The organism is Actinobacillus capsulatus DSM 19761 (assembly GCF_000374285.1).
Classification (GTDB): Bacteria; Pseudomonadota; Gammaproteobacteria; order Enterobacterales; family Pasteurellaceae; genus Actinobacillus; species Actinobacillus capsulatus.
Window position 1 is genome coordinate 1 of the sequence record NZ_KB893946.1, and the last position, 57,671, is coordinate 57,671.

A 57,671-nucleotide genomic window follows, 5' to 3' on the forward strand; every position below is an offset into this window, starting at 1 on the left:
AATGTTTTTATGGACATCAATTTGCAACAGTTGATGAATTAGAACAGGCATTGCATAAACATATTCGTTACTATAATGAGAAACGGATAAAACCAAGCTTAAAAAATTTGAGCCCTGTACAATACAGAGCCCAATATCTTAGCTAATTTATGAACTGTCCAAATTTATGGGGCAGATCATTTTTATGTATTATTTATAAAAAAGCTATCCGTGACCGAATAGCTTTTTTATGATTTAAAGTGAATTAAAGAAGATCACTAAAATAATGACTGGGATAATAAATCTTACGTAGTTAAACCAAATATTAGTGAACGTTTTATTTGCACCTAATTCTGCTTTAGCTTCATCTTTAAGAACAAAACCAACGAAAACCGCACTACCCAATGCTGTTAGAATAAATAAGATATTCCCACTGATATAGTCGAATGCATCAAAGATACTTTTACCCATAATTGTGATATGTTTCCATTCATTGTCACCTAATACGGATGGAATATTACCCACAACGAAAATTATTCCAAGCGTTAAAGCAATTGCAGCTTTGCGCCCCATTTTGGTTTTTTCTTGTAATGCGGTGATAATTACCTCGTAAATAGTGAGTGAAGTAGTGAGTGCTGCAACGACTAATAAGCTGAAGAAAATAACCGCAAAGATACTCCCGCCCCACATATTAGAGAATACGATTGGTAAACTTTGGAATACCAAGGTTGGTCCTGAATTTGGCGCAACACCGAAGCTAAATAATGATGGGAAGATCATAAAGCCGGCAAGTACCGCAATCAGCGTATTCATAATCCCAGTAATGGTTGCCGTTTTGACTAAGTTCTCATTTTTATCTAAGTAACTTGATAAGGTAATCAATACACCAAAACCAAGGCTTAATGCAAAGAACACTTGACCTAATACAAATACGAAAAGTTTAGGTGTGATTTTAGAAAAATCTGGCATAAGGTAGAAAGAAATACCTTCCGCGGCACCTGGTAATGTGACGTTACGAATCACCATCACAAGGAGGAAAATAAACAAAATCGGCATGAGATATTTTACTGAACGTTCAATACCATCAACGATTCCTTTGACCAAAATAAAGTAGTTTACTAATACGAAAATCGCTGTGTAACCGATGATTGCGAGCGGGCTGTTTTGAATACTTTCTTTGTAATAAGCCGCAGTCGTTTCAACGGTAACTGGAGAAGATAAATCAAGGGTACCGCTCAATAAGCTATCAATATAATTTAATACCCATCCGCCTAAAACCATATAGTAAGCTAAGATACCAAATGCACCGAGTAAGCCCATATAGCCAAGAATTTTCCAACCTGAGGCAATTTTTTTACCGTTTGCCGTTCCGCTAAATGCATCAATGGCATTTACTTTAATGCGACGACCGATAACATTCTCCACCAAAATCATCGGAATACCGATCACAATCATTGCGATACAGAATAGAAATACGTAAGCTCCGCCACCATTTTCGCCTACAAGGTAAGGAAAGCGCCAGGTTGCGCCAAAACCGACAGTCGCACCGGCAACAGTCATAACATAAGCCAATCGGTTTGACCACGATTGGCGTTCTACAGGTTTATTTGACATTATTACTCCTAAAGTGCTAATAAAGACCGACAAACGGTCTGATTTTTAAAAACTTTTACAAAAAGAGATTTATGCAAAAAATGCAAATAATTCATCGACTTTTATACGTGTATCACCTTTTTGGCTGATAGAACGCTGAACTTTAATTTTTTTGATTTTTGCGCCTTTATAAATGCTACGGGTAAAAGCCGTATCATGATTTGAAATTAATACCGGAATGTTTTTAGCTTGTGCTTGCTTTGCATAAGAGGCAAGTAATTCTTGCTGGGCAAGACTAAAGCCTCCTCCGGCATAATTGGTGAAATTGCTTTCTTGTTGAAGCGGAGCGTAAGGCGGATCGCAGTAAACAATATAGTTATCCGATTTTTGCTCCAATAAGTTGAAAACCTCTTCAAAGTCAGCGCAAATAAACTGTGCCTTTTGGGCTTTTTCAGCAAAAAAGCGCAATTCTTGCTCAGGGAAATAGTGTGTTTTATATGCGCCAAACGGTACATTATATTCTCGCTTTTGGTTATAGCGACAAAGCCCATTAAAGCCAAAACGGTTTAGATATAGGAACAGCACAGCTCGGCGGAATTTATCGTTAGATTGATTAAATTCCTGACGGCGCGCGTAATAAAATTCCGCACTATTAGCATTAGGGGCATGAAAGAGCGCTTTTGTTTGCTGAATATAATGTTCTACATCTTGCTTTACGATATTAAACAGGTTAATGAGATCTGGGTTAATATCAGCGAGCAGATAACGATCATAATCCGTATTGAGAAATACGGAGCCTGCACCTACAAATGGCTCAACGAAACAAGCCCCCTGAGCTGGCTGAGGGGGCAAATGTTTGTTGATTTCTGGGGTTAGGCGGTATTTTCCACCCGCCCATTTTAAAAAGGCACGTTTGTGGTTGCTCATAAATTAGCGTTGAGTGAAGCGTTCTATTGCTGCTAATACTTGTGCTTCTGTTGCTTGTGCGCTGACGTAGGCTTGACCAAGTGATTTAAGCAAGATTAAACGTAATTGACCGCCTAGTACTTTTTTATCGCGCCACATATAAGGGAGATATTCCGCCGGTTCCATATTATCTGGTGAGATAGTTGGTAAAACCGCTCGAGCTAATAACTTCTCAAGACGAGCTACGTCTTGTTCGGTTAAATCACCGAGAATGCGAGATAATTCAGCTGCTTCAAGCATACCGACGGATACACCTTCACCGTGTAACCAGTTACCATATCCCATATGCGCTTCAATAGCGTGGCCAAACGTATGACCTAAGTTAAGTAACGCACGCTCACCTTTTTCTGTTTCGTCTCGTGCGACAACATCGGCTTTTAATTGGCAACAGCGCTGGATACAGTATTCCAATGCATTTTGATCTAGAGCGACAAGGTTATCAATGTTTTGTTCTAGCCATTCAAAGAAAGCAAGATCAAAAATCGCACCGTATTTGATAACTTCAGCTAAGCCGGCGCTTACTTCACGTTTAGCTAAAGTATGTAAGCTATTCGTGTCAATAATTACCGAAATCGGTTGGTAAAACGCACCAATCATATTCTTGCCTAGAGGATGGTTTACCGCCGTTTTACCCCCTACGGAAGAATCCACTTGAGCAAGCAAAGTCGTTGGAATTTGAATAAAACGGATGCCTCGTTGATAAGATGCTGCGGCATAGCCAGCCACATCTCCGATAACGCCACCGCCTAATGCAAGAAGGGTAGTGTCTCGGTTATGATTTTTTTCCAATAATGCGGTGAAAATCATATTGAGGGAATCTAACGTTTTGTATTTTTCCCCGTCCGGAATTAATACGTAATCAACACAACAACCCAGTTTAGCCAAAGTGTCTTGAACCGTGGCAAGATAATGTTCAGCAACCGTTGGATTAGAGACAATCATTACTTTATCACCCGCTTTTAGCGGTGCATAACTTTGAGGATCCGTTAACAGACCTGCTCCAATAAGAATCGGATAACGACGTTCTTTCAATTCAACATTCACTTGCAACATATCTTACCCCTTGTGGTTACTGTAAATTATCAATTAACTCGATGATATGAGTTGCAACAACTTTTGCACTCTGCTCATCGGTTTGTAGTGTTATGTCAGCAATTTCTTCATATAACGGATTACGAATTTTTGCTAACTCTTCAAGGGTTTTGCGTGGATCTTCTGTTTGAAGTAACGGACGCTTTTTATCACGTTGAGTACGTTCAAATTGTTTATCTACAGTTGTTTCTAGGTAGATCACAATACCTCTGGCAGAAAGCACGTTACGGTTATCTTTTGATAATACTGAACCTCCGCCGGTTGAAAGTACAACCCCTTGATTTTGGGTTAATTCATTAATAATTCTCTCTTCGCGTTTACGGAAGCCTGCTTCACCTTCTACATCGAAGATCCAATCAATATCTGCACCGGCACGTTCTTCAATAACAGAATCGGAATCAATGAAATCCATATTCAACATTTGTGCCAGCTGACGACCAATGGTGCTTTTTCCTGCTCCCATGGGGCCCACTAAGAAAATATTACGTTTTTCAGCCATTATTTTTTCTTCATTTATTCGACAACTAATTTAAACAACTCGACCTGTGGAAAGAAAACGACCGCTTATGCCTTACTGCCTTCAATTGGCAATGGCAAGCGGTCTGTTTTGCGAAAAATTTTACAATTATGATTTTTCGATTAATTCAAATAGTATAGATGCCACAAATCGCCCAAAATAAAATTGGATGTAATTATCTCAAGAAATCGCACCTAATTTCAACCTTATAGGAGAGATTATCTCCAAATTTTTACATTATTTTTTAGAATAATTCACTACCTTCCGGTGAGCTTAAAACCCCTTTAGGAGGTAAACCTAAACGTTGTTCGATATGCAACTGTTTATCCTGAGATTGTGGCAGTTTATAGGCTTTTTCAACGATATATTTTTTCGTTGGTTCAGTGCCCTTGATAAAGTACTCAGTTAAATTGCTGCCTAAGAAACCACTTGTTGAATCAATTTTTGCTTCAACAATATTTTGAGGTATCGGGAAGTTACGCTCAGGTTTATCTTTTAATGCCACTTTCATGTATTTAACCCATGCAGGCATCGCAGTTCTTGCTCCTGCTTCTCCACGACCTAAATCACGTTTATTGTCATCAAACCCGACATAAACGGTCGTTACGATATTAGCACCGAAACCAGCATACCAAGTCACTTTTGAATTGTTTGTAGTACCGGTTTTTCCGCCGATATCTTTACGCTTGAAGTCATTAGCAAGTGCTTTACTGGTACCGTTCCAAGCTTGCCCCGGTTCACCATAAATTGCACTATTTAATGCACTACGCATTAAAAAGGCCAGCTCGCCGCTAATTACTCGTGGCGCATAACGGACTTCTGCAGAATTTTGAGCCGCCTCAGTCATTAAACTTGGTGCATTGGTTTTTACCGCCGGTTTGATTTCCGGTTCAGCCTCGGCAGCAACTTCCGTTTCGGCTTCTTCCGTAACATTTTCTTCTCCGGTAGTACCTAATGCTTCACGTAGTTGTTCTTCATCGTGGATTTTTACACCGTCAAAATAAGTCGGTTCAGGGTATTTTACTGGAATATGATCACATTCCACACAAGCAATCGCCGGATTTGCTTTAAATAATTCATTACCTTGGTTATCCAAGATGCGATCAATAATATAAGGATCAACTAAATAACCGCCATTATCAAATACAGCGTATGCACGAGCCATTTCTAGCGGCGTAAAAGAGGCTGCACCTAGTGCTAGTGCTTCGGTTGCCATAAATTGATCACGGCTGAAACCAAAACGTTCTAAATATTCGGCAACATAGTCTAAACCCGCCATTTGTAAGGTGCGGATTGCCACCATATTTTTAGACTTACCTAGTGCAACACGCAAGCGCAGAGGACCTTCGTAGCGATTGTCTGCATTTTTCGGCGTCCAAGGCTTTTGTCCGCGCTTAATGATCGTAATCGGTGAATCGCTCAGCGTGGTTGAAAGACTTAAACCTTTATTCATTGCCGCAGTATAAATAAACGGTTTGATTGATGAACCAACTTGAACTAAAGATTGGGTCGCTCGATTAAAGCGACTTTGTTCAAAGCTAAATCCACCGACGATCGCTTCAATTGCACCGTTATCACTGTTTAATGACACCAATGCTGAGTTTACTTCAGGAATCTGGCCTAGCTGCCAATCTCCGCTGTTTTTTGTTTGGCGAACCCAAATTTGCTCACCGACATTTAATTTAATCAATTTACCAAATGTGGCGTTTGCTTTTTTCAATTCGGCTTTATCGCCGTTAGCCAACATAATGGTATAACCGTTTTTGCTGGTCGCAACAACTGCTGCCCCGACGAATGGTTCTGAATTCGGTAATTTGCTTAGGTGTTCGATAATTTTTTCATCATCCCAAGCATTTTTGCCGCTCCAAAGCTTTTCAGCTCCACGCCAACCGTGGCGGCGGTCGTAGTTAATTAAGTTTTCGCTTAGTGCGTCTTGAGCCGCTTTTTGGTCAGTAGACAGTACGGTTGCATACACTTTAAAGCCTTTGTTATATGCAACGTCTTCACCATAACGCTTCACCATCTCTTGGCGAACCATTTCGGTTACATAGTCGGCTCTAAATTCTAAAGCGGTACCGTAGAAGGTAGCTTTTACCGGTTCTGCTTTTGCTTGGTCATGCTGTTGTTGAGTAATTTTACCGACTTCTAACATACGACCTAATACAACATTACGACGTGCTTCGGCGCGCTTTACCGAGTAAAGCGGATTCATCGTAGAAGGCGCTTTAGGTAAACCGGCAATAATTGCGATTTCACTTAAATTGAGTTGCTCTAATGACTTACCAAAATAAGTTTTGGCAGCTGCTGCTACTCCGTGAGAACGGTAACCCAGATAAATTTTATTCAGGTAAAGTTCAAGAATTTCATCTTTGCTCAGTACTTTCTCGATCTCAAGCGCTAAGATAGCTTCTTTGATTTTCCGCTCTATATTACGTTCCGGAGTTAAGAAGAAATTCCTTGCCAATTGTTGTGTAATAGTACTTGCACCTTGCGTATCACCTTGGCTAGAACGCCAGATAGCACGCACGATCCCTTTAGGGTCGATACCGTTGTGATCGTAGAAACGAACGTCTTCGGTTGCAATAATTGCATCAATAAGTGTTTGTGGAATTTCTGCTAGTTTTACTGGAATACGGCGCTGTTCACCCACTTCACCAATGAGCTTGCCGTCAGCCGTGAATATTTGCATCGGCTGTTGTAATTCAACGCTTTTTAATGTTGAAACATTTGGTAGGCTTTCTTTGATATGGAAATACGCTAAGCCAGCGACAATCCCTCCCAAAATAATGAGAGAAAGAAAAGTACTTAATATTATTTTTGCGATCTTCATCGAAAAATTCTCTTTTGGTAAATGACGAAATAAAAATTTATAGCCAATATACAGACACTATAAAGGTATAAGTATAAGCGAAAAACACCTAAAAAACCGCTAAAAAATCAAACAAAGTCAATTTAAAGGAGTAAAATTGTGAAAAGTTTCGCCAAGTTGCTGAAAAAAACGCAAAAACCTTTATTCATTGGCATCAGTGAAAATCAGACCTATCGCTGCTTTGTTTGGAAGGATGAGCCCGAAAATAAAACTGAGATTTATTGGCAAGCAAAAGCAGAAGATAATGACTTTTCATGGCAACAAGCGGTTAAATTTCCTAAAAATTCTACATTTGTTTGCTCGGTTCCTTTCCAATATGTTTGGCGAAAATATATTTTCCTACCACTCAGCCATAGCCAAACAATGATCTACCATCAAATTTTGCAAGTGTTAAGACAAGAATTACCGCTTGTACTGGAAGAGGTTTATTTTGACTACCAACTTTTTCCATTGCCGAATGACGGCTTGGTTCGAGTACTTATTTATGCTTTGCGTAGAAATTATGCAAATTCACTTTTAATTAAATCTGATACGATTCTTGATTGTGAGCTTTACTGCTTTGTTAGAGGTTTTAATTACTTATCCATTTCTGAGTTACCCCAAGAAGATCGAATTTACGCTTTAAAAAATAAAACATTTAGATTAACAGCGAAAGCAATTGAGTTTAGTTCTGATCTGACACAAGCCAACTGTGATTTAAGTCATCTTGAATTACCTGGTTCGACAAAAGATCCTTTTTTATATGTAACCGCATTAGGGGCGAGTTTATGGAATGGCAAGGGATAAATTTAACCGATTGGCGAATAAGGCAATGGAAACGCAAAATTTATAGCCAATTTTGTTGGTTATTTATTATTGGCATGATGGCACTTTGTCTCGCTATATATTTGCAATCGAGTGCTTGGCAAATTTCTCAGCAAAATAGACCGCTTGTAAGTCAAACTAAGCACTTAGAAACAGAATTGGAACGACTGAATAGCAAATTAGAACAAGGGCGAAGCTTATCAAATGTTCATCTAAGTGAAACGTTAACTGAAAGTCAAGTGAATATGTTTTTAGATTTATTACAAAGTTTGCCTTTAACACAAGGTGGAATAGATACGGTCGTGCTGGAACATAATGAGATTCCAAGTATGACGATAACCGGTATATTAATGCAATCCTCCCAATTTGATCGGTTAGAAAAATATTTATTCGAACAAAAAGCATTTAAATATTCATTAGTTAATTTTCAAATAAATGATCAACTTCAAGTTGAATTTAGTTTGAATGTTGTATTAAGGGAGTAAGAATGTTTTCTATTAATCGATTTTATTTATCTCCTCAAGGATATGTTTTTAGGATGCTATCATTTGTTGAACGTTATTTTAAAATAATTCTAGTTTTATTGTTCGTTTCAATTATTAGCTATCCGTCTTATTGTTATTTTTATGAACAATATCGACAGAGGGAACTATTATTTTTTCAGCAACAATTAACTGACGAAATTATCCAAAAGAAGATACTGTATCAAAGCCTTTCCAAACATAATGACGATTTTAAAAGAAAGGAACAATCTATTAGCCAATTTAATCAACAATTACAAAATTTATTTAATCGTCATCAGGTAAAGTTAGAGCAAATGCAATGGAATGTAGAACAAGAAAAATCAATATATTTTTCCTTAAATCATCAAGTTGTAAGAGTACTTAATTTAATCAGGATTTTATCTAAAGTTAAAAAATTAAGGTTTAAGGAAATTAATTTAGTTAAATTAAATTCAGAAAAACAGCTGCAATTAAAAGCTACAGTTATTGTAATAGAGGATGAAAATGAATAAATATATTTTAGGTTTGCTATTTTTTGTATCTGTAAGTATTGCAGAGCCATTTTATGGCGAGCAACTAGCTGATGAAAGTACGGTCTTTTTAGCAGAAAAGAGTATTGCTATTGATTCCGAAAAAGTAACCGTTTGTCCAGTACCTTCGTTAAGAAACAATCGTTATTTACCTTCCAAATTAACCCAATTGAAATTTATCGGCGTACTCAAGAAACAGGATAAATATAAAGCGATTTTGATGAATGCTCAAAAGCAACTGTTTGATCTGCAAGTCAATGATTGGTTGGCGGATGAACTGATTCAGATTGTAGATATTGATTTAAAATCAATTAGTTATATTAATTGGCAATCTGAGAAAAATTGTCAGTCACCTGGCTTAGTTATCTTAAAATTATAGGAGCAGAGCAGTGAAGCAAGCGATTTTATTACTCTTTTTTATATTTTCATCGATTACTGTGTATGCTTTTTCTATCTCGTTAAAAAATGCACCAACGTCAGAAATTCTAAGTTATTTAGCGGAAGAACACGGCAAAAATATTGTGTTAAGCGATAATATTGAAACGAATACCACATTAAGAATTGAAAATAGTGATTTTGATAGTGTTTTAAAAAGTATCACTCGAGCGAATAAATTGACGACAGTATATGAGAACCAAATTTATTTTATTAGCCATAAAAAAGATGATAAGGAGCCTAACAGAGGATTAAATCCGGAATTATTAAAACCTAAACTGATTACTAAAACTATCAAATTAGATTATGCTAAAGCGGCAGAAGTGATTGAATCTTTAACCAAAGGTAGCGGAAACTTTTTATCGGAAAATGGTTATTTACATTTTGATGATCGCAGTAATAGTTTGATTATTAAAGATAGCTCGGAATCGATGAAAAATATTGTGAAATTAATTAGAAATCTGGATAAACCGACTGAGCAGATTGCGATTGAAGCAAGAATAGTCACGATAAGCAGTGAAAATTTGCAAGAGCTTGGCGTGCGTTGGGGAATGTTTTCTCCGGCAAATGGACATCATAAAATTGCCGGCCCGCTTGAAGCAAATGGGCTACCAAATACTAATCACTTAAACGTAAATTTTCCGGTAAATAATGCAGCTTCTATTGCGCTACAAGTAGCGAAAATTAATGGACGAGTGCTTGATTTGGAACTCACTGCTTTGGAGCAGGAAAATAATGTAGAAATTATTGCTAGCCCTCGTTTATTGACTACCAATAAGAAGCCCGCGAGTATTAAGCAAGGGACGGAAATTCCTTATGTGCTGTATAACCGTAAGGATGAAGTGAAAAATATTGAATTTAAAGAAGCGGTTTTAGGGCTGCAAGTCACGCCACATATTTCAAACGATAAGAAAATTTTGCTCGATCTGGTTGTAACACAAAATTCACCGAATTCAACTAGTTCAACAGTTCACGGCTTAGTGACGATTGATAAGCAAGAACTGAATACGCAGGTATTTGCTCAACACGGTGAGACCATTGTGCTTGGTGGTATTTTTCAACATCTAACTGCAAAAGGAGAGGATCGAGTGCCGATTTTAGGTTCGATTCCGGTCATTAAAAAGTTATTTAGTCATTCAAGCGATAAAATTAGTAAGCGTGAACTAGTGATTTTTGTTACGCCTTACATTGTTAAAAATGGACAATCACAAGTTTCCTCGCATTCTTCATATAAATTACCGCCAAAATAAGATAAATTGTGTTAGAATTCCCCGCTTAAATCACAATAAGTTATAGCTTGATTGCGTACGAATTTGTGTGTGGCGGTTTATTTAAATGCCGCCATTTTGTTCTTTATGATAAACGCAGAGGTTTTATGAAAGTTTCTCCACGTCGCCGTGCCAGAGAGTGTGCGGTTCAGGCTCTTTATTCTTGGTATGTATCGCAAAACAGTGTAGAAGAAGTTGAATTATCATTTATCACAGACCAAGATATGAATGGTGTTGATTTGCCTTATTTCCGTAAATTATTACGCGGTACGGTTTTATATGTAGAAGCGATTGATAGCGATCTTCGTCCGTTTTTAGATCGTGCGGAAGATGAGGTTGATCCGATTGAACGTAGCATCTTACGTCTTTCGGCATACGAATTAAAATATGAACTTGATGTACCTTATAAAGTGGCCATTAATGAAGGTATTGAAGTGGCGAAAGTATTCGGTTCAGAGGATAGCCATAAATATATCAACGGTGTTTTAGATAAATTAGTACCAGCTTTAGGTCGTAAATAATTTATTTATCAAAAGAAGGTGAGCATTGGTTCGCCTTCTTTTTTATCATTTAACGGAGGAAAAATGACGGAATTTGAAGTCATTGCACAATATTTTAAACGTAACAATTTACGCTCTGATGTGGATTTATCCGTAGGCGATGACTGTGCAGTCACTACTTTAAAACCGAATGAACGTTTAGCCATTACTACCGATACGCTTGTATTAGGAACGCATTTTCTTCCGTCTATTTCCGCTGCAGATTTAGCTTATAAGACTTTAGCAGTTAATTTGAGCGATTTAGCCGCAATGGGGGCTACGCCTGCGTGGGTTTCTTTAGCTTTAACTCTCCCGAAAATTGATCATCTGTGGATTACTGAGTTTAGCCAAAGTTTATTTGCCGTATTAGATCGTTATCAGGTTGATTTGATTGGCGGTGATACAACTGGCGGCCCGCTTTCGCTCACCCTTACCGCACAAGGGATTTTACCAAAAGATCAAGGACTATTTCGACACCAAGCACAAGTCGGTGATTGGATTTTTGTTTCCGGCACATTAGGTGATAGTGCGGCGGGGTTATCACTTCTATTGGATCATTGCAAAATTTCAGGCGAATCCGCCCACTATTTAGTACAACGCCATTTACGCCCTACACCGAGAGTGGAGTTAGGACTTGCACTACGAGCATTTTCTCGTTGTGCGATCGATATTTCCGACGGCTTATTAGCCGATTTAGGGCATATTTTAGAGCGTAGTCAAGTTGGGGCTGAAATCGAATTGGATAACATACCACTTTCTACACATTTAACTGCTAAATATAGTGGGCAAGAAGCCCTCCATTTTGCTTTAACCGGTGGTGAGGATTACGAATTATGTTTTACCGTATCGGATGACAAGCGGTCGGAAATGGAAAAAATTTTACGTTCCCAAGGGATTAAGGTGAGCTGTATCGGTAGGATCATTTCGGCGGCAAGCGGTCTGATTTTACGCCAAAATGGCAAACAAGTGCCGGTACCGGCTCAAGTTGGTTTTGATCATTTTAAATCAGTATAAAACGATGAAAAATTTTAATTTAAAAAATCCGATTCATTTACTTGCTTGTGGTTTTGGTTCAGGCTTATTAAAGCCGGCACCGGGAACTTGGGGTTCGCTTGCCGGTGTGTTGATTGCTATTTTATTGTGGAATTTGACTGAGAGTTTTTTATTCTTTATCGGTTTAACCCTCGTGAGCTTTATTGCCGGTTGCCATATTTGTGAGCAAACCAGTCGTGATCTAAATATACATGATGACGGGCGTATTGTGTGGGATGAAATTGTGGCAATTTTTCTGATGTTTGCATTTTTGCCTGAATATAATTGGTTAGCTTATCTACTAACGTTTATTTGTTTTCGTTTCTTTGATGTATTAAAACCTTATCCGATTCGTTATTTTGATGAAAAATTAGAAACCGGTTTAGGTATTATGTTTGACGATATTCTTGCCGCAATTTATGCACTAATTGCTTTACATTTAATTTATTGTTTTATTTAGGAGAGTATATGCTTACCATTCTGTTGGTTCATCTGGCAGGCTTAGCCAGCCCTGGTCCGGATTTTTTTTATGTGGTACGCCAATCGGCAAGTCATTCAACTAAAGCCGGTATTTTAGCAGCGATCGGGATTTCATTAGGGATTATTTTTTGGGCGAGTCTTGCCATTTTCGGCTTGGCTTGGTTGAGTAATACGATTGGTACAATGTTCCAATTTTTGATTATGGTGATTGGTGGCATATATTTATCTTATATCGGTTCACTTATGGTGAGGGTTACAAAAAATGCAACATTCACGAATGGGCCAACAAATCTGAGAGTGTTAGATAATGTTACTGAAATTAAAAAAGGCTTATTGATCAATATCTTTAATGCAAAGGCTGGTGTTTATTTTACAAGTGTCGTTTCAGCATTCCTTGCTCAATTTACTCAAACTTCTGATCTATTTCTTTTATTATTTTTGTTTGTATTTTCAACGCTAATTTATTTTATATTAGTGGCATTGCTGTTTTCTCGCCGACCGGTACAAGAATTTTATACAAAATATAGTCGTTATATTGATAATGTTGCCGGTGTGATTTTTATTGTATTCGGTATGATTTTAATTTTTGATGGAATAAAAGGGCTAATAAGCTAACAAAGCTCCAAAGTAAAACAGGCTTACATTTTTGTGTAAGCCTGTTTTTTTAGTTTCCATCTTAAATGATATGCGTTTGGTACCATTGATTCAGTACGATACCAGTACTTACCGCAATATTTAAGCCACTGTTAAGCGGGTTTTCAAAAGAAAGCTGTACGGTGGTATCTTCCAGATATTCAATATCTTGTGCTGAAATTTCACTTAATACGAATACCGTTTTTGCAGCTAATTTTGTTTTTGCCAGTGATGCAGCTTGTTTATTGTGGGTTAAATGGACGATTTGATAGCCGGCATGACGTAATTGCGTCAGTGCGATTTGTTTATGCTTGGTTTCGAGCGCGCGCACAAATTCTAAACCACCTTCCGCAACGCGAGCTGCAGCACTTGAATTAAGGGTATTGGCACTTTCGACAATTACGCCGCTTACACCATAGAACGCACAAGTACGAATAATACCGCCTACGTTTTGTGCATTGTTCACTGCATCCAGTAAGACTAAACAATCACGTTTACGCTGCACTTGTAAATAACCTTCTAATGAGAACGGCACGGCTTTTTTCACTAATAAACAGACATCGCCGTGATGTTCGGTACCGGTTACACGTTCCATTTCGGCACGATCCACTACATGGTAAGCTTTTTTGTGTTCGGCTAGGTAGCTAAGCATATCGCCTAACTTTTTCGCCCCTTCTACTGTTGCCCATAAACGAACAATCGCATCCGGTCTTTGTTTGAATAGCGCAAGGCAAGCATTTTCGCCATACATTTTCATTTCTTCTGCACGGTTTTTCTTAATTTTTTCCGGCGCACGAGGAGAAAGCGGGCCGGTTTTTTTCTCTTTAATTGTGCTATTGCCACCTTTTACGCTAATTTGTACGCTGCCTTCGCCACTAACTTTTTTAGCGCTTGTAGGGTAAAGCACTTCACGAGCTTCTTGGCGATCTTTACGCTCAAAGCGGGCTTTATCGCTAGCGAATTTAGGTTTGTCGAAACGAGGTTTATCTTCGAATCGGTTTGAAGAACGAGCATTACGTTGTTCGCGGAGATTTGAGTGATGTTCATCGTTAAAGCGGTTTGATTTTGTTTGGAATTTGCTATCTCGGCGCTCATTAACGGTTTGAAAGCGGGGTTTATTTTCATTAAATTTTGGTTTCATTCTATCGTTCCTTAGGGAAAATTTCGGGCTATTATAGTTTATTCGCATAGTAAAATATCGCTTTTTTGCAAAAAATTTTGAGAATCAGACCGCTTGTTATTCCTTTATTTGGTAAGTTTCTTTATAATCACTCGTCTTTTTATGTTCTTTAAAATCTGGTGGAATTATGAACCCAATGTTAAACATTGCTATTCGTGCTGCACGAAAAGCAGGCAATATTATTGCTAAAGGCTATGAGCAAGCCGCGAGTGAAATCGAAGTGGCTCAAAAAGGTACAAACGATTATGTAACTGCAATTGATAAAGCAGCGGAAGCGGCGATTATTGAAGTGATCCGTAAATCTTATCCTGGTCATGCTATTGTTGGCGAAGAGTCTGGTATTTTGGCAGGCGAAAACGAAAATGTACAATGGGTGATTGATCCATTAGATGGTACAACTAACTTCGTGAAACGCTTACCTCATTTTGCAGTTTCGATTGCGGTACGTGAAAATGGTCGTACAACGGTGGGTGTTGTTTACGATCCAATCCGTAATGAACTTTTCACTGCTGTTCGTGGTGAAGGTGCAAAACTCAATGAATTCCGTTTACGTGTAGAAACAGATCGCCGTGATTTAAACGGTACTGTACTTGCAACCGGTTTCCCTTTCAAAGCAGCCCAACATCGTCCTGCGCATTTAAATATGCTTGAAGGCTTAATGAATAACGGCGTGGCGGATTTCCGTCGTACTGGTTCTGCAGCGCTTGATTTAGCTTATGTGGCGGCAAATCGTGTTGACGGTTACTTTGAAATCGGTTTAAAACCGTGGGATTTTGCAGCGGGCGATTTAATTGCGCGTGAAGCCGGGGCAATCGTAACGAATTTTGTTGGCGGTACGGATTACTTAAAATCAGGTAACGTCGTAGCAGGTCAGGCTCGTGTGGTAAAAGAGATCTTAAATACGATTCAACCGACATTAACCGAAGATCTTAAAAACTAATTTAAAATTTAAACCATAGATTTCACGGGTAAAACAAACAAGCGGTCAAATTTCTAGCTTATTTTGCAATACCCGTGTTAATCCGTATGGCTCGTGGTTAAATTAAAAAAAAGAAAACACTATGCAAAACAAATATCCTCTGTTAAGCCAAATCAACTCTCCGGAAGATTTGCGTTTGCTTGCAAAAGAGCAATTACAGTCTGTGGCAGATGAGCTTCGTGCTTATTTACTGGAATCGGTTAGCCAAACAAGTGGCCATTTAGCCTCCGGTTTAGGGGTGGTAGAGCTTACGGTAGCTTTGCATTATGTTTATCAAACACCTTTTGACCAACTCATTTGGGATGTTGGTCATCAGGCATATCCGCATAAAATTCTTACCGGTCGTCGTGACCAAATGCATACCATTCGTCAAAAGAACGGTATTCATCCTTTCCCTTGGCGTGAAGAAAGCCTCTATGACGTATTAAGCGTCGGTCATTCATCTACTTCAATTAGTGCCGGTGTCGGTATTGCCGTAGCAGCAGAAAAAGAAAATGCCGGACGTAAAACCGTATGTGTGATCGGCGACGGCGCGATTACTGCCGGTATGGCATTTGAAGCGATGAACCACGCTGGTGCATTGCATACCGATATGTTAGTTATCTTAAATGATAACGAGATGTCAATTTCAGAAAATGTTGGAGCACTTAATAATCACTTAGCTCGCATTTTTTCTGGCTCTCTTTATACTAGCGTACGTGATGGTAGCAAAAAAGTACTCGATAAAGTGCCAATCATCAAAAATTTTATGAAGAAAAGTGAGGAACACTTAAAAGGAGTGATGTTCTCACCTGAAAGCACCTTATTTGAAGAGCTGGGTTTTAATTATATCGGCCCGGTGGACGGTCATAATATTGATGAATTGATTAAAACGTTAAGCAATATGCGTGAGCTAAAAGGTCCGCAATTCTTACACATTCGTACCAAAAAAGGTAAAGGCTACGAGCCGGCGGAAAATGATCCGATTGGTTATCACGGCGTGCCTAAATTTGACCCGACTTGTGGACAATTGCCGAAATCAAAAACGATTCCGACTTATTCGGATATTTTTGGTAATTGGCTATGTGAAATGGCGGAAAAAGACAGTAAGTTAATCGGTATTACACCGGCAATGCGTGAAGGTTCGGGAATGGTTGAATTTTCAAAACGTTTTCCTGAACAGTACTTTGATGTTGCGATTGCAGAGCAGCATGCGGTGACTTTTGGTGCCGGTTTGGCGATTGCCGGTTATAAGCCGGTAGTGGCAATCTATTCAAGCTTCTTACAACGTGCTTACGATCAGCTGATTCACGATGTCGCGATTCAAAATTTACCGGTGATTTTTGCGATTGACCGAGCGGGGATTGTCGGTGCGGACGGGCAAACTCACCAAGGTGCATTTGATGTGAGCTTTATGCGTTGTATTCCGAATATGACGATTATGTGTCCGTCAGACGAGAATGAAATGCGCCAAATGCTTTATACGGCTTATCGAATGAATACACCGGCGGCGGTACGTTATCCGAGAGGTAATGCGCAAGGTGTGGCGTTAGAACCGATGCAAGCGCTTGAAGTTGGTAAAGGCAAGCTGATTCAGCAAGGGCAAAAAGTGGCGATTCTAAACTTTGGACCATTGCTAAATGAAGCACGTATCGTTGCAGAAAAACATAACTACACGCTGGTAGATATGCGTTTTGTGAAACCGTTTGATGAACAATTGGTAGCGGAATTAGCGGATTCGCATGAATTATTGGTGACTTTGGAAGAAAATGCGATTCAAGGCGGTGCAGGCAGTTTTGTGAATGAATATTTGCAAAAAGTCGGTAAAATTCGACCGCTTGTCATGCTTGGTATTCCTGATTTCTTCGTGCCACAAGCGACCCAAGCGGAAAGCTATGCAGATTTAGGCTTAGATGCGGCAGGCATTGAGCAGAGAATTCAAGCGGTAGTAAATCAATAAAGAAAAAGCTCATCTTATTAAAGATGAGCTTTTTTGTTATTTACGGTTATCATTTGCTTGTTGCAGTAACATTCGGCTTTCTTTTAAGAATTGCTCCGAATAATCACCAAACCAATGATGAACCTCTTCAAACGCTTGAATAAAACCGGCTTTATCATTGTTTTTAAAGAACTCCAAGCTGGTTGCAAAAGTGTCTTTAAGTGATTCAATTACCGCCAGATTTTCCGGTTTATCCGAAATAATATCTGCATATAAGCCGCCATCTTGAGCGAATAAGCGCCCGATCATCGCTAATTCCAAGCGGTAAATCGGTGAGGAAAGTACTAAAAGTTGCGATAATTTTACCGGCTGGCGAGATAGATGCAGACCGAAAGTAAAAGTTGAAAAGTGACGCAAAGCTTGAATATAAGTCATTGCATGATCATGCTCATGCGCATCAATCACTTCAATTTTTGCTCCCCAGATTTTAATTTGCTCAATAAGCCATTCATATTTTTCAGAAAAGCGTCCATGGCAGCAAGCAACCAGTTGTTTTGCCATTGAGGCGATATCCGGTCCAAACATCGGATGTAAACCGACAATCGGGCCACTGTGGATTTCCAACATTTTTTCAAGCGGTTGGGCTTTAACCGAGGTCAAGTCCGCTAGAATCATATTTTCAGTCAAGAACGGTTGTAAGCGTTCAATCGTTTCTAAAGTTTTGTTAATTGGTACACATACAATCACTAAATCACTGCCGCTAAGGATTTGTTCTGCATTGTCCCAATCTTTGCTGCCCAATGTTTCGACTGGGTAACCGGAAAGTCCAAGAAAACGAGCAAATAATCCACCTAATTTACCTTTACCACCGACAATCACAATTTTATTGATATTCGGATTGGTCGTTTTAAAGCCGTGTTTGTTTTCATTCGCATAAGATTCACGCATGATACGTCTTAATACGTCTTCGATCAAATCAGCAGGTATGCCTTGCTTTTCCGCTTCCTGACGGCGAGCAGCAATCATCTCCGTTTCTCGTTCCGGTGCGTAAACCGGAATGCCATGTTCCGATTTTACTTTTCCAACTTCAGCGACTAACTTTAAGCGTTCGGCAAACAGCTGAATTAGCTGTTGGTCAACTTGATCGATTTTTTCTCGTAAAGGATTTAATGGACTCATTGATTGTTCCTTCATTTGTCGGAAGATTCATTAAACAAGCGGTCAAATTTGCATAAAATTTTGCAAAATTTACCGCTTGCCCAATGTATGAGAATCTTACCAAATTATTTACGGTTGTTATTTCTGTCTTAATTTTTCAGCAAAATTTGTTAATACTTCTTCTGTGGTCTGCCAGTCGATACAAGCATCGGTAATAGATACGCCGTATTTCATTTCACTGAAGGGCTGTTCTGATGATTGATTACCGGCATTTAAATGGCTTTCGATCATTAAACCGATAATTGAATTGTTGCCGTTTAGTAATTGCTCTAGGGCATTTTCCGCTATCAGTGGTTGACGGCGGTAATCTTTATTGGAGTTACCGTGGCTACAGTCAATCATAATCGCTTCCGGTAAGCCTGCTTTGCGTAGCGCTAATTCGCATTCTTCCACATATTGTTGTTCAAAGTTTGGTATTTTACCGCCGCGTAAAATCACATGGCCGTCTTGATTGCCTTTGGTGTGTAATAAGTTTACTTGACCTTTTTGGTTGATACCGATAAAACTGTGGCTTTGTGCAGCGGATTGCATTGCGTTGATTGCTACAGCTAAGCCACCGTCCGTACCGTTTTTAAAGCCGACTGCCATAGATAAGCCGGAGGCTAATTCTCGGTGTGTTTGGGATTCGGTTGTACGTGCTCCGATCGCTGACCAACTAAAGAGATCTGCTAAGTATTGTGGTGTCATTGGATCTAGCGCTTCAGTTGCAAGTGGTAAACCTAATTCAGCTAGTTCTAAGCAAAGTTTACGTCCGACACGTAAACCGGTTTCAACATCAAAAGTACCGTTAATTTTCGGATCGTTGATTAAACCTTTCCAACCCACAGTAGTACGTGGTTTTTCAAAATAAACGCGCATTACGATATAAAGCTTATCTGAAACAGTGTCGGCTAATGTTTTTAATTTTTTTCCGTATTCGATAGCCGCAACCGGGTCGTGAATAGAGCAAGGGCCAATCACAATCAGTTTACGTGGATCACGTTTATGAATGATATCTGAGATCTCACGACGTGATGTTTCAATTTGTTTACGTAAATGTTCTGGCAGAGGAAATTCGGCTTTAAGTTCGGTCGGTGTGAGTAATACTTTTTCATCAGCAATATTTACATTATGTAAACTATCTTGGTTAACTACGGTGTTCATTTTTATTTCCTGTATGTGTAAAAAAAATAATACATCTCTACTTTACAATTTTACAGCTAGAGTTTCAACTATTTTTTTCTTCACCTCATTCACACTGATTCGTTCCATTAATTTGTCGCCTGATTTACTTCGAGCCTTAGTTGCCCAAGGTAACTTATTCCACGGTTTTCCATAATAATCTAGTACGGCTTGATCATAGGCAGAAACAACATTGTGTTGATCATTATAGGGCGCTGTACGGCGAGGATTATGAATTGCATATAAGCCGATAACAGGTGTAGATTGTGTAGTTGCGATATGTGCTGCCCCCGTATCGGGAGAGATAACCAAATCAACTTGTTTAATTAAGGCAGCAAGTTGTTTCAGGCTGGTTTTCCCTGTGATATTGATGCATTTAGGTGCAAGTTGTTGAATTTTATTTGCGGTTTCCATTTCATAAGCAGAAGGGGAGCCGGCAATAATCACATTGATATTCTGAGCGGTAAGCCATTTAGTGATTTCGGCATTAGGCTCTGCTCCCCAATCTTTTTCTTTTTTACTGGAACAAGGCGAAATTAAAACATTCTTCTTGGTTTTATCGATAAAAGCAGCACTGTAATCCAGATCGGATTGGCTTAAAGGCAATGACCAACGAGGGGTTAAATCTGTTACACCAATTGCTTTAGCAAACATCATTTGTCCGTCTAATACGTGTGGAGAAGCGGTCATTTCCACTTTTTCATTAGTAAAAAGCCACTGCATTTCACGTGCACGATCTTGATTAAAACCAATTTTTTTAGTCGCTTTAATGCCTAATGAAATCATTGAGGCTCGAAAAGCAGTTTGCATATTTAACAGGAAATCGAACTGCTTGTTAGCCAGTGTTTTCCAAAGTGTAAATATTCCTTTCCAGCCTGTTTTTTTATCATAGGGAATCAGTTCGACATTTTCCAAGCCTTGCATCAGCATTGCTTCGGTTTTGCCGATAATCCAGCTGATTTTTGCATCGGGATATTGGCGTTGAATCGCTTGAACGACAGCAAGGGTATGACATACGTCCCCAATAGCGGAGAGGCGTAAAATACAGATATTAAGCGGTTGTTTTTTCATTGGAATTTGCGTATTGAAATTGAGGTACATAATAAAAACCCACGCATTAGCGTGGGCTTTTTAGATTGAATTTAGTGATTATTCAACTTTTAAAATACGGCAAGTATTTGTACCGCCTTCTTTTAATTCGTCACCGTGTGTTAATAACACTAAATCGCCAGACATTAAGTAACCTTTCTCTTTTAATAATGCGATTGCTTTTTTCGCTCCATCAATTGTACGGCTTTCTTCATCATAGAATACCGGTGTAACACCGCGGTAAAGCGCAGAAAGATTTAATGCTTTTTGGTTACGAGATAATGCGTAAATCGGTAAACCTGAGCTGATACGGCTCATTAATTTAGCTGTTTCACCTGAGTGAGTTAATGCAATAATTGCAGAAACACCTTCTAAGTGGTTTGCTGTGTACATTGCTGACATTGCAACTGCTTCGTCTATAGTTGCAAATGTGCCTTCCATACGGTGGCGAGAAATATTGATGCTAGGCATTGTTTCAGCACCTAAACATACTTCAGCCATTGATTTAACGGTTTCTACCGGATAATCACCGTTTGCAGTTTCGCCAGAAAGCATTACCGCATCAGTACCGTCTAATACCGCATTTGCAACGTCCATAACCTCAGCACGTGTCGGCATTGGTTTTTTGATCATTGATTCCATCATTTGCGTTGCAGTAATTACTACGCGGTTTAATTTACGTGCACGACGAATTAAACGTTTTTGTACGCCAACTAATGCCGCATCACCGATTTCAACACCTAAGTCGCCACGCGCAACCATCACAACGTCTGAGCCTAAGATGATATCATCCATTGCTTCTTCGGTTGCTACGGTTTCAGCACGTTCCACTTTAGCAACGATTTTTGCATTTAAACCTGCTTCTTGTGCTAATTGACGAGCGTAGTGTAAGTCTGCGCTTGATTGTGGGAATGATACTGCAAGATAGTCAACGCCGATTTTCGCTGCTAATTTGATGTCTTCTTTATCTTTGTCTGTTAGTGCAGGCGCGGATAAGCCACCGCCTAATTTATTGATACCTTTATTATTTGATAAAGGACCGCCAACAGTTACTTCTGTATGAACTTTTACACCTTCAACAGAAAGTACTTTTAATTGAACGTTACCATCGTCTAATAAAAGAATATCGCCCGGTACTACATCGTTTGGTAAGTTTTTGTAGTCTAAACCAACCGCATCTTGGTGACCTTCACCACGTGGTAAATCGGCGTCTAATGTGAATTTATCACCGATGTTTAAGAAAATTTTACCGTCTTTAAAAGTTGATACACGTATTTTAGGGCCTTGTAAGTCGCCTAAGATTGCAACTGTTTTACCTAATTTTGCTGCAATTTCACGTACTTTATTTGCACGCTCGATGTGATCTTCCGGTACACCGTGTGAGAAGTTCATACGAACCATATTTGCACCGGCAGCAATAATTTTTTCTAAGTTATTGCCACGGTCTGTAGCTGGACCCATTGTACAAACAATTTTGGTTCTTCTGAGTTTTCTAGACATTGATAGACTCCGTAATGTATTGATTTGCCGATATTAAAAATTCTTTTTATGACAGGGCTTGATTCTGCCTTAAACGTGGCACATTATACGCCTAAATCTTTTAGGTTTAAATACAGTAATGAGGTTTTCCGATGAATATTTGGATTATGCGCCATGGTGAGGCCGGTTTTTATGCGAGCAGAGATAGCGAACGAACTCTCACTTCTCAAGGTGAAGCTACTGTTAAAAAACAAGGAGAGTGGCTAGCTAAGCGTTTGATTGAAAAGCAAATTAAGCTAGATAAAATTTTAGTCAGTCCTTATCGTCGTACACAACAAACTCTTGAATGTTTATCTCAGGGGATGCAAGCGGTCGATTCTGGTAAAAATTTTACAAATGAAAGCTTGGTTGAAGTTTGGGAAGGGATTACCCCATCCGGTGATCTCGGTAATGTTTGCGGTTATTTAGCTTTTTTACGAGAAGAAGGGGCAAAGAACGTATTGATTATTTCCCATTTACCGCTTGTTTATGATTTGGTATTAGCTCTCACGGCAAATCAAGAAGCGGTGCATTTTTATCCGGCGGTAACGGCTGAGATTGATTGGAAGAGTGATTTTGGGAAAATAACAGCGGTTGAAAAGCCTTAAATTAGTGCTATTTTTCGGGTTTATGCAAATTTTTTAAATATTTTTAAAAATTGTCGAAGAAATAGACTTCCAAAATAGGAAAAAAGTGCGTATCATACATGTCTTGAAAATCAGGCTAGCCTGAAAGGTTTAAATAAGAAAGTACGGTTTTTTAGCCGTACTTTTTATTTGGATGTATCTCTCGTTAAAATCGCTTTAATTTAATCACTTATGGTGAAGGTAAGATGCAAATAGGACAGTATGAATTTAAAAGCCGTATTTTCCTTGCACCAATGGCAGGTATTACTGATCAACCATTTCGCCGTTTGTGTAGTCAACTTGGAGCGGGTTTAACATTTTCGGAGATGATGTCCACCAACCCTGATGTATGGCATACCGAAAAATCTCGCCTGAGGCTTGCGCATCATGAAGAGATTGGTGTGAATGCCGTACAAATTGCCGGGGCTGATCCACGAGAGATGGCGGCGGCTGCAAAAGTAAATGTCGAGTATGGGGCAGAGATTATTGATATCAATATGGGCTGTCCGGCGAAAAAGGTAAGCAAAAAGATGGCAGGCTCTGCACTTTTACGTGAACCGGAACTCGTTGCTCAAATTTTAGATGCAGTTGTAAATGCTGTTGATGTGCCTGTAACATTAAAAATTAGAACAGGTTGGGATCAAGAAAATAGAAATTGTTTGGAGATTGCGAAAATTGCTGAGAAAGCAGGTATCTCCGCTTTAACGATTCATGGTCGTACTCGTGATTGTTTATTCAATGGTGAAGCTGAATATGAAAGCATTAAAGCAGTTAAACAAGCAGTTTCTATTCCGATTATTGCTAATGGTGATGTAACTTCCGCAGAGAAGGCAAAATATGTTCTAGATTACACCAAAGCAGATGCGGTTATGATCGGTAGGGGCAGTTTTGGTCGCCCTTGGTTATTTAGTGAAGTTAAAGATTTTTTAGAGAATGGACGTTCTTCAAACTCATCACTTGATGAAAAATGCGAACTGATGTTGAAGCATATTGAAGACCTTCACCTGTTTTATGGTGAGGAGAAAGGTTATCGAATTGCACGTAAACATGTTGGTTGGTATGTAGAACAGTTTATGCCAAGCTCGAATTTTAAGCGTACTTTCAATGCATTGGAATCTACAAAAGAGCAACTCTTGGCATTGGAAGATTTTGTGAAATTGATTCGTTAGAATCCTTATTTAGTTGGATAGAGGACAATGTTAGAACAACAACCTACACAAAACCCATTAACTGTATCAATGTTAAATGCTCAAGCTCAACAAGTGAATAAACCACTTCGCGACAATGTAAAAGCAGCATTAAAAAATTACTTATCTCAATTAAACGGTGAAGATCCAACAGAATTATACGAATTAGTATTATCTGAAATTGAACACCCAATGTTAGATATGGTAATGCAATATACACGTGGTAACCAAACTCGTGCGGCAACAATGTTAGGCATTAATCGTGGTACATTACGTAAAAAATTGAAAAAATACGGTATGGGCTAATTTTTACTGATATTCGAGTAATCTAGCAAAACCCTCACTGAAAATAGTGAGGGTTTTGTTTTTCTCAAAATAAAAAATAAGCGGTTAAATTTGCAAATTTTTTTACAAATTTAACCGCTCGGTCTTGCTACTACGCTTTTGGCTATTGTACTTTGAGCTTTTTACCCACGGTAATCTTATTATTTTTGATGTTATTCAGATTACTCAATTTTTCCGGTGTCGTATTATAAACACGGGCAATTGAGTAGAGCGTTTCATCTTGTTGCACGATATGATAACCGTTACTAGATTTTTGTGGTTCTCGTTTTGTTAAATTTGACTCTTTATCTTTACTATTTTTCTTGTTGTCGTTAGTTAATTTTTCTTCCACTTTCGTTTTCGAGTTATCATTTTTGTTCGTTTTTAACACTTTGTCCGAATTCTCTTTTTTAGATGATTTCTCTGAAAGACGATCAGTTTTCTTTTCTTTAGCAGCGTTCTTATCAGTATCTGCCGGAGTCTCTTTTACCTCTTTGTATACCGCTTTCGTATTGCCGGAATGACGTGAAATGTAAGCGACTAAACCGTTGTAAATCGCTTGAGCAATTTTTCGGCAGTATGCTGGAGTGGCAAGTTTTTGCTCTTCCACCGGATTTGATAAAAAGCCGGTTTCCACCAAAATAGAGGTAATGTCAGGGGAACGTAAAACGCTTAAGCTTGCGTGTTGTGGTACAGGTTTGGCAAGAGAAGTGACATTGCCTAAATGTGATAATATTGTTTTGCCCAATTCATAGCCGGAACGTTGTGAGTGCGAAAATTGCAGATCTAACACAGTTTGGTTTAAGTATTTTTCATTGGTATTCGAAAGAACAGAACCAGCACCACCGAGTAATTCCGATTGCTTTTCATGATCTTCAAGCCATTTACCCATTTCGTCACTTGCACGGCGGTTTGAAAGCACCCAAACAGAAGCTCCCTTTAAACTATTCGATTTAGGCGATGAGTCCGCGTGAATTGAGACGAGTAAGTTTGCTTTATTTTTACGCGCAATTTCAGTACGCTCCGGAAGCTGAATAAAATAGTCGCTTTTGCGAGTCATTACCGCTTTAAATTTCGGATTTGAATCCAGTAACGCTTTTAATTCTTTTGAAATCGCTAAGGTAACGTTTTTTTCTTTTACACCGAGTGTGCCACCAATTGCACCAGGGTCTTTACCACCGTGGCCTGCATCAATCACAACAACGGTTTTAGCATAACTGCTAAGACTAAAAAATAAGCCAAATAAACTAACAGCAATATAATTTACTAACTTGTTCATCTTATTCCTTTCAATTAAGCGGTTTAATTTAGATTAAAATTTACTAAAAGTTGTGTACCCACTGAAGTTTGCGGCAGCAATGTAATATTGCGTCCTTCTTCGGCATAATCAATTTGGATAATGATATCTGCTTCGGGAATCATTCCTTTACCACGGCTAGCCCATTCTAATAAACAAGCCGTTTGTGGACGGAAATAATCACGGATGCCCATAAATTCCAACTCTTCAGGATCACTTAAACGATAGAGATCAAAATGGTAAATGGCATAAGGCGGAAGTTGATATTCTTCCACTAACGTGTAAGTTGGACTTTTGACATTTCCAATATGACCAAATTCACGCACAATACTGCGTGTTAATGCCGTTTTTCCTGCACCTAGTTCACCGTTTAAATAAATGACTAATGCATGCTGAGGAGATTTGCCTAAATAGGCTTGCATATGCTTTGCCAATACCTGGCCAAATTTCAACATTTGTTGCTCTGTTGGAAAGTGAAAAGTGATTGAATCTAACATTTCCGTAATAAGTACTTACAAGGTTAATTATGTTAATTAAGAAATAAAAAATTAAAAATTTGGAAGAAAATTCGGAGAGAAAATGGAGCGGGAAACGAGGCTCGAACTCGCGACCCCGACCTTGGCAAGGTCGTGCTCTACCAACTGAGCTATTCCCGCATGAGACGTTTCATAGAAGTATGGAACGCTTGGAATTATACGAATTTCTTTTTAGAATGCAAGTTCATATCGTTTAAAAATATGAATTTGCAAGCCAATTTTTCAATTTTGCTGAAAAAGAGCGCATTTTAATCTAATTTGATGAAATGTGTACGATAAAATTTTAATTCTTCAATAGATTCTTGAATATCATCTAAAGCTAAATGCGTATTTTTCTTGGTAAATTGGTTAAGCATTTCCGGCTTCCAACGGCGAGCGAGTTCTTTGAGCGTACTAACGTCTAGATGGCGATAATGGAAATAGTCGGCAAGATCTGGCATATATTTGCATAAGAATCGCTTATCTTGCGGCACACTGTTACCACAAATCGGTGAAGCTCCTTTTGGCACCCATCGTTTGAGAAAATCGAGCGTTTGTAGTTCAGCCGCTCTTTCAGTCAGCTTACTTTGCTTAACACGTTCGATTAAACCGTTTTCCGTATGTGTTTTGATACACCAATCACTCATCTTATTCAGTAATTCATCCGATTGATGTACGGTTAAGACCGGGCCTTCGGCTAAAATGTTTAAATCTTTATCCGTTACAATAGTGGCAATTTCAATAATACGTTCTTTTTCCGGATCTAAACCGGTCATTTCCAAGTCAATCCAAATCAAATTTTGACTGTCTAGTTTACTCATATTTATTCCTTCTCTTTTAATGCGTTTAGCACGAATGGCGGTACAAATTGTGCGACATCTCCTTGGTGGCGATAAATTTCTCGTACTATGGTTGAAGAGAGATAACGCCATTGCACGGCTGGCGGAAGAAAAATCGTCTCTAAACCTTCTTCCAATTTTTCATTCAGTTGTGCTAATTGAATTTCATATTCAATATCATCGCTTCCACGTATACCTCGAACTAATGCTTTTGCCTGATGTCGTACGGCAAAATCTGCAAGCAATCCGCTAAATCCGATTGCTTGTACATTGTTAAGATGTGCACAACTTTGTTGTACTAATAAGGTTCGCTCTTCTAGTGAGAAGAGCGGCTGCTTACTGGGATTCTTAGCCACAGCGACAATCACACGGCCAAATAATTTTGCCACACGTTCAATAATATCTAAATGCCCATTGGTAATCGGATCAAAAGTGCCGGCATAGATAACGGTATAACTCATATTTATTTCTCTAAATAAGGCGAAAGTAGTTGCATATGGCGTTTTAACGCACCTTGATTTTCTTGTAACACGCTAAAGCCTGCTTGGCTAATCGCTTGGCGGGCATTTTGGTGTTCGAGTAGAAAGTTGACTGCTTGTGCTAAATCGTGTTCATCACTTTTTACTTCAACAACACCTTGAACGTAACGTAATTTTTCAAAAATTTCCGGAAAATTAAACGTATGTACACCGGATATAACTGGGAGTGCAAAAGCTATAGGTTCTAATGGATTATGTCCGCCGTGCTTTACCAAACTACCACCGACAAAGGCAATTTTAGCTAAGCCGTACAATGTCATCATTTCACCCATCGTATCACCTAATAACACCTGAGTGTTTGCTTTTAAAGGTAATTTATCTGTGCGCTTGGTGTAATTTAGTTCAGATTTAATCAGTAAATCTTCGACACTGTCAAAACGTTCTGGATGACGAGGTACAAGAATTAAGACTAACTCAGGCCAACGTGTTAATAGTTGCTTATGTGCATCAAGCAACATTTTTTCTTCGCCTTCGTGAGTACTTCCGGCAATCCAAACCGGACGTTGATTTAGCTCGAGTTCCTGCTTAGTAAACTCGACTTTATTACGCAATTCATCGGTTATTTCTAAATCAAATTTTAGATTTCCAGTATTAATGAGGTGCTTATCGTGGAATCCTAGAGCCAGATAGCGCACTGCACTTACTGCATCTTGCGCCATAATTAAATCGATTTCATTTAACATATTTGTTAAACCGGATTTTATCCAACCGTATCTTTTCGCTGAACAAGGCGAAAGACGAGCATTGGCAATCACAAATGAAATGCCTCTTTTATGCGATTGATGAATTAAATTCGGCCATAATTCGGTTTCAATCACAATAATCAACTTTGGTTTTATAAAATCCAAAAAGCGGACCATCGCATCGGGCAGATCATAAGGTAAATAAAAGTGTGTTACGCTATTACCAAAAGCTGCAAGAACACGAGCCGATCCGGTAGGCGTTACAGTCGTGACGGTGATCGGTAGCGTAGGATATTTACCTTGAATTGCCTTAATCAAGGGGGTGGCGGCAATCACTTCTCCAACCGATGCTGCATGTACAATAATGCCGTTTTCATTCGGTTGTTTATCGTTATTATAATAAGCATAGCGTTCCCATAAGCGGCGGCGATATGCCGGTTGCTTACGCCCACGATTCCACATCATTAATAATATTAATGGTTGAATAATGTAACTTAAAATCGTATAGAAAAAACGCAACACTATTGTGTCTCCGTAAGCGGTTTATTTAAGGAAGCCTTTTGCAAGCCTAAGAAAATCACAGTTGTAATAAAATAAAACATAGTACCGGAGTTATGTGATAAAAAAGCTTGGGTTAGAAAATAACTCATCATCAATAAAATATGGGTAATCCCCAACACGCCCCATAAATGTGCAAGGGAATTGGATTCCGATTGTTTTAATCTGTTCCAGAATAGGGTTAGCGGCACGAATAACGTCGCAAGTAATGAGATAAGTCCTATGATGCCTCTGGTTGAAGCATCATGTAGATATTGATTATGCGCATGACCAAAACTTGCGGCATATTCAGAGATCTTTCCTTCAGAAAAATGCTGTTTGCGCATTTCTTTCACACCTTGGAGTCCCCAGCCGAAGATAGGTTTTTCCTGAATACCAAGAACGGCACTTTTCCACATATCGAAACGTGCGCCAATCGAGGTACTTTTATTTGAGCCGTCCACATAAGCAGTAATATCGCTTTGTGCATCAAGGTAACGTTTATGAATTGTCTCACTAGTAAAAATGCCGCCGGCAAGCGTAATGAATAATACACCTGAGATAAGCCATTTTGATAATGATTTACGGTTCAGCCAAAAGATAATGAACAGTACGAACGGTACACCAATCCATGCTCCTCGAGCCGTGGTAAGAAAACTAGCGATAAGCGCAAATAAAGCGGCAATTAAGCTGAAATACATGGCAAGACGCTGTTTTTGTGTATAAAAATAAAATAATGTACAAAACGAGAACATCGCAAGCGACATCGCAATATCGCCGGCTTGAATATGCATGATTTTAGGAAACGGTCTCACGAAATCGAAACCGAACACTTGAATCATACTGGTGATTCCGGCGCCGATACCAGCAATTAAAATGGCATAGACAATCCATCGCTGTTTAAGTTGATTTTTATAAAATACCGCTAAAATCGGTAATGATAATAAAGCTCGTGCGGCAAGATCCAATTCGCTGCCTTTTCCTTTATGTACAATAAGCGATAAGACGAAAAGTAAGAAATAACAGACAAATGTTGTAATTAACCATTTATCCGATTTTGCTAAATGATAGGATTTATTTTTTATGTGGGGTATGAGCAACGCTATACCGGATAATGCTAATAAGATCGGAATTAGACTATAACTGAATTTAAATTGAAGCATTAAAATAAAGAATAAGCCTATTAGTCCCGAATAGATTTGGCTTTTATTATATTTAATTTGCGTTAGCATAAGAGTCCTACATAAAAAATTTAACGAAAATATTATACTTAAAAATTGAGAAAGAAAGGAAAGAAAAGACGCTTTAATCGTGTAAATTTCTAATAAGCATAAAAAAACCCCTCATTCCGGAGGGGTAAAACTTATTATGGAGTCATACTTCTATGAGTATTGACTCCTAATTATATGAATTTAATTCATAACTGCAATAATAAATTTTCAATCTTTACAATATATTGCTAAAATTGTGAGATTGATCACGCTTTATGCGGATTTCTTGTATTAGAATCTATAAGATTACGCATTAAAAGAGCATAATCCAGATCAATATCCGCCGGTACGTCTAAAAATACAAAATGTCCGTCACCAAGCCCTGCTTCCACGTGTTCGTTTTTACGGTTTAGCATACGTTCAATTTTAAATACGATATTACCTTTCGGCGTCATCATTTCTACCGAATCGCCTACCAAGAATTTATTTTTTACTGCAACTTCCGCCATACCTTCGGCATTACGTTTGCCGGTGAATTCACCGACAAATTGTTGGCGTTCCGAAATTGAGTAGCCATATTCGTAGTTTTGATATTCATCATGGGTATGACGGCGTAAGAAACCTTCGGTATAACCACGGTGTGCGAGTGATTCTAAGGTATCCATTAGTGATTCATCAAACGGTTTACCTGCCGCTGCATCGTCAATTGCTTTACGGTAAACTTGAGCGGTACGTGCGCAGTAGTAGAATGACTTAGTACGTCCTTCAATTTTAAGTGAATGAACGCCCATTTGGGTTAATCTTTCTACGTGTTGTACTGCACGTAAGTCTTTGGAGTTCATAAAGTAAGTACCGTGTTCATCTTCAAACGCAGTCATTTGCTCGTCCGGACGGTTTGGCTCGGTGTATAGGAATACTTTATCCGTATGTGAACCTTCGCCTAATGTCGGTGCAATATTTTTCACTTCAATTTTCGGCTCATAACGTTGAACGGCAGATTGTGGCACGATATTACCGACTTCATCGGTTGTGCCTTCTTCCATTTTGTATTCCCAACGGCAAGCGTTAGTACAAGTACCTTGGTTCGGATCACGTTTATTGATATAACCGGACAATAGGCAACGACCTGAATATGCCATACAAAGTGCGCCGTGTACGAAGATTTCAAGCTCGATATCCGGCACTTGCTGGCGGATTTCTTCGATTTCTTCCAATGATAATTCACGTGAAAGAATGACACGAGTAAGCCCCATCTGTTTCCAGAATTTTACCGTCGCCCAGTTTACCGCATTCGCTTGTACCGAAAGGTGAATATCGATTTCCGGGAAGTTTTCGCGCACTAACATAATTAAACCGGGATCGGACATGATCAATGCGTCCGGTTTCATATCCACTACGACTTTCAGATCTTTGATAAATGTTTTAAGTTTTGAGTTGTGTGGCGCAATATTCACCACCACATAGAATTTTTTACCTAAGCTATGCGCTTCATAAATCGCGATTTGTAAGTTAGCGTGGTTAAATTCATTGTTACGTACGCGTAAGCTATAACGCGGTTGGCCTGCATAAACGGCATCTGCGCCATAAGCAAAAGCGTAACGCATATTTTTTAAGGTGCCGGCAGGCGAAAGTAATTCAGGTTTAGGGTATTTTAATTCGGACATAGGTTTATTCTCTTCTGATAACAAGTCAGTACCTCCCGCGAGGGAAGGCGTAAAAGTGTCTATTTTCCAAGAAATATCGCTTTCTAGCAAGCAATAGATAGATTAGAATGCGACTTTCTGTATTTAATTCACTCGTGGGAAATTTATGAAAAACTTTAGATTGTTACTCGTAGCAACATGCTTAGCATTTTCAAGTTTCGCTTTTTCAAACGGCGTAATGATGGAAATGTTCCAAATGAAAAAACAGCTAAATGTGTTGCAAGACGCAGAAACAACGGAACAGTTTCAAACTTCTGTTTCGGCATTCTTAAAGCAAGCTGAAAAAGCAAAAGAGACGATGCCGGCAAGTCTGGACGGTGATCAAGAACGTTTTGTCGGTTATCAAGTGGCAATGCAACAAGTGATTGATGTTGCGAAGCAAGCGGAGCAACAAGCTCAAGTAGGAAATTTAGCTCAAGCAAAACAAACTCTTGAAGCACTTGATGATATGAAGAAAAAATATCATTCAGAGTATAAGTAACACAGTTATAAGCGGTTGAATTTTAGCGTTCATAGTAAAAAAATGTTAAAATTTGACCGCTTGTTTTTTTATGTATTGGAGAATTATGGAACAGTCTCAAGTCTCTCTGACCAAAGCGTTAGTTGCCACTGCCGCAATTATTATTATTTTAGCGGGGATTAAAGCAGCGGCAGAAATTGTCGTACCGTTTTTATTGTCACTATTTATTGCAATTATTTGTTCGCCTATTATTAAATTTATGACGACACGTCGTATCCCCTTAGGGATAGCGATTAGCTTATTATTAGGGCTAATTATCTTAGTTTTCTTATTTTTAACCGGTATGGTAAACAATGCTATTCAGGAATTTACCGGTTCTATCCCACAATATAAGTTATTGCTGACTGCACGTTTGCAAACAATATTTGCTGTAGTTAAGGAATATCAATTACCGATTAGCATTAGTCAGGAAGATATTCTCAGTAAATTTGACCCTAGTGCCGTGATGAATTTAGTTAGCCGTTTGTTATTAGGTTTTTCAGGTGTGTTATCTAATATTTTTGTTTTATTTTTAGTGGTGATTTTTATGCTGTTAGAATCACCGATGGCTAAATATAAGTTAGCGCTGGCGTTGAGTCCGGATAATGATCTTTCTAATGAGAAATATTATATTGATCAAGTTCTAGAAGGTGTTATTGGCTATTTAGGTATTAAAACGGTGATCAGTGCTTTAACCGGCCTATCTGTTTGGATCTTATTAATGATCTTAAATGTGCAATATGCTGTATTATGGGGCGTATTAGCTTTCTTATTAAATTATATTCCGAATATCGGTTCTTTTTTAGCCGGTATTCCTATTGTATTACAAGCGTTGTTATTAAATGGTTTTTCTGTTGGTTTGGCTGTATTAGCCGGTGTTGTAGGAATTAATATGCTATTTGGTAACGTATTGGAGCCCAAAATGATGGGAAAACGTCTAGGGCTTTCGACATTGGTTGTTTTCCTTTCCTTACTTTTCTGGGGATGGTTATTGGGAACGGTCGGAATGTTGCTTTCCGTTCCGCTCACAATGGCGCTGAAAATTGCTTTAGAATCGAATCCGAGTTCTCGCCGATATGCGGTATTACTGGGCGATATAGAAGAAATTAAACATTAATTCTATTTTACTAAGTCTCTTTTGATACAAGCGGTCGAATTTCTTAAATTTTTTGCAATTTGCAAATTTTAGGGAAATTCGACCGCTTGTTTATTATGTATTGAACGGCTTTTTCTTTATATTGTTTAATCTATCAATAAAAAGCAAACGATTGCATTAAAATTATAGGGTTTTACTTGACGATTTTTAAAGAATCGTTAAAATCTGCCCATTCTTTTTAACGAAGAATTGTTCGGATGAAGGTAGCTGGAGAAGAGTGAAAACTCTACCGACGAGGTAAAATCTTTCAGGTGCTAGCGATAGCGAGGACAGTTACTGGACGAACCCTTGGAGAGATCCAATCCATATAAATGGAAAATGGACGCCGAAGGCGCAAGTGCGAATGCATGAAACGCTCAGGCAAAAGGACAGGGGAGAAAAGTGATACCTACCTAACTAGCGGTCATTTTTAGTCAAATTTTATTGATTTTACCGCTTATCTCTATTGTTACTTTTCTTTCCTTGTAACATATAATTACGAGGAATTACACACATGTCATTTGATGATATTCTTAATACTATTAACAGCCTTATTTGGGGCGCCCCACTTTTAATCCTACTTTCCGGTGTTGGTTTATATTTAACTTTTGCACTAAAAGGTATTCAATTTTGTCAGTTAGGCCGTGCTTTCGTGTATATGTTCAAACCTGAAAAAGGCGAAGGACAAGCCGGTGATATTTCTGCTTTTGCGGCACTTTCTACTGCACTTGCTGCAACAATCGGTACCGGTAATATTGTCGGTGTGGCAACCGCTATTCACTCGGGCGGGCCGGGGGCATTATTTTGGATGTGGTTGATTGCGTTATTCGGTATGGCGACCAAATATGCGGAAGGCTTATTAGCGATTAAATTTCGTGGTCGTGATAAAGACGGTTTTATTGCCGGTGGCCCAATGTATTATATCGAAATGGGGATGGGCAAAAACTGGAAATGGCTGGCAAAAGCATTCGCATTTTTTGGCGTATTAGTTGCCTTATTAGGGATTGGTACTTTCCCACAAGTAAACGGTATTACTCATTCATTGGAGTCAACCTTTGATGTACCGGTCGTATTTAGCTCAATTATCTTAACTTTAGTCGTGACCTCTATCGTATTAGGTGGGGTAAAACGTATTTCTAAAATTGCATCGATTGTGGTGCCGTTTATGGCGGTGGCTTATGTGATTGCTTCGGTTAGCGTATTAATTATGAATGCGGAAAAAGTACCGGATGCAATCGTATTAATCGTACATGCGGCGTTTAATCCGGAAGCCGCATTAGGCGGTGCATTTGGCTTTACTGTGATGCAGGCGATTCAATTAGGGGTTGCACGTGGTATTTTCTCGAATGAATCGGGTTTAGGTTCGGCACCTATTGCAGCTGCAGCGGCACAAACTAAAGAGCCGGTGCATCAGGGCTTAATTTCAATGACCGGTACTTTCTTAGATACGATTATTGTGTGTACCATGACCGGTCTGGTGATCGTGTTAACCGGCGCTTGGACGGGCGAAGCCGAAGGAGCTGAATTAACCAACCTTGCGTTTAACCAAGGTTTAGAGAGTTCATTCGGTGCGGTGGTTGTTACGATTGGTTTAATTTTCTTTGCATTTACTACGATTTTAGGTTGGTGTTATTACGGTGAGCGTTGTTTTGTTTATCTGACTAATGGTAAAACTAAAGGAATTAAATTCTATCGTTTACTATTTATCTTATTAATTGCTTCTGCGCCGTTCTTACAATTAAAAACGATTTGGACGATTGCAGATATAGTAAACGGTTTAATGGCATTCCCGAATCTGATCGCTTTAATTGCATTACGCAAAGTGATTATTGAAGAAACCAAAAATTATTTCTTCCGCTTGAAAAATGGCGAACTAAAATAAGATTTACGCCGAGTGATTGAAAATCTGTTAAAGTGTAGGGTAATACCTACACTTTTTTATTTTGTATGAAAGTTCTTTATTCTTTAGTTTTATTCCTATTTTTGAGTTTAATTGCGCCCTCTATTTATGCGGCTTCCGACAGTTCAATCAGCTGTAAAGTCGTAGGGATTAGTGACGGTGATACGCTGACCTGCTTATACAGACGTAAGCCGCTTAAAGTGCGCTTGTTATATATTGATGCGCCGGAGTCCGCCCAGCCGTATGGCAATAAAGCCAAACAGGCGCTAGCAAATTTGGTATTTAAAAAACAAGTGACACTACACAGTAGTGGTTACGATCGTTACCAACGCTTATTAGCGGTGGTTTATGATGAGCAAGAACGCAATATCAATTTATTATTAGTCCAAAAAGGTATGGCATGGGCATACCGTGAAACGCAGCCGATTTATGAGCAGGCAATGCTAAAAGCAAAACAAGCACAGAAAGGATTATGGCAAGATAAATCGCCAATCAATCCTGCGGAGTGGCGTAAAGCACATAGTGCGGATAAACGCTTGGATTCCGGTTGGAATTGGCAAAATTTTTGGAAAAAACGACCGCTTGTAAAAGATAAAACATTAGATTGTAAGAAAGTACTACGTTGTAGTGATTTTAGTGACTACCAAAGTGCGAAACGTTATTTCGACCAATGTGGTTCTAAAACCATGGACGGTAATCATGATGGTATTCCTTGTAATAAATTGTATCGAGAGGCATTGCATTAATGGATATCCAACAAATAACAGCATTTAGATCTCAGTTTCCTTTTTTTAAGCAGCAAGCCGAATGGACCTATCTGGATTCGGCGGCAACAACCTTAAAACCCCAAATATTAATTGATGGCACTACTGAATTTTATGCCTCGGCTGGTTCGGTACATCGTAGCCAATATGATCTCGCACAAAGCCAAGCCTATGAACGGGCGAGAGATCTCATTGTCTCTCGTTTTAATGTCGAGTCTCGCAATGCGGTAATTTGGACGAGCGGCACCACCCATGCAATTAATTTAGTGGCGTATGGATTGGAATATTTACTGGAGGCAGGAGATGAAATCATTATTTCCGTTGCTGAACATCATGCGAATTTTATTCCGTGGCAACAATTAGCGCTGCGTAAGCAAGCAAAATTGATCGTTTTACCATTAGATGCAAATTTTCAGCTAAATCCGACCGCTTTACAGCAGGCTATTTCTAAAAGAACTAAAGTTGTTGCCTTGAATTTAGTTTCAAATCTCACTGGCGTACGCCAGCCGGTTGAGCAGCTAATCCCAATCATTCGCCAACATTCGAATGCAAACATTTTATTGGATTGTGCCCAAGCGGTATGTTGCGAAAAGGTCGATGTGCAAAAACTGGATGCGGATTTTTATGCTTTTTCCGCACATAAAATGTATGGCCCGACCGGTGTCGGTGTGTTAACCGGAAAATTGCAAAGTTTAGAGCAAATTCGACCGCTATTTTTCGGTGGTAAAATGCTGAGTGATGTATCCGAATCAACACTTTCTGTTGCTGATTTGCCTTATCGCTTAGAAGCCGGTACGCCAAATATTGCCGGTATTATTGGTTTTGGTGCAATTTTGGAGTGGCTGGAGCAGTGGAATTTCGACGAACTGAATCAAACAGTTGAATGTTTAGCGAAAGAAACTTACAAGCGGTTAAAAAATTATAAAAATATTCAAATTTTTTCTCAGCCGGGCTGTTCTACCATAAGCTTTGCATTTCAAAGGATTCATCATGCCGATATTGCGGCAATTATGACGGAACGTAAGATCGCTTTACGTAGCGGTGAACATTGTGCAAAACCTTATTTGGGCTATCTTGAACAAGCCGGGACGTTACGTTTATCAATTGCACATTATAACCAAATGGAAGATTTGGAGCGCTTTTTGGAATCTTTAGATCTAGCACTGGAGATTTTGGCGGATTAGATCAAAAAAATATGAAAATTTGCTAGAATGAATACCCTAAATAAGGTAATCTTCACGCCAATTTCCGATTTATTTTAAAATTTTAAATTTATAGCAAAAGGTGTCTAAAATGGCTAAACAAATCAAAAAAATTGCCGTATTAACGAGTGGTGGTGATGCGCCGGGTATGAATGCCGCGATTCGTGGTGTCGTTCGTGCAGCACTGAATGAAGATTTAGAGGTATACGGTATCCAAGACGGTTATTATGGTTTATATAATGATAAAGTCATCCAATTAGATCGTCGTTCTGTATCAGAGACAATTAACCGAGGCGGTACATTCTTAGGTTCTGCTCGCTTCCCGCAATTTAAAGATCCTGAAGTCCGTAAGCAAGCGGTGGAAACACTGAAAAAATATGAAATTGATGCATTAGTTGTTATCGGTGGTGATGGCTCTTACATGGGCGCGAAACTATTAACTGAAGAATTTGGCTATCCTTGCATCGGTTTACCGGGCACGATCGATAACGATATCGTAGGTACAGACTATACAATCGGTTACCAAACAGCATTAGAAACGGCTGTGGAAGCTATTGACCGTTTACGTGATACTTCTACTTCGCACCAACGTATTTCAATCGTTGAAATCATGGGACGCCACTGTGGTGATTTGACCATTAGTGCAGCGCTTGCAAGCGGTTGTGAATATATTGTCGTGCCGGAAAAAGGTTTAGATAAAGAGTCATTAATGCGTAATATTGATGAAGGCTTTAAAAAAGGTAAGCGCCATGCAATTATTGCGATTACCGAGTTAATGACGGATGTACATCAATTAGCGAAAGAAATTGAAGCTCGTTTCGGTCATGAAACGCGTGCAACGGTATTAGGTCACATTCAACGTGGTGGTGCGCCTTGTCCGTTTGACCGTATCTTAGCGTCACGTATGGGTGTATATGCAGTAGATTTATTGTTGCAAGGTTATGGCGGTCGTTGTGTTGGTATCCAAAATGAGAAATTGGTACACCACGATATCATTGATGCAATTAACAATATGCGTCGTCCGTTCAAAGATGAATTGTTCGATGCAGCTAGAAAATTATTCTAATTTTTCTTAAAATCAAAAGGCGGCTTAAGTAAGTCGCCTTTTTTATTTGCATAAGGAAAATTTATGTTTAATGATAAGCCGGTTATTTCAAACCAGCACGGTGCATTAGCTATGGCATTTATTCCTTTTTTATACGGAATGTTTGCCTCGACCCCAACGCTTAATCATCTCTTTTTAGGCTTAGCGTGGCTGTTTCTTTATTTATTTTCTTACCCTTTTCTTTCATTATTTAGCAAAAAGCCGACAACTCGTAACAAAAAGTGGGCGCTCATTTATGTTCTGATTAGCTTACTCTGTGCAATACCGGTTTTGCTTGCGATTCCTCAAATTTTGCAATTTTTAGCGTTAATCTTACCGCTTGCAGCGATTCAAATTTATTATGCAAAACAACGAGATGAACGCCATTTGTTGAATGATATCGCCGGTTATTTAACTTTCGGCGTGATAGGTATGGCAAGTTTCTATCTTGTAGAACAGCAGTTTAATTGGGAGATTTTAATTCATCCCACCGTATTTTTTATCGGGGCAACCTTATATGTAAAAAGTATGGTGCGAGAACGTAAAAATCCGCTGTATATGGAACTGAGTATCGGTTTTCATCTACTGTTTTCGATTATTTATTTAATGTTTGGATATCTGTGGCTATTTGCGGTGTATTTGATTGCGTTAGCGCGTGCAATTGTCGTGCCGAGTTTCGGTTGGAATGTGAAGCAGGTAGGGATGTTTGAGTTTCCTGTTATCCTCATTTTTATGATTAGCTTAATTTTTGGATAAGAAAAGGCGCTCATACAATGTAAGAGCGCCTTTGTTTTTTAGTTACTTAATTAGTAATCTAAATCGTCTTTATATAACTGATAATCCGCTTTTAACGCCTCAATTAACTCAACGAAATCGTCCGGTAGCGGTGCGTGCCATTCCATCAGCTCACCGGTAATCGGGTGTTCTAAACGTAGCATGGTTGCGTGTAATGCTTGACGCTGGAAGCCTCGTAATACCGCTAAAAACGCTTCGCTTGCTCCTTTCGGCGGACGAGGACGTCCACCATAAAGTTGATCACCTAATAATGGATGCGCAATATGTGCCATATGTACACGGATTTGGTGAGTACGACCGGTTTCCAAGCGTAAACGCAGACGAGTATAGTTACGGAAGCGTTCCATAATACGATAATGGGTTACTGCCGGTTTACCCATTGGATGTACTGCCATTGCGGTACGTTTGGTCGGGTGGCGTGCCATAGGCTCATCCACTTTACCGCCTTGTGTCATTACACCGCTTGCTACCGCTTCATATTCACGTGTAATACGGCGTTTTTGTAGAGCTGTAACTAAGTGGGTTTGTGCCGGAATATTTTTGGCTACCACCATTAAACCGGTTGTATCTTTATCCAAACGATGCACAATACCTGCACGAGGCACTTCCGCAATCGGTGGATAGTAATGTAATAGAGCATTCAACACTGTGCCATCCGGATTACCGGCGCCCGGGTGGACAACTAAATCTTTCGGTTTATTAATCACAAGAATATCATCGTCTTCATAGACGATATTTAACGGAATATCTTGTGGTTCAAAACGTACTTCTTCTTCGATTTCCGCTTGAACCTCGATAAGTTCGCCACCGAATACTTTTTCGCGCGCTTTGTTTACAATATTGCCGTTTACTTTCACTAAATCACTTTCAATCCACACCTTTAAACGTGAACGAGAATAATCAGGGAAAAGTTGCGCCAGCGCTTGGTCTAAACGAGCGCCGAGTAAATCCGCCGAAACCTCGGCAGTTAATGTCATTTGTTGAGTCATTAAAGATAAATTCCAAAATTTGTCTGTTGCTTATTTGAATAGGTTCTATAAAATAGGGCAATTGGTATGAACTTAGCAAAGTGCCATTGGTCAAATTTGACCATTGTACATCAACTTTTGGTCATAGACACTTTTTTATAGGTAAAATCATTATGCGTAAATTCACATCTCTTGCTTCGCTGATGTTAGCGGGGCTTTTAGTAATAGGTTGTTCTAACAGTGCGAATAAAGAATTAGAAGAATCATCCGCACAAGATCTCTACACTAAAGGGCAGACCTATTTACAAGATGGCGATTATAACTCAGCAATTCGTTATTTAGACGCGGTTGGTACCAAAGGTGGTCAACAAACTGCATTCGGTGAGCAAACTCAATTAAGTTTAATTTATGCAAATTATAAAGTCGGTGAGTATTATAAAGCATTGGATGCGGCAGAGCGTTTTGTGCGAGCTTATCCAAACAGTGGGAGCATGGATTATGTTTACTATTTAGCCGGTTTAAGTAATGCACGTTTAGGTGATAACTTTATTCAAGATTTCTTTGGTGTAAATCGTGCGTCTCGTGCATTAGATAGTGTACGTAATGCGTATGGTAGCTTCCAAACGATTGTACAGCATTATCCGCAAAGCAAATATGCGCAAGATGCAAAAAATTGGATGGGTTATTTAATCAATCGTATGGCAGAACACGAGTTAGCGATTGTTAAATTCTATGATGATCGTGAAGCTTATGTTGCGGTGGTAAATCGTGTAGAAGAAATGATGCGTTTCTATCCGGAAAGTAAACCAACATACGAAGCTTTAGCTTATATGCAAAAGGCTTATGAGCAAATCGGAATCAAAGATTCGGCAGAGAAAGTTGCTGCATTAATTGAAGCGAATAAGGATAAAAGCTTCCCGGAAATCATTAAGCCTGCATATAGCGAACAGTTCTAATCAAGCGGTTGATTTTTATAAAAGTTTTGCAATTCTAGGGGCGTTATTTTTGAATAATGCCCCTTTCCCATTTCATAAAAAAGAAGAAAATATGCGAATTTTAGGTATTGAAACTTCCTGTGACGAAACAGGAGTGGCAATTTATGATGAACATAAAGGTTTGGTTGCCAACCAACTTTATAGCCAAATCGAAATGCACGCAGATTACGGTGGTGTTGTGCCGGAACTAGCTTCTCGAGATCATATCCGTAAAACGTTACCGCTCATCCAAGAAGCATTGAAAGAAGCGAATTTAACCGCAGATGATATTGACGGTGTCACCTATACGGCGGGTCCGGGGTTAGTTGGCGCATTGCTAGTTGGCTCTACTATTGCCCGTTCGCTCGCCTATGCGTGGAATGTACCGGCACTTGGTGTTCATCATATGGAAGGTCATTTGATGGCACCAATGTTAGAAGATAATCCGCCGGAATTCCCATTTGTAGCGTTACTGATTTCAGGCGGACATACGCAACTAGTCAAAGTAGATGGCGTAGGGCAGTATGATATTTTAGGTGAGTCAATTGATGATGCAGCAGGTGAGGCCTTCGATAAAACCGGCAAATTACTTGGATTAGATTATCCGGCAGGTGTGGCGGTATCGCAATTAGCTGAGAAAGGTACACCGAATCGTTTCGTATTTCCTCGTCCAATGACAGACAGACCGGGGCTTGATTTTAGTTTTTCCGGCCTAAAAACCTTTGCGGCTAATACGATTAATGCCTATTTAGATGAGAGTGGTCAGTTGGATCAACAAATTCGTTGCGACATCGCCCATGCTTTCCAACAAGCAGTGGTGGATACTATTCTCATCAAATGTAAGCGAGCCTTACAGCAAACCGGCTATAAACGTCTCGTTATAGCGGGTGGTGTAAGTGCCAATAAACAATTACGCGCCGATTTAGCCGACATGATGAAAAACTTAAAAGGCGAAGTATATTATCCTCGCCCACAATTCTGTACCGATAACGGTGCAATGATTGCTTATACCGGCTTTTTACGCTTAAAGAACGGTGAAACCACCGATTTGAGCGTGAGTGTTAAACCTCGCTGGTCAATGACTGAACTATCGAAGATTGGGTAAGGTTATTGTAGAAATTTATATTTACTTTAAAAATTCCAGTAACTTTTATTATCCTTGGAAACTACAAGTTTGGATAAAGAAGATTCGGAAAAGAATATTCAAAACCATATGAAATATAAACGTAATTTTGTAAAAAATATGTAGTAAGTATATAGATTTTAAATGAGGAAAAAAATGAACGTAGCAGAATTTCACCAAAAGATTGAACAAGTATGGCAACAAATCGAAGAAAAAATTGATGATGAAGGTTTAAGTGTCGATACTGAAATTCAAGGTGCGGTGTGTACATTAACTTTTGATGATGAATCACAAATTGTTATCAACAAACAAGAGGCAATGCTAGAGTTATGGCTTGCTAGTAAATTAGGCGGCTTCCATTTTGCTTATCGTAACGGTGAATGGGTTACTGCAGAAGGGCACTCTTTCTGGACGTATCTTGAAGAGGCTTTTGCTCGTCATGGTGAACAAATCAGCTTTTAATTAATAAGCGGCCGTTTTTGTAAAAAATTTTGCAAATTTGGTTACTTGTCTATTTCCTTTTAGCTTATCTTATTGGAATCACAATGCAATTATCTCAAACTGCTGCCAAAGATGTGTTAAATAATGTCTTCGGTTATCAATCTTTTCGTCACGGACAACAAGAGGTAATTGATTCGGTTTTAGCGGGAAGAGATTGCCTTGTGATTATGACCACCGGCGGCGGTAAGTCGCTTTGTTATCAAGTACCTGCACTTTGCTTAGACGGCATTACGCTGGTGATTTCTCCACTGATTTCCTTGATGAAAGATCAGGTTGATCAGCTACTTACTAATGGTATTGAAGCTGGTTTCTTAAATTCCACTCAAACGTTTGAAGAACAACAAGAAGTTGAGCAGAAAGCACTTTCTGGTCATCTAAAATTACTTTATCTCTCACCGGAAAAAGTGATGACCCAAGGGTTCTTCCATTTTATTTCATTATGTAAAATTAGCCTGATTGCAGTTGATGAAGCGCATTGTGTTTCGCAGTGGGGGCATGATTTTCGTCCGGAATACACCTTATTGGGTAATTTGCGTAATACATTTCCGAATGTGCCACTTATGGCATTGACGGCAACCGCAGATCCAACAACTCGTCACGATATTCTGCAACACTTACGCTTAAAAGCACCGCATACTTATTTAGGCAGTTTTGATCGCCCGAATATTCGCTATACGGTACAAGAGAAATTTAAGCCAATTGAGCAGTTGGCAAAGTTTATCAGTAAGCAACAGGGCAAGAGCGGTATAGTTTATTGTAATAGCCGTAAAAAAGTTGAAGAAATTACCGAGAAGCTTGCGGCACGTAAAATTTCGGTGATGGGTTATCATGCAGGCATGTCAGTTCAGCGACGTGAAACGGTTCAAAATGCGTTTCAGCGAGATAATATTCAAGTTGTGGTTGCTACCATTGCTTTTGGGATGGGGATTAATAAATCGAATGTGCGTTTTGTCGTGCATTTTGATTTGCCGCGCAGTATCGAATCTTACTATCAAGAAACCGGGCGTGCAGGACGTGATGATTTACCCTCTGAAGCGGTATTATTTTATGATCCTGCCGATTATGCGTGGCTGCAAAAAGTGTTATTAGAAGAACCGGAAAGTGAGCTGCGCGATATAAAACAACATAAATTACAAGCGATCGGCGCCTTTGCCGAATCACAAACCTGTCGCCGTTTAGTTCTGTTGAACTATTTTGGTGAATCACGCCAAGAGCCTTGTAAAAACTGCGATATCTGTTTGGATCCACCTCGTAAATATGATGGGACATTGGATGCGCAAAAAGTAATGTCGGTGATTTATCGTACCGGTCAAACTTTTGGTGCGCATCATGTGATTGGCGTATTACGTGGTTTGAATAATCAGAAAATTCGTCAGTTTAATCATGATCAGCTTTCAGTGTACGGCATCGGCAAAGATCAAAGCCAAGATTATTGGCTAAGTATTATTCGTCAACTGATTCACCTCGGTCTAATTCGCCAAAATATTGTTAATCATTCGGCATTACAGCTCACAGAAGAGGCTCGCCCGGTGTTGCGTTCGGAGAAAAAACTTGAATTAGCAATGCCTCGCTTAACGTTCTCAGCAACGGCTTATGTACTGAAACAAACTTCTGTTCGTTATGATAAAGATTTATTTGCTCGTCTACGTTTTCTACGTAAACAAATTGCCGATAAAGAAAATATCCCTCCTTATGTGGTATTCAATGATGCGACTTTGCAAGAAATGGCGGAATTTTTACCACTTAGTGAAATGGAAATGTTGGATATTAATGGCGTCGGAGAACGTAAATTAGAACGTTTTGGCGGTGCATTTTTAAGTTTGATTCAAGAACATTGTGATAACCGCAAATAAAAACTGCACTTAAAATCACGTGAGCTCAAAGTGAAATTAAGTGCAGCTTATCAATTCAAATTATTTGCCTTGTTCAGCCCATAATTTTGCGATGCATTGGTTTGCAGCGTATACCAATTTACCTTCTTTAGTAATGTAAGGTGTTGGATCGTATTCACGAGTACAAGCACCTGGGAAGTTAGCCGCATAAGTGCTGGCCGTTGCTGAAAGTAAAGTAACAGTTGCAAGTGTTGCAAGAACTAATTTTTTCATAATGAACTCCTAATAAGTTTTGATATGCAAAGATCAAATACAAGTCTGATAATGATTGTCAGTCGCGTATTTGATGGGTTGAACTGTACACAGAACAAAATATAACGTCAAGTGTATTTTTTTATTCTGTATTTAAGGTCAGTCCAGATTTAAAAACTGTAATTTAAAGTAAGTTAAAGCAATGTTTATTTGGCGTAAATGCTGAGAAATATTGCACGTATCAATAATAAATAGGACTACAACCTACATTGAGGTTTTAGTCCTTGTAATTTATTTATCTTGTTCTTTCCAAAGAGCAGCAATGCACTGTTCGGTGCATAAATTAATTTGCCTTCTTTAGTGATATAAGGTGTTGGATCATATTCACGGGTACATGCATTAGAGAAGTTAGTCGCATAGGCGCTAGCTGTTGCTGAAAGTAAAGTAACAGTTTCAAGTGTTGCAAGAATTAGTTTTTTCATAATGAATTCCTATAACCTGAAATAAATTACAATACATCAAACGATATTTTAGTATAAAAAATGCTTGCTTGATGTATAAAATTTACTCTTTTGATGCTATAGAGTCAAGTATGTTTTTTCAGGTTTGTCCTGTCAACCATTTTTCAACAAGCTCGTTATTTGTTTCTTTGTGTATCCACATACTGCCCAATTCCGGTTGAGGGAATTTTGTATGGTTATAGCCGACAAATTGGCTAAAATCGAAAGCAGCATGTGGATAGCCATTGATTAGTAAAAAAGCTTGATAGCCATTTTCAGACCAACAAATTTCTAAGCGACGAGGTTCCATTAAGGTCTTTTCTTCAATATCTGATTTACTATAAACAAATAAACTATCCACTACAGGATTTTCTGTTTGATGCAAATTCATCGCATAAAAATAGCCTGTCTCACCATCATCTTCGAACATTACCACAAGGTGTTCATACTTTGTTGAATGGGCCCCATTACGATAACCTTGCCCGATAAGTAATTGGTCAGTTAAAACAGAATATAACATTGGCTTTTCCTTTTTAATTGAATTATCTATTTTGGTTTTATGCTCACTTAGAATACAAAAATGCCACAGAAATTTCTGTGGCATTTTTTGCTAAATAAGATTATGCTTGACCTTTAACTTCTTTTAAACCGTTGAAAGGTGCTGGTGTGCCAGCTGCTGCTAATGCTTCTTCAATACGAATCAATTGATTGTATTTTGCCACACGGTCTGAACGGCTCATTGAACCTGTTTTGATTTGACCAGCTGCTGTACCTACCGCTAAATCTGCGATGGTTGCATCTTCAGTTTCACCAGAACGGTGTGAAATAACCGCTGTGTAACCTGCATCTTTAGCCATTTTGATCGCGGCTAAAGTTTCAGTTAATGAACCGATTTGGTTGAATTTGATTAAGATTGAGTTGGCGACACCTTTTTCGATACCTTCTTTTAAGATTTTGGTATTAGTAACGAATAAGTCATCACCGACTAATTGGATTTTGCCACCTAAAACTTTAGTTTGGTATGCGAAACCTTCCCAGTCAGATTCATCTTGACCATCTTCAATAGATTTGATTGGGTATTCGTTACATAAACCTTCTAAGTAGTGTGTGAACTCTTGAGAAGTGAATGATTTACCTTCACCTTTCATTTCGTACAAGCCGTTTTCTTTGTTGTAGAACTCAGAAGAAGCACAGTCCATCGCTAAAGTTACGTCTTTACCTAAAATATAACCTGCTTTTTCAACTGCTTCTTTGATACATGCTAAAGCGTCTGCGTTTGAAGCTAAGTTTGGAGCGAAACCACCTTCGTCACCAACAGCTGTATTTAAACCTTTAGATTTTAATACTTTCGCTAAGTTGTGGAATACTTCGGCACCGATACGAAGAGCTTCTTTTAATGTTGATGCGCCAACTGGTTGAATCATAAATTCTTGGATATCAACGTTGTTGTCAGCGTGTTCACCACCGTTGATGATGTTCATCATTGGTAATGGCATTGAGTATACGCCTGGAGTACCGTTTAATTCAGCGATGTAAGCATATAATGGTAAACCTTTAGACGCTGCTGCTGCTTTAGCTGTTGCTAAAGAGACTGCTAAGATTGCGTTTGCACCGAATTTAGATTTGTTATCTGTACCGTCTAAATTGATCATGATTTGGTCGATTTCAGCTTGTGCAGTACCTTCTTTACCAACTAATGCGTTAGCAATTTCATTGTTTACTGCTGAAACAGCTTTCAATACACCTTTACCTAAGAAACGTGATTTATCGCCATCACGTAATTCTAATGCCTCACGTGAACCTGTTGATGCACCAGATGGAGCAGCTGCTAAACCTACGAAGCCACCTTCTAAGTGAACTTCTGCTTCAACAGTTGGGTTACCACGTGAGTCGATGATTTCACGACCAATTACTTTAACGATTTTAGCCATTGTTAATATCCTCTAATTGAGAGTTAATGAAAAAAAGAATAATAATATAGTAAAGATATTTTACGCTTTTGTCTTGTAAAAAAGTGATTTAGCTCACAAAATCTAGCGCTTCTTTGATCGAATACGGATAAATGAAACTAAAGTTATCCAATTATACCTAAATTTTGCTAAGAATATAAACTCCTACCAATATTAAGGTAGGAGAAAAAGCTTATTTTTTTATGAGAAAAGTGAGCACTTCATAATGTGAAGTATGTGGAAACATATCGAATAATTGCACCTTTTGGAGTGAATAATTGCTTAATGCTTCAAAATCTTTCACCATCGTTTGGGCATTACAGCTTGAATAAATTAAATAAGGCGAACCCAGCCGGTTTAAAAACTCCGCAAGCGGTTTACCAATACCACGGCGAGGCGGATTCACAATCACAAGATCTGGTGTTACTCCTTTCCCGTTTAGCGCAAATTGTGCCGAGTCAAGTGAAGCGAATGTTATATGTTTAAGTTGTAGTTGCTCGGCGGATTTCGTTGCGCTGGCAATCGCAGAAGCTGAAATCTCAATACCGGTTAATAGTACATTCTCATTCTTCTCTTGTAGTGCTTTTGCACAATGTAAACCAAAGCCCCCAACACCGCAGAACAGATCCCAAAATTGCTGAATCGGTAAATCCTTTATCCAGTTTTGCGCTGTAGCATAAAGCTGACTTGCAACATTCGGATTGGTTTGGAAGAAGCCTTGCGGATGAATAAATAATGGAATGCCGTTAAAATTTTCTTCAATCGTGGTTTTTTCTGTGAGGAAGATTTCGGTTTCACCCTCTAAAATCGCAGCATGTTGCGGCTGGATATTTAAGCTAACGATAGAATCTTTCGGCAGTTTAGCTAATAAATTTGGCAATTCACGTTCAACAAGCGGTCGTTTTTGTTCACTTCTTAGCACAAAACGTAACATAACGGATTGGTTATATTGGCTTTGGGTCAGTAGGATATATTTTAGCTCGCCTTTCTTTTTTGAGATGTTATAAGGTACAAGTCCAGCTCGGGCAATAAAATCTTTAAGAATCGGGAAAAGTGCTTCAAATTCAGCCGGATAGAGGGAGCAATCACATAGATCAATACCACTTTGCGGATCGGTTTGATCTTTTAAAATGCCTAAAATCGGACGCTCGACACTGCCGGATACCACCATTTTCGCTTTATTACGAAACTGTTTTTGTGAAGATTGAACAGGCGGTAAGATTTCAGTGAATTTTTGCAAAATAAAAGGCGAAATTAACCGCTTAAGATCAGCTTCTTTATCCATAAGCTGCGTAGAATATGGCTTTTCTAACCACTGACATGAAGTACAATGTTGCTGTTGGAAATATGGGCAATTTAATATCATTTTGTTAAAAGAATAGGGATATTTTTAGTGGTTTGTTTTAGGGTATAAAATATGATTTATACCCTAAAAGAGATAAATGATTGATTAACAGTATTGTGCTTTGTATTCAAGCCATTCGTTTTGTAATGCGGTTAAACGTTGCTGTGCTTGCTGATAACGAGGACTTGCCTCAAGCTCGTTCCAACTTACTGTTTTACGTTTCATCAAGGAAATATGGCGTTCGGTTTGGGCTTTACTCGGTTGATATTTTAAACCGTCCAACACTTGAATAACACCTTCCGGCTCATTACAGAGTAGCAGTAAATCACAACCTGCGTGAATTGCTTTCTCCGATCTTTCGACAAAATTACCCATAAAACCGGCACCTTTCATGCCTAAATCATCGGAAAAAATCACACCGTTAAAATTAAGTTGACTACGTAATACTTGCTTTAGCCAATATTCCGAACCGCTTGCCGGTTGGCTGTCACATTGTGTATAAATCACGTGAGCTGGCATAATTGCAGACAGTTTGCCTTTTGAAATGAGTTGTTTAAACGGCAAAATATCGTGGTTGAAAATCAATTCTTTCGGACGATCATCAAAAGGTGTTTCCAGATGCGAATCGGCTAATACGTGTCCGTGACCGGGAAAGTGTTTACCGGTCGTCGCCATTCCCATTTCTCTCATGCCGTCAATAAACGCTTCGGCTATCGGCAGAATCATATCCGGATTTTCACCGAATGAACGATCGCCAATCGCTTTACACTGATGACCCAAATCTAAGACCGGAGCGAAACTTAAATCAATATCTAAAGCGAACATTTCAGCCGCCATTAACCAACCGGTTTGCTGAGCTAAAGCGGTTGATTCTTGCGGATTTTTTGCAAGTGTATGAAACGCTTGCATTGCCGGTAATTTAGTAAAGCCTTCACGGAAACGCTGGACTCGGCCGCCTTCCTGATCAACGGTAATCAATAACGGTTTTTTTACTCGTTGGCGAATAGATTTCACTAAAGCCTCCAGTTGTACTTTATCGTGAAAATTACGGCTAAATAAAATCAAGCCGGATACGAGAGGGTGTTCAAGGATTTCAACCTCTTCTTGGCTGAGTTCTTTATCTTTTATATCAATCAGTAACATAATTTGTCGCGAGTATAATTGCAAAATTTGGGGGAAAATTGACCGCTTGCAATAGAATAAGGATGCGCTATTTTACATTAAAAAAGCCCCTGATTTTCATCAAGGGCTGATTTCTTATGCTTTAGCGTGTTTTTCTTGATTTTTACGCATTTTAATATTGAGTAATTCCACAATAACAGAGAAGCCCATTGCGGTGTAAACTGCTGATTTTGGAATATGGATATTAAAGCCTTCGCCAACTAATACTACACCAATTAAAATTAAGAATGCTAATGCAAGGTTTTTAATAGTTGGGTTATTATCTACGAAATCACCAATTGATTTTGCTGCAAGCATCATCATCGCTACCGCAATAATGATTGCGATAACCATCACCGGAATATCATCTGCCATTGCTACTGCGGTGATTACCGAGTCAAGCGAGAAGACAACGTCAAAAATAGCAATTTGAACTAAAATCATCAAAAAGCTGGCTTTTTTACTCGAATTTTCTTTTTCTTCGTGTGATTCGCCTGCAATTGATTCTTTCAATTCCATCGTACTTTTCACAATAAGGAAAATACCACCGAGTAAAAGAATTAAATCACGACCGGAAATCGGCATACCCGCAATTGAGAAAAGCGGATCGACTAATTTCATCATCCAAGCAAGGGAAAGTAATAGCAGGATACGGGTTCCCATTGCTAATGCTAAACCAATAATACGAGCTGATTGGCGTTGATGAATCGGGAGGCGTGAAACTAAAATACTGATAATAATAATGTTATCGATACCTAATACGATTTCAAGCCCAGTAAGGGTTAAGAGTGCGCCCCACGCTTCGGGATTTGCAATCCAATCAAACATGAAATGTCCTTTTAATAGAGAAAGATTTAATAGGTTATCACCTATAATTTAAAAGGCGCTAATCATAGCGAGAGTCATGTAAAAATTAAAGGGGCGAACGTAAAAAATTCTGTAGAATTTCGGCGGTAAATTGTTTACGTAAATAAAAGCCTAACGGTAAAGATTGAACTCGTTCACCTTGCTGATTAATTGCACTCGTTAGTGATCGACTATTCCGACCTTTAGGACGTAATTGCATTACTTCGCCAAGCGTGGCATTAATCTCATTTAAACGTCCAAAAATAATGTATTCCATTAATTCTTCCCAGTCATTTTTCAACTGTTGTTCTTGTTCAAATGAAGGTGTCCATAAAATTGGCTGTCCTATATGGCGCTCTGCAACCGGAATTTGTCTTTCTCCTTGCACCGGAATCCATAATACTTTTTGTAATTTGTGGCGAACGTGTGAGGTTTGCCAAGTAATACCGATATTTTGCGTCAGCGGCGCTAAACTGACAAAGGTTGTTTCTAGAGGAAAACCTTTATGATTAATAGGAATAGTTTTGAGTTCAATCCCTAAATGCGCAAAATCCTGTTCCGGCTTGCTGCCGGCTTTTGCGCCTAAAGCCGTTTCAATTAATTGCCCGACCCAACCTTTATCTCGGCGGAGATCGGGAGGAACATTCATATTTAATTGCTGTGCGATTTCACCAAGTGTAAAACCTGCAAGCCAGTTCGCTTTTTCGAGTAATTCAGCTTCAGAATGTGAAAAGGAGGAAAGTCGCATAAGAATATAATAATGACTTAGGAGAATGATTTATCTTCATTCTCCTAATAATTGAGATTTACATCCACGCGTTATTACGAATCACACCAACGGCAATCCCTTCAATTTCGATATATTCGATGCGAGGATCAACAATAATCGGTTCTAATTCATCATTTTCAGGGTGGAGATAAATGAGATCACCTTTTTTCTCTAAACGTTTTACGGTAACTTCATCATCAACACGTGCTACAACAACTTGACCGTTGCGAGCAAAGTTTGTTTTATGTACGGCAAGTAAATCACCATCTAAGATACCGATTTTTTCCATCGAGTTGCCATTTACTTTAAGTAAGTAATCCGCATTCGGATTAAACATTGCACCGTTTACCGGATAATGACTCTCAACGTGTTCAATTGCCATAATCGGTGTTCCGGCCGCTACTTTTCCAATTAGAGGTAAACCGTCATCATTGGCTGCTTCTTCGGTTTCGTTATTTACTAAGATGCGAATACCACGTGAAGTACCGGAAAGCATTTCAATATAACCTTTACGTGCCAGTGCTTTTAAATGTTCTTCTGCCGCATTGGGTGATTTGAAACCGATTTCTCTTGCAATTTCCACTCGTGTTGGCGGCATACCAGTGGTTTCAATATGGTGTTTGACAAAATCAAAGATTTCTTGCTGACGAGCAGTTAAGTGTTTACGTGACATTTTTTCCTCACTGTCTTTATATACAGAAATTTGTGTCATTATATACAGTAATTTTTTATTTGTAACTAGATAAACTCAGAAAATTTTGACAAATTTATGGTAAACTATATTTTGTATATAGATGGCATAAACCATAACAATTAAGGATATTAAAATGTCTAGCCTCTTAAATTTTTATCGGAAAGTGTTGAATATTCCGCTTTCATTGTTAGTTAAGTCTCGTTCTATTCCTACTGATCCAGTGAATGAACTTTCATTAAATCTATTGCAACCTATTATTTACGTATTACCTTATACGTCCCAAACGGATTTATTAATTCTACAAAAGAATTGTCAGGTGCTTAATTTGCCTGATCCTTTACAAGATAATGAGATTAACAGTCAGTCCTTACCTCGTTATGTCTTTTTAGATGAAGGTCGTCGTTTTTTTAAATCGAAAGGAGCAAAAAGCGAGACTGAATCTCTCTTCTATCGTTATCTTGATTTGCATCGAGCTGATGAAAATTTAGATGTGCAGCTCGTGCCGGTATCGGTGTTATGGGGACGTTCTCCGGGCAAAGAAAAAGCACCGTCTCTACGTTTTATGAGTACTTTTCAACGTATCATCGCAATGGTTTGGTTCGGGCGAGATAATTTCGTGCGTTTTTCCCAAGCATTATCTTTACGTTATATGGTGACAGAACACGATGCGGAAGAAGGTTTGGCGCAAAAGTTGGCTCGTGTAGCTAAAATGCACTTTGCTAAGCAGCGCCATTCGGCAATGGGGCCTCGTTTGCCTGATCGCCAAGCGATGCTTAATAAGCTGATCCAATTGCCGACAATTGTGCAGGCGATTGAAGACGAAGCGAAATCGAAAAAGATTTCAAAAGAAAAAGCGCAACAAGAAGCGGAAAAAATCTTAGATGAGATTGCGGCTGATGTGAGTCATGAGACGCTACGTATGGCGGATCGCGTGTTAAGTTGGTTATGGAATAAATTATATCAAGGTATTAGCGTACAGAATGCGGATCGTGTACGTAAGCTTTCTCTAGAAGGGCATGAGATTGTTTATGTTCCGTGTCACCGTAGTCATATGGACTATTTATTGCTGTCATACATTTTGTACCATCAAGGCTTGGTGCCGCCGCATATAGCTGCAGGTATAAATTTAAACTTCTGGCCGGCAGGGCCGTTTTTCCGTCGTGGCGGAGCATTCTTTATTCGCCGTACTTTCAAAGGTAACCGCTTATATTCAACAATTTTCCGTGAGTATTTGGCAGAGCTATTTTATCGTGGCTATTCGGTAGAATATTTTATTGAAGGCGGTCGTTCTCGTACCGGACGTTTACTTGAGCCGAAAACCGGTATGATGTTGATGACATTACAAGCACTACAACGTGGTTTGACTCGCCCGATTAGCATTGTGCCGGTTTATATCGGTTATGAACACGTGCTTGAAGTGGATACTTATGCAAAAGAACTACGAGGCGCAGAGAAAGAAAAAGAAAATGCTGGCTTAGTGTTGCGTGTGATTAAAAAATTACGTAATTTAGGGCAGGGCTATGTGAATTTCGGTGAGTCGATTCAAGTAAACAATTATTTGAATCAGCATTTCCCAGAATGGAAAGAACCACCTTCTGAAGATGCTCGTCCGAAATGGTTAAATGATGCGGTTGATGCTGTGGCTCAGCAGGTTATGGTTAATATCAATAATGCGGCTGCGGTGAATGCGAAAAATCTGATCGGCTCGGTATTGTTAGCCTCTCGTCAGCGAGCGTTAGCAAGTGAACAATTAATTGAGCAAGTAGATAGCTACCTACAATTATTTAAAAACGTACCTTATTCGACGGATATCACTATCCCGAAAAAATCAGCGGAAGAAATGTTACAACACGTGCTTACGCTGCCTCGTTCCGGTGTGGTGAGTGAGAAAGATAATTTTGGTGAAATGATTCGCTTAGATCGAGAATCCGCGGTGTTGATGACTTATTATCGTAATAACATTCAGCATCTGTTTGTGTTACCATCGCTGGTTGCAAGCATCGTCTTACACCACGAGTCGGTATCCAAAGATCTGATTATGAAAACGGTAAGTCATATTTATCCGTTCTTAAAAGCCGAGCTATTCCTTCATTTTGAAGAAAGTGAAATGCGTCACCAAATTGAATTGATTTTAACCGAATTTGCTCGCCAGCAAATTATCAAATACGAAAGTGACGTGTTAAAAATTAATCGTTCTCGTGTGAGAGCATTACAGCTTCATGCGGCAGGAGTACGTGAAATTTTACAACGTTACTACATCAGCTTAAGTGTCTTGTTGGAGCAACCGGAAATAAGCCGTAATGCGTTAGAAAAAGAAAGCCGTTCTATCGCACAACGTCTTTCTATTTTACATGGTATCAATGCGCCGGAGTTTTTCGATAAAGCGATTTTCTCAACCTTTAGCGCGAGTTTAAAAGCACAAGGTTATTTTGATGAACAAGGCAATGCGGTCATTGCGAAAGTCATGGAAGCGGAGGAAATGCTAAGAACGTTGATTTCGGTTGAAATTCAGCTCACTATTCAAGGTGCGATGGAAAAAGCGGAAGAGCTTGAGAAAGCGGACGATAAATCGGCATAATCACTCAATTAGCACTTAACAAGCGGTAAGATTTAGCAAATTTTTTACAAAATCTTACCGCTTTTATTATATAATTCACGCAAACGTTTGCTTCAAATCAAAGAGGATCAAAAATGACCACAATTGGCACGCCATTAAGACCGAATGCAACGAAAGTAATGATGCTTGGTTCGGGAGAATTGGGTAAAGAAGTTGTAATTGAGTTACAACGTCTGGGAGTAGAAGTAGTTGCGGTGGATCGCTATGAAAATGCACCGGCGCAACAAGTGGCGCATAGAGCTTATACGATCTCCATGTTAGATGGAGTGGCATTACGTGCATTGGTGGAAGAAGAGAAGCCGAATTTTATCGTACCGGAAGTTGAAGCGATTGCAACGGCAACACTCGTTGAGTTAGAGCAAGAAGGTTACAACGTTGTACCGACTGCAAAAGCAACGCAATTAACAATGAACCGTGAAGGTATTCGCCGTTTAGCCGCAGAAGAACTCGGTTTAAAAACATCGCCCTATCGTTTTGTAGATAATCTGGAAGATTTTAAACAAGCGGTTGCTGAGATTGGTATTCCATGCGTGGTTAAACCGATTATGTCGTCATCCGGTCACGGACAATCAGTGATTAAATCTGAGGATCAAATTCAACAGGCATGGGATTACTCGCAAGAAGGCGGACGTGCCGGTGGTGGGCGTGTGATTGTGGAAGGCTTTATCAAATTCGATTATGAAATTACTCAGCTAACCATACGCCATGTAAACGGTACGTCTTTCTTAGCACCAATCGGGCATCACCAAGAAGATGGTGATTATCGCGAATCTTGGCAGCCGCAAGCGATGTCTGAGCTTGCGTTAAAACGTGCGCAAGAGACCGCAGAGCGTATTACAACTGCATTAGGCGGACGTGGTATTTTTGGTGTGGAATTGTTTGTTTGTGGCGATGAAATTATCTTTAACGAAGTTTCGCCTCGTCCGCACGATACGGGAATGGTTACTATGGCTTCTCAAGAGCTTTCACAGTTCGCTTTACACGCCCGTGCTATTTTAGGTTTGCCAATTCCGGAAATTTATCAAATTAGCCCGGCGGCTTCTAAAGCGATTGTAGTGGAAGGTAAGTCGAATAACGTGACTTTCGGCAATCTTGATAAAGTACTGGAAGAAATCGGCACCAATATTCGTTTATTCGGTAAAGGCGAAGTAAACGGTCATCGCCGTTTAGGGGTTATCTTAGCTCGTGACGAGAATATCGAAAAAGCATTAGCTAAGGCTGAACGTGCCTATGCGAAATTAGCGGTACAGCTTTAATCTCTTCCTTTTTATGAAAATACTAGTGGCTAAACCGCTAGTATTTTTTATTCAATTCTTCTTATTAATTCACTTATTATTTAATATTCTTCCTATTTCCCATTATTGATTTTAAATGTTTAATTATAAAATCATAAATATATTTTTGATTTTTTTGCGATTAGATCGCAAAGTTTTTCTTTAAGTTCATTATTATATTTTGAATGTATTATAATTTTTCTATGATAAAGAATGAATCTGTTTTATAAGTACTTATATTGAGGTGGTGCGCATATGAAATTTATAGCTGCTTTTATTTTCTTTTTGTTCTCATCTAAAATTATTTATCCGAATGTATCTTCTTATATTAATGAATACATCTTTGATATTTTATGTTTTCTAATGGTAATATTATTGTATTTTATTTTTAGAAAGAAAGATTAAAGTTATAAGATTAATCAATATTATAGGTAAGTATATGAAAATGTTTTTTGCATCTTTCTTTATCTTCTTGAAAGAGTTTGTATATCCATATATTTAATTTAATATAGATAAAATTGTTTTAGATATATGTTTTGGTAGTGTTTTCTTTATTGTTATTTATCTTAGAACTAAACTAAAAAATAAGTGATTTATTAGTAAAGACGACAAGAAAGTTCTAAAACTTATTGTAGGAATAGTTGCTCTAATATTATGTATTGTTTTTAGGGATATTTTTCGGTCATTTTTAATTATGTTGATATGTTTTACGATGGTTAAAATTTGGGATTATATTGATAAGTATAAAGAATATAATGCGGTATTATGTAGCTGTTGTACAAAATTATTGATAAATGAAATGTAGGGGCGAACCGATGTGTTCGCCCAAGAAAAGTTAATAAGGAATGTTGTATATTCAGGGCGGACACATCGGTCCGCCCCTACATTTGCTACATAATACCGAGATAATGCTAAGTGAAGATTTTAGATAGTAATATAACAAAGGGTATTGATGATATAAAATCAATACCCTTTTTAGTATAAAATATAATAGATTTTGCTTTAGCTACTAGATCAGTATTTGCAAAAAAATCTGCAAATTCAACCGCTTGTCTTGTTACTCGAACTCCAGTTCTACGGCGTTTTCACCGAGTAGGGCTTTTAGCTGGTCTAGCATTTCATCTTTCGGGGTAATTCGCCATTCTACTCCGCTTCGCAATAAGGCCCTGCCTTCGGGGCTTTGGTAGTAGAAATGTAGCGGTAATGTCCCTTCCTTATTTGGCTCAATGATTTCTCGTAATTCTTTTACAAATTGCGGAGTAAGCTGTTCTTGGCTAACTGCTAAAGCAAGGCTTTTCGCATAGCGGCTACGAGCTTCGTCTAAAGTGGCGATTTCTCGCACCGACATTTTTAATCCGCCGCTAAAATCATCGAACTGTACCGAACCGGTCGCGATGACAATACGATCTTTCCCTAAAATATGCCCGTAAGTTTCTAATGCTTCCGAGAATAGTGTCATATCTAATTTACCGGAACGATCTTCAATGGTTGCAATCCCAAGACGGCTACCTCGTTTGGTTACGGCAATACGAGAACCCATAATAATACCGGCAACGGTGACCACTTGCCCACGGCGTGTCGGCTGTAGTTCATTTAGGCGTACCGGCGCATAGTGTGATAACTCTTTTAAGAAACGTCCGATAGGGTGACCGCTTAAATATAAACCGAGCGTAGTGCGCTCGCCTTCTAAAATGGTTTGTTCCGACCATTTTGGCGTATTGGC

The 57,671-nt window shown here is 38.9% G+C and carries 56 protein-coding genes, 1 tRNA gene and 1 riboswitch (1 of these 58 running past the window's edge); of the genes, 28 read left to right on the top strand and 29 right to left on the bottom strand.

Annotated elements, in window-relative coordinates; translation table 11 throughout:
- Positions 1-146, top strand: a 146-nt coding sequence (locus C228_RS15210; protein WP_155877790.1) for an IS3 family transposase, incomplete at its 5' end; no start/stop codon positions are given.
- 88 nt (positions 147-234) lie between these two features.
- On the opposite strand, the gene C228_RS0110770 is transcribed toward C228_RS15210, so the two are convergent.
- The 5 genes from C228_RS0110770 to C228_RS0110790 form a co-directional block, all read right to left on the bottom strand.
- On the bottom strand, positions 235-1,593 hold the full coding sequence (locus C228_RS0110770) for a sodium-dependent transporter (protein WP_018652628.1): 1,359 nt from the start codon (positions 1,591-1,593) through the stop codon (positions 235-237).
- 69 nt (positions 1,594-1,662) lie between these two features.
- Complete coding sequence (locus tag C228_RS0110775) at positions 1,663-2,499, bottom strand: Dam family site-specific DNA-(adenine-N6)-methyltransferase (RefSeq protein WP_018652629.1); 837 nt, start codon at positions 2,497-2,499, stop codon at positions 1,663-1,665.
- A 3-nt stretch (positions 2,500-2,502) separates the two neighbouring features.
- On the bottom strand, positions 2,503-3,591 hold the full coding sequence (gene aroB, locus C228_RS0110780; RefSeq protein WP_018652630.1) for a 3-dehydroquinate synthase: 1,089 nt from the start codon (positions 3,589-3,591) through the stop codon (positions 2,503-2,505).
- A 16-nt stretch (positions 3,592-3,607) separates the two neighbouring features.
- Positions 3,608-4,129, bottom strand: coding sequence for a shikimate kinase AroK (gene aroK / locus C228_RS0110785; protein ID WP_018652631.1), 522 nt, complete (start codon positions 4,127-4,129; stop codon positions 3,608-3,610).
- Between the two features lie 262 nt (positions 4,130-4,391).
- Positions 4,392-6,977 carry a penicillin-binding protein 1A gene (locus C228_RS0110790; protein WP_018652632.1) on the bottom strand — a complete coding sequence of 862 codons (2,586 nt, stop codon included), beginning with the start codon at positions 6,975-6,977 and terminating at the stop codon, positions 4,392-4,394.
- Between the two features lie 138 nt (positions 6,978-7,115).
- On the opposite strand from C228_RS0110790, the gene C228_RS0110795 reads away from it, so the two are divergent.
- The 9 genes from C228_RS0110795 (at position 7,116) to C228_RS0110835 (ending at position 13,222) form a co-directional block, all read left to right on the top strand.
- On the top strand, positions 7,116-7,802 hold the full coding sequence (locus tag C228_RS0110795; RefSeq protein WP_018652633.1) for a type IV pilus biogenesis protein PilM: 687 nt from the start codon (positions 7,116-7,118) through the stop codon (positions 7,800-7,802).
- Positions 7,784-8,305 carry a hypothetical protein gene (locus tag C228_RS0110800; protein WP_018652634.1) on the top strand — a complete coding sequence of 174 codons (522 nt, stop codon included), beginning with the start codon at positions 7,784-7,786 and terminating at the stop codon, positions 8,303-8,305. The genes C228_RS0110795 and C228_RS0110800 overlap by 19 nt, the downstream gene beginning before the upstream one ends.
- A gap of 2 nt (positions 8,306-8,307) precedes the next feature.
- Positions 8,308-8,835 (top strand): hypothetical protein, encoded by a 528-nt coding sequence (locus C228_RS0110805; protein WP_018652635.1) that lies wholly within the window; start codon positions 8,308-8,310, stop codon positions 8,833-8,835.
- Positions 8,828-9,232: a hypothetical protein gene (locus C228_RS0110810; RefSeq protein ID WP_018652636.1), complete on the top strand. Its 405-nt coding sequence runs from the start codon at positions 8,828-8,830 to the stop codon at positions 9,230-9,232. The genes C228_RS0110805 and C228_RS0110810 overlap by 8 nt, the downstream gene beginning before the upstream one ends.
- 10 nt (positions 9,233-9,242) lie before the next feature.
- The gene (gene pilQ / locus C228_RS0110815; protein ID WP_018652637.1) at positions 9,243-10,538 is read left to right on the top strand and encodes a type IV pilus secretin PilQ; all 1,296 of its coding nucleotides are present in this window, start codon (positions 9,243-9,245) and stop codon (positions 10,536-10,538) included.
- 125 nt (positions 10,539-10,663) lie between these two features.
- Positions 10,664-11,077, top strand: coding sequence for a transcription antitermination factor NusB (nusB, locus tag C228_RS0110820; RefSeq protein ID WP_018652638.1), 414 nt, complete (start codon positions 10,664-10,666; stop codon positions 11,075-11,077).
- A 63-nt stretch (positions 11,078-11,140) separates the two neighbouring features.
- Entirely contained in the window at positions 11,141-12,109 is a 969-nt protein-coding gene (gene thiL / locus C228_RS0110825) for a thiamine-phosphate kinase (RefSeq protein ID WP_018652639.1), read from the top strand.
- A 4-nt stretch (positions 12,110-12,113) separates the two neighbouring features.
- Positions 12,114-12,587 (top strand): phosphatidylglycerophosphatase A family protein, encoded by a 474-nt coding sequence (locus C228_RS0110830; RefSeq protein ID WP_026313284.1) that lies wholly within the window; start codon positions 12,114-12,116, stop codon positions 12,585-12,587.
- A gap of 8 nt (positions 12,588-12,595) precedes the next feature.
- Entirely contained in the window at positions 12,596-13,222 is a 627-nt protein-coding gene (locus C228_RS0110835; RefSeq protein ID WP_018652641.1) for a LysE family transporter, read from the top strand.
- 61 nt (positions 13,223-13,283) lie between these two features.
- Here the strand turns inward: C228_RS0110835 and C228_RS0110840 are convergent, their stop codons facing one another.
- Positions 13,284-14,381 carry a TrmH family RNA methyltransferase gene (locus C228_RS0110840; protein ID WP_018652642.1) on the bottom strand — a complete coding sequence of 366 codons (1,098 nt, stop codon included), beginning with the start codon at positions 14,379-14,381 and terminating at the stop codon, positions 13,284-13,286.
- A 166-nt stretch (positions 14,382-14,547) separates the two neighbouring features.
- On the opposite strand from C228_RS0110840, the gene suhB reads away from it, so the two are divergent.
- The gene (gene suhB / locus C228_RS0110845; protein WP_018652643.1) at positions 14,548-15,360 is read left to right on the top strand and encodes an inositol-1-monophosphatase; all 813 of its coding nucleotides are present in this window, start codon (positions 14,548-14,550) and stop codon (positions 15,358-15,360) included.
- Between the two features lie 121 nt (positions 15,361-15,481).
- Entirely contained in the window at positions 15,482-17,338 is a 1,857-nt protein-coding gene (gene dxs, locus C228_RS0110850; protein ID WP_018652644.1) for a 1-deoxy-D-xylulose-5-phosphate synthase, read from the top strand.
- 36 nt (positions 17,339-17,374) lie between these two features.
- Here dxs and tyrA read toward each other — a convergent pair whose 3' ends face one another.
- The 4 genes from tyrA to pyk form a co-directional block, all read right to left on the bottom strand.
- Positions 17,375-18,496, bottom strand: a complete 1,122-nt coding sequence (gene tyrA / locus C228_RS0110855) for a bifunctional chorismate mutase/prephenate dehydrogenase (RefSeq protein ID WP_018652645.1) — start codon at positions 18,494-18,496, stop codon at positions 17,375-17,377.
- Positions 18,497-18,613: 117 nt separating this feature from the next.
- Entirely contained in the window at positions 18,614-19,678 is a 1,065-nt protein-coding gene (locus C228_RS0110860; protein ID WP_018652646.1) for a 3-deoxy-7-phosphoheptulonate synthase, read from the bottom strand.
- Positions 19,679-19,720: 42 nt separating this feature from the next.
- Complete coding sequence (locus C228_RS0110865; RefSeq protein WP_018652647.1) at positions 19,721-20,767, bottom strand: glycosyltransferase family 9 protein; 1,047 nt, start codon at positions 20,765-20,767, stop codon at positions 19,721-19,723.
- 78 nt (positions 20,768-20,845) lie between these two features.
- Positions 20,846-22,285 (bottom strand): pyruvate kinase, encoded by a 1,440-nt coding sequence (gene pyk, locus C228_RS0110870; protein WP_026313285.1) that lies wholly within the window; start codon positions 22,283-22,285, stop codon positions 20,846-20,848.
- 131 nt (positions 22,286-22,416) lie between these two features.
- Here pyk and sixA point away from each other — a divergent pair, with 131 nt between their 5' ends.
- The 3 genes from sixA (at position 22,417) to fis (ending at position 24,422) form a co-directional block, all read left to right on the top strand.
- Entirely contained in the window at positions 22,417-22,911 is a 495-nt protein-coding gene (gene sixA, locus C228_RS0110875; protein ID WP_018652649.1) for a phosphohistidine phosphatase SixA, read from the top strand.
- A 224-nt stretch (positions 22,912-23,135) separates the two neighbouring features.
- The gene (gene dusB, locus C228_RS0110880) at positions 23,136-24,098 is read left to right on the top strand and encodes a tRNA dihydrouridine synthase DusB (RefSeq protein WP_018652650.1); all 963 of its coding nucleotides are present in this window, start codon (positions 23,136-23,138) and stop codon (positions 24,096-24,098) included.
- 27 nt (positions 24,099-24,125) lie between these two features.
- On the top strand, positions 24,126-24,422 hold the full coding sequence (fis, locus tag C228_RS0110885; protein ID WP_005623949.1) for a DNA-binding transcriptional regulator Fis: 297 nt from the start codon (positions 24,126-24,128) through the stop codon (positions 24,420-24,422).
- 142 nt (positions 24,423-24,564) lie between these two features.
- Here the strand turns inward: fis and C228_RS0110890 are convergent, their stop codons facing one another.
- From C228_RS0110890 to trhP, 8 genes are all read right to left on the bottom strand, one after another.
- Positions 24,565-25,719, bottom strand: coding sequence for an N-acetylmuramoyl-L-alanine amidase family protein (locus tag C228_RS0110890; protein ID WP_018652651.1), 1,155 nt, complete (start codon positions 25,717-25,719; stop codon positions 24,565-24,567).
- A 23-nt stretch (positions 25,720-25,742) separates the two neighbouring features.
- On the bottom strand, positions 25,743-26,234 hold the full coding sequence (gene tsaE, locus C228_RS0110895) for a tRNA (adenosine(37)-N6)-threonylcarbamoyltransferase complex ATPase subunit type 1 TsaE (protein ID WP_018652652.1): 492 nt from the start codon (positions 26,232-26,234) through the stop codon (positions 25,743-25,745).
- 83 nt (positions 26,235-26,317) lie between these two features.
- Positions 26,318-26,393, bottom strand: a tRNA-Gly gene (locus C228_RS0110900).
- A gap of 128 nt (positions 26,394-26,521) precedes the next feature.
- Entirely contained in the window at positions 26,522-27,073 is a 552-nt protein-coding gene (orn, locus tag C228_RS0110905) for an oligoribonuclease (RefSeq protein WP_018652654.1), read from the bottom strand.
- Positions 27,074-27,075: 2 nt separating this feature from the next.
- Positions 27,076-27,552, bottom strand: a complete 477-nt coding sequence (gene coaD / locus C228_RS0110910) for a pantetheine-phosphate adenylyltransferase (RefSeq protein ID WP_018652655.1) — start codon at positions 27,550-27,552, stop codon at positions 27,076-27,078.
- Between the two features lie 2 nt (positions 27,553-27,554).
- On the bottom strand, positions 27,555-28,835 hold the full coding sequence (waaA, locus tag C228_RS0110915) for a lipid IV(A) 3-deoxy-D-manno-octulosonic acid transferase (RefSeq protein ID WP_018652656.1): 1,281 nt from the start codon (positions 28,833-28,835) through the stop codon (positions 27,555-27,557).
- Positions 28,835-30,082, bottom strand: coding sequence for an O-antigen ligase family protein (locus C228_RS0110920; RefSeq protein WP_018652657.1), 1,248 nt, complete (start codon positions 30,080-30,082; stop codon positions 28,835-28,837). The genes waaA and C228_RS0110920 overlap by 1 nt, the downstream gene beginning before the upstream one ends.
- A gap of 245 nt (positions 30,083-30,327) precedes the next feature.
- Positions 30,328-31,725, bottom strand: coding sequence for a prephenate-dependent tRNA uridine(34) hydroxylase TrhP (gene trhP, locus C228_RS0110925; RefSeq protein WP_018652658.1), 1,398 nt, complete (start codon positions 31,723-31,725; stop codon positions 30,328-30,330).
- Positions 31,726-31,870: 145 nt separating this feature from the next.
- On the opposite strand from trhP, the gene C228_RS0110930 reads away from it, so the two are divergent.
- The 7 genes from C228_RS0110930 to C228_RS0110960 all read left to right on the top strand — a co-directional run bounded on the left by C228_RS0110930 (position 31,871) and on the right by C228_RS0110960 (position 39,104).
- Positions 31,871-32,245 (top strand): cytochrome b562, encoded by a 375-nt coding sequence (locus tag C228_RS0110930; protein WP_018652659.1) that lies wholly within the window; start codon positions 31,871-31,873, stop codon positions 32,243-32,245.
- 85 nt (positions 32,246-32,330) lie between these two features.
- On the top strand, positions 32,331-33,380 hold the full coding sequence (locus C228_RS0110935) for an AI-2E family transporter (RefSeq protein WP_018652660.1): 1,050 nt from the start codon (positions 32,331-32,333) through the stop codon (positions 33,378-33,380).
- A gap of 317 nt (positions 33,381-33,697) precedes the next feature.
- A riboswitch (glycine riboswitch) is annotated at positions 33,698-33,801 on the top strand.
- A 111-nt stretch (positions 33,802-33,912) separates the two neighbouring features.
- Positions 33,913-35,280 carry an alanine/glycine:cation symporter family protein gene (locus C228_RS0110940; protein ID WP_018652661.1) on the top strand — a complete coding sequence of 456 codons (1,368 nt, stop codon included), beginning with the start codon at positions 33,913-33,915 and terminating at the stop codon, positions 35,278-35,280.
- A 65-nt stretch (positions 35,281-35,345) separates the two neighbouring features.
- Positions 35,346-36,044, top strand: a complete 699-nt coding sequence (locus tag C228_RS0110945; RefSeq protein ID WP_018652662.1) for a thermonuclease family protein — start codon at positions 35,346-35,348, stop codon at positions 36,042-36,044.
- Positions 36,044-37,246 carry an aminotransferase class V-fold PLP-dependent enzyme gene (locus tag C228_RS0110950; RefSeq protein WP_018652663.1) on the top strand — a complete coding sequence of 401 codons (1,203 nt, stop codon included), beginning with the start codon at positions 36,044-36,046 and terminating at the stop codon, positions 37,244-37,246. The genes C228_RS0110945 and C228_RS0110950 overlap by 1 nt, the downstream gene beginning before the upstream one ends.
- A gap of 109 nt (positions 37,247-37,355) precedes the next feature.
- Positions 37,356-38,330, top strand: a complete 975-nt coding sequence (pfkA, locus tag C228_RS0110955; RefSeq protein WP_018652664.1) for a 6-phosphofructokinase — start codon at positions 37,356-37,358, stop codon at positions 38,328-38,330.
- A gap of 63 nt (positions 38,331-38,393) precedes the next feature.
- Positions 38,394-39,104, top strand: a complete 711-nt coding sequence (locus C228_RS0110960; RefSeq protein ID WP_018652665.1) for a YwiC-like family protein — start codon at positions 38,394-38,396, stop codon at positions 39,102-39,104.
- A 50-nt stretch (positions 39,105-39,154) separates the two neighbouring features.
- On the opposite strand, the gene rluD is transcribed toward C228_RS0110960, so the two are convergent.
- Positions 39,155-40,132 (bottom strand): 23S rRNA pseudouridine(1911/1915/1917) synthase RluD, encoded by a 978-nt coding sequence (gene rluD / locus C228_RS0110965; RefSeq protein WP_018652666.1) that lies wholly within the window; start codon positions 40,130-40,132, stop codon positions 39,155-39,157.
- 152 nt (positions 40,133-40,284) lie between these two features.
- On the opposite strand from rluD, the gene C228_RS0110970 reads away from it, so the two are divergent.
- The 4 genes from C228_RS0110970 (at position 40,285) to recQ (ending at position 44,562) form a co-directional block, all read left to right on the top strand.
- Positions 40,285-41,067, top strand: coding sequence for an outer membrane protein assembly factor BamD (locus C228_RS0110970; protein ID WP_018652667.1), 783 nt, complete (start codon positions 40,285-40,287; stop codon positions 41,065-41,067).
- A 91-nt stretch (positions 41,068-41,158) separates the two neighbouring features.
- Positions 41,159-42,190 carry a tRNA (adenosine(37)-N6)-threonylcarbamoyltransferase complex transferase subunit TsaD gene (gene tsaD, locus C228_RS0110975; RefSeq protein WP_018652668.1) on the top strand — a complete coding sequence of 344 codons (1,032 nt, stop codon included), beginning with the start codon at positions 41,159-41,161 and terminating at the stop codon, positions 42,188-42,190.
- A gap of 174 nt (positions 42,191-42,364) precedes the next feature.
- Entirely contained in the window at positions 42,365-42,670 is a 306-nt protein-coding gene (gene cyaY, locus C228_RS0110980) for an iron donor protein CyaY (RefSeq protein WP_018652669.1), read from the top strand.
- 83 nt (positions 42,671-42,753) lie between these two features.
- Positions 42,754-44,562, top strand: coding sequence for an ATP-dependent DNA helicase RecQ (gene recQ, locus C228_RS0110985; protein ID WP_018652670.1), 1,809 nt, complete (start codon positions 42,754-42,756; stop codon positions 44,560-44,562).
- A 60-nt stretch (positions 44,563-44,622) separates the two neighbouring features.
- Here recQ and C228_RS0110990 read toward each other — a convergent pair whose 3' ends face one another.
- The 9 genes from C228_RS0110990 to lexA form a co-directional block, all read right to left on the bottom strand.
- Positions 44,623-44,814 carry a hypothetical protein gene (locus tag C228_RS0110990; protein WP_018652671.1) on the bottom strand — a complete coding sequence of 64 codons (192 nt, stop codon included), beginning with the start codon at positions 44,812-44,814 and terminating at the stop codon, positions 44,623-44,625.
- A 236-nt stretch (positions 44,815-45,050) separates the two neighbouring features.
- Positions 45,051-45,275 (bottom strand): hypothetical protein, encoded by a 225-nt coding sequence (locus tag C228_RS13660; RefSeq protein ID WP_245552769.1) that lies wholly within the window; start codon positions 45,273-45,275, stop codon positions 45,051-45,053.
- A 118-nt stretch (positions 45,276-45,393) separates the two neighbouring features.
- Positions 45,394-45,813 carry a DUF2251 domain-containing protein gene (locus C228_RS0111000; protein WP_018652672.1) on the bottom strand — a complete coding sequence of 140 codons (420 nt, stop codon included), beginning with the start codon at positions 45,811-45,813 and terminating at the stop codon, positions 45,394-45,396.
- Positions 45,814-45,913: 100 nt separating this feature from the next.
- On the bottom strand, positions 45,914-47,224 hold the full coding sequence (eno, locus tag C228_RS0111005) for a phosphopyruvate hydratase (protein WP_018652673.1): 1,311 nt from the start codon (positions 47,222-47,224) through the stop codon (positions 45,914-45,916).
- Positions 47,225-47,435: 211 nt separating this feature from the next.
- Positions 47,436-48,608 (bottom strand): 23S rRNA (uracil(747)-C(5))-methyltransferase RlmC, encoded by a 1,173-nt coding sequence (gene rlmC / locus C228_RS0111010; protein ID WP_026313286.1) that lies wholly within the window; start codon positions 48,606-48,608, stop codon positions 47,436-47,438.
- 84 nt (positions 48,609-48,692) lie between these two features.
- Entirely contained in the window at positions 48,693-49,730 is a 1,038-nt protein-coding gene (nagZ, locus tag C228_RS0111015; RefSeq protein WP_018652675.1) for a beta-N-acetylhexosaminidase, read from the bottom strand.
- Between the two features lie 114 nt (positions 49,731-49,844).
- Positions 49,845-50,576 carry a TerC family protein gene (locus tag C228_RS0111020; protein ID WP_018652676.1) on the bottom strand — a complete coding sequence of 244 codons (732 nt, stop codon included), beginning with the start codon at positions 50,574-50,576 and terminating at the stop codon, positions 49,845-49,847.
- Positions 50,577-50,661: 85 nt separating this feature from the next.
- On the bottom strand, positions 50,662-51,342 hold the full coding sequence (gene mutH, locus C228_RS0111025) for a DNA mismatch repair endonuclease MutH (RefSeq protein WP_018652677.1): 681 nt from the start codon (positions 51,340-51,342) through the stop codon (positions 50,662-50,664).
- A gap of 58 nt (positions 51,343-51,400) precedes the next feature.
- Complete coding sequence (gene lexA, locus C228_RS0111030; protein ID WP_014991892.1) at positions 51,401-52,036, bottom strand: transcriptional repressor LexA; 636 nt, start codon at positions 52,034-52,036, stop codon at positions 51,401-51,403.
- Positions 52,037-52,190: 154 nt separating this feature from the next.
- Between lexA and plsB the strand changes: the two genes are divergently transcribed.
- Positions 52,191-54,635, top strand: a complete 2,445-nt coding sequence (gene plsB, locus C228_RS0111035; RefSeq protein ID WP_018652678.1) for a glycerol-3-phosphate 1-O-acyltransferase PlsB — start codon at positions 52,191-52,193, stop codon at positions 54,633-54,635.
- A 113-nt stretch (positions 54,636-54,748) separates the two neighbouring features.
- The gene (gene purT / locus C228_RS0111040) at positions 54,749-55,930 is read left to right on the top strand and encodes a formate-dependent phosphoribosylglycinamide formyltransferase (protein WP_018652679.1); all 1,182 of its coding nucleotides are present in this window, start codon (positions 54,749-54,751) and stop codon (positions 55,928-55,930) included.
- 1,075 nt (positions 55,931-57,005) lie between these two features.
- Here purT and dnaE read toward each other — a convergent pair.
- Positions 57,006-57,671 carry the final stretch of a DNA polymerase III subunit alpha gene (gene dnaE / locus C228_RS0111045; RefSeq protein ID WP_018652680.1) on the bottom strand. Its footprint extends 2,811 nt past the window's final position, so 666 of the gene's 3,477 nt are visible here — the last part of the coding sequence; its start codon lies off the right edge, out of view; its stop codon occupies positions 57,006-57,008.

Coding starts and splice junctions, on each gene's coding strand:
- C228_RS0110770 (WP_018652628.1), bottom strand. CDS start 1,593: ATGTCAAATAAACCTGTAGAACGCCAATCGTGGTCAAACCGATTGGCT.
- C228_RS0110775 (WP_018652629.1), bottom strand. CDS start 2,499: ATGAGCAACCACAAACGTGCCTTTTTAAAATGGGCGGGTGGAAAATAC.
- aroB (WP_018652630.1), bottom strand. CDS start 3,591: ATGTTGCAAGTGAATGTTGAATTGAAAGAACGTCGTTATCCGATTCTT.
- aroK (WP_018652631.1), bottom strand. CDS start 4,129: ATGGCTGAAAAACGTAATATTTTCTTAGTGGGCCCCATGGGAGCAGGA.
- C228_RS0110790 (WP_018652632.1), bottom strand. CDS start 6,977: ATGAAGATCGCAAAAATAATATTAAGTACTTTTCTTTCTCTCATTATT.
- C228_RS0110800 (WP_018652634.1), top strand. CDS start 7,784: ATGGAATGGCAAGGGATAAATTTAACCGATTGGCGAATAAGGCAATGG.
- C228_RS0110805 (WP_018652635.1), top strand. CDS start 8,308: ATGTTTTCTATTAATCGATTTTATTTATCTCCTCAAGGATATGTTTTT.
- C228_RS0110810 (WP_018652636.1), top strand. CDS start 8,828: ATGAATAAATATATTTTAGGTTTGCTATTTTTTGTATCTGTAAGTATT.
- nusB (WP_018652638.1), top strand. CDS start 10,664: ATGAAAGTTTCTCCACGTCGCCGTGCCAGAGAGTGTGCGGTTCAGGCT.
- thiL (WP_018652639.1), top strand. CDS start 11,141: ATGACGGAATTTGAAGTCATTGCACAATATTTTAAACGTAACAATTTA.
- C228_RS0110830 (WP_026313284.1), top strand. CDS start 12,114: ATGAAAAATTTTAATTTAAAAAATCCGATTCATTTACTTGCTTGTGGT.
- C228_RS0110835 (WP_018652641.1), top strand. CDS start 12,596: ATGCTTACCATTCTGTTGGTTCATCTGGCAGGCTTAGCCAGCCCTGGT.
- C228_RS0110840 (WP_018652642.1), bottom strand. CDS start 14,381: ATGAAACCAAAATTTAATGAAAATAAACCCCGCTTTCAAACCGTTAAT.
- suhB (WP_018652643.1), top strand. CDS start 14,548: ATGAACCCAATGTTAAACATTGCTATTCGTGCTGCACGAAAAGCAGGC.
- dxs (WP_018652644.1), top strand. CDS start 15,482: ATGCAAAACAAATATCCTCTGTTAAGCCAAATCAACTCTCCGGAAGAT.
- tyrA (WP_018652645.1), bottom strand. CDS start 18,496: ATGAGTCCATTAAATCCTTTACGAGAAAAAATCGATCAAGTTGACCAA.
- C228_RS0110860 (WP_018652646.1), bottom strand. CDS start 19,678: ATGAACACCGTAGTTAACCAAGATAGTTTACATAATGTAAATATTGCT.
- C228_RS0110865 (WP_018652647.1), bottom strand. CDS start 20,767: ATGAAAAAACAACCGCTTAATATCTGTATTTTACGCCTCTCCGCTATT.
- pyk (WP_026313285.1), bottom strand. CDS start 22,285: ATGTCTAGAAAACTCAGAAGAACCAAAATTGTTTGTACAATGGGTCCA.
- sixA (WP_018652649.1), top strand. CDS start 22,417: ATGAATATTTGGATTATGCGCCATGGTGAGGCCGGTTTTTATGCGAGC.
- dusB (WP_018652650.1), top strand. CDS start 23,136: ATGCAAATAGGACAGTATGAATTTAAAAGCCGTATTTTCCTTGCACCA.
- fis (WP_005623949.1), top strand. CDS start 24,126: ATGTTAGAACAACAACCTACACAAAACCCATTAACTGTATCAATGTTA.
- C228_RS0110890 (WP_018652651.1), bottom strand. CDS start 25,719: ATGAACAAGTTAGTAAATTATATTGCTGTTAGTTTATTTGGCTTATTT.
- tsaE (WP_018652652.1), bottom strand. CDS start 26,234: ATGTTAGATTCAATCACTTTTCACTTTCCAACAGAGCAACAAATGTTG.
- orn (WP_018652654.1), bottom strand. CDS start 27,073: ATGAGTAAACTAGACAGTCAAAATTTGATTTGGATTGACTTGGAAATG.
- coaD (WP_018652655.1), bottom strand. CDS start 27,552: ATGAGTTATACCGTTATCTATGCCGGCACTTTTGATCCGATTACCAAT.
- C228_RS0110920 (WP_018652657.1), bottom strand. CDS start 30,082: ATGCTAACGCAAATTAAATATAATAAAAGCCAAATCTATTCGGGACTA.
- trhP (WP_018652658.1), bottom strand. CDS start 31,725: ATGTCCGAATTAAAATACCCTAAACCTGAATTACTTTCGCCTGCCGGC.
- C228_RS0110930 (WP_018652659.1), top strand. CDS start 31,871: ATGAAAAACTTTAGATTGTTACTCGTAGCAACATGCTTAGCATTTTCA.
- C228_RS0110935 (WP_018652660.1), top strand. CDS start 32,331: ATGGAACAGTCTCAAGTCTCTCTGACCAAAGCGTTAGTTGCCACTGCC.
- C228_RS0110940 (WP_018652661.1), top strand. CDS start 33,913: ATGTCATTTGATGATATTCTTAATACTATTAACAGCCTTATTTGGGGC.
- C228_RS0110945 (WP_018652662.1), top strand. CDS start 35,346: ATGAAAGTTCTTTATTCTTTAGTTTTATTCCTATTTTTGAGTTTAATT.
- C228_RS0110950 (WP_018652663.1), top strand. CDS start 36,044: ATGGATATCCAACAAATAACAGCATTTAGATCTCAGTTTCCTTTTTTT.
- pfkA (WP_018652664.1), top strand. CDS start 37,356: ATGGCTAAACAAATCAAAAAAATTGCCGTATTAACGAGTGGTGGTGAT.
- C228_RS0110960 (WP_018652665.1), top strand. CDS start 38,394: ATGTTTAATGATAAGCCGGTTATTTCAAACCAGCACGGTGCATTAGCT.
- rluD (WP_018652666.1), bottom strand. CDS start 40,132: ATGACTCAACAAATGACATTAACTGCCGAGGTTTCGGCGGATTTACTC.
- C228_RS0110970 (WP_018652667.1), top strand. CDS start 40,285: ATGCGTAAATTCACATCTCTTGCTTCGCTGATGTTAGCGGGGCTTTTA.
- tsaD (WP_018652668.1), top strand. CDS start 41,159: ATGCGAATTTTAGGTATTGAAACTTCCTGTGACGAAACAGGAGTGGCA.
- cyaY (WP_018652669.1), top strand. CDS start 42,365: ATGAACGTAGCAGAATTTCACCAAAAGATTGAACAAGTATGGCAACAA.
- recQ (WP_018652670.1), top strand. CDS start 42,754: ATGCAATTATCTCAAACTGCTGCCAAAGATGTGTTAAATAATGTCTTC.
- C228_RS0110990 (WP_018652671.1), bottom strand. CDS start 44,814: ATGAAAAAATTAGTTCTTGCAACACTTGCAACTGTTACTTTACTTTCA.
- C228_RS13660 (WP_245552769.1), bottom strand. CDS start 45,275: ATGAAAAAACTAATTCTTGCAACACTTGAAACTGTTACTTTACTTTCA.
- C228_RS0111000 (WP_018652672.1), bottom strand. CDS start 45,813: ATGTTATATTCTGTTTTAACTGACCAATTACTTATCGGGCAAGGTTAT.
- eno (WP_018652673.1), bottom strand. CDS start 47,224: ATGGCTAAAATCGTTAAAGTAATTGGTCGTGAAATCATCGACTCACGT.
- rlmC (WP_026313286.1), bottom strand. CDS start 48,608: ATGATATTAAATTGCCCATATTTCCAACAGCAACATTGTACTTCATGT.
- nagZ (WP_018652675.1), bottom strand. CDS start 49,730: ATGTTACTGATTGATATAAAAGATAAAGAACTCAGCCAAGAAGAGGTT.
- C228_RS0111020 (WP_018652676.1), bottom strand. CDS start 50,576: ATGTTTGATTGGATTGCAAATCCCGAAGCGTGGGGCGCACTCTTAACC.
- mutH (WP_018652677.1), bottom strand. CDS start 51,342: ATGCGACTTTCCTCCTTTTCACATTCTGAAGCTGAATTACTCGAAAAA.
- lexA (WP_014991892.1), bottom strand. CDS start 52,036: ATGTCACGTAAACACTTAACTGCTCGTCAGCAAGAAATCTTTGATTTT.
- plsB (WP_018652678.1), top strand. CDS start 52,191: ATGTCTAGCCTCTTAAATTTTTATCGGAAAGTGTTGAATATTCCGCTT.
- purT (WP_018652679.1), top strand. CDS start 54,749: ATGACCACAATTGGCACGCCATTAAGACCGAATGCAACGAAAGTAATG.